This is a genomic window from Streptomyces sp. NPDC016562 (assembly GCF_043076955.1).
In the GTDB taxonomy this organism is placed as follows: domain Bacteria; phylum Actinomycetota; class Actinomycetes; order Streptomycetales; family Streptomycetaceae; genus Streptomyces.
Genome location: NZ_JBIBRZ010000001.1, coordinates 1,452,687 through 1,508,406 on the forward strand (window position 1 = coordinate 1,452,687; position 55,720 = coordinate 1,508,406).

Genomic DNA, 55,720 nt, shown 5'->3' on the forward strand with positions numbered 1-55,720 from the left:
CAAGCCCAGCGGCCCCGAGGACTCCTGGTGGCTGCCGGCCCACCTGGGCGGCACCGCGCCGACGGCCGCCCAGGTCCGCGAAGCGGGCTGACCGCCGGGCTCGACGTCCTTGCCCTCGACACGGGAGGACGCCCGCGCCGCAGGGCTCAGTGCGGATTCTCGGCGTGGGTGAGGGTCTCCCAGGCCTCGAAGTGGTTCTCCGTGCCCGCCGGGCGCCTGCCCTCGGTGAGCCTGCGGGTGTTCTCCATGGTGACGCCGAGCCGGGTGTGCAGGGCGTTGTAGCCGACCTCGGTCGCCGGGCCGAGGCCCTTGGTCAGGCTTCCGCCGCACAGCCAGGAGGGCACGGGCGCGCCGAGCTCGTAGGTGGCGTGGAAGCCGAGCGCGTGCCGTAGCCGGTCCTTGAACTGCGGGTAGAGGTCCCGGCCTTGGATCCGCGAGGTCTCGGCGACGTGCAGGGCCGCGGCGATCCCCATGCCGGTGTGGCCGAAGTCCCGGCAGGTCTCCTGCGCGAGGCCGTCCACGAAGGTGCTCTGGCCGTGCCAGTAGTCGATCAGCTCGCCGCGGGTGTCGATGGACGAGCGCGGCGGGTACGCGGGCTGCGGGCCGTCGGAGGCCAGGTAGAAGTAGGCGGGGACGCGGCCGAGGTAGATGCCCATCGCCTTGTCGTATCCGGCCCGGTCGTCGAGGTGGACCGTGATCCCGACGGCGGCGTCCATCATGATCAGTTCCCAGTTGCCGTTGCTGTTCGGCCTGCCGTTGATCACTTCGGGCAGGTAGACGTCGCGCAGCATGGTCGCGAAGCGGCCCTGGTTCGGCCAGCCGCCGGTGTACGTGTGCTTGATGATCTCGGCGGCGCGCGGCCAGGTGGAGCCCGCCCAGCCGCTCTGCAGCGGCGCGTTGCTGTTGGTGTGGTCCTTGATCTTCGCGGACCAGGCGTCCATCAGCTCGATCGACTTCTTCGCGTGGCGGCTGTCGCGGGTGATGTACCAGGCGAGCGCCTGGCTGTACGCCGCGATGGCGTCCTCACGCTCGTCCGAGCAGCCGATGTTCGGGTTGGAGTAGGAGCCGCACTCGACGACCTCGCGCGGCTTCGGGGTGCGCGCCAGCGAGCCGTATTTGCTCGCCAGCATCTGCTCGTACGCCGCCTTCCACGGCTGCCGGCCGGCCTGCACCTGCGTGCGGACGAAGTCCAGCTGGGCTCGGCTGTTGAGCACTCCGGGATGGGCGAACGCGGCGGGGGCAGCGGCTGGCGTGGTGGGCGAAGCGGGCGTGGCGCTGGTGGGGGCGGGGACCAGGGTCACCGCCCCCAGGCCGAGGGCGAGGGCGCCGAGGCCTGCGGGTAATCCGAAACGCATGGGGGGCCTTCCGGTGGGAGAGTTCCGGCGGGAGGGGTTCCGGTAGGCCGAAGATACTCATGCCCATGCCAAGCTGACAACGAGGTCTGACAAGAAAGTTTCCTATCAGGCCTGGAGCTTGCGGCGCCGGTGGACCGCGACGCGGACCCGCGTCGCGCAGGTGGTGGTGCAGTAGCGGCGCACACTGCCCGGCCCGGTGGCCAGGAAGAACCGCCCGCAGCCCTCGGCCGCGCAGGCCCCCCAGGCGATCCGGCCGTACTCGGTGAGCAGGTGCGCCAGCGCGAGGGCGCCCGAGGCCAGGAACCAGTCTCCCCAGCCGGCCCCCTCACCCCGGTCCACGTGCAGGTGCCAGGGGTGGCCGTCGTGCCGGGTGAGCCGGGGCCGGGTGCCGCACTCCTCGAACAGCGCGTTCAGCGCCTGCGCGGCACGGTCCTCGTCGCGCTCGGCGAGCACCGCCCCCATCCGGCGGGCGGCGGCCCGCAGTTCGGCCGCGCTCGCCTCGGGGAACGCCCGCTCGGTGAGGTCGGCGGGGCGTTCCCCGTGCGCGGCGAGCAGCTCCGCCAGCTGGGCGCGCGGCAGTTCGGGGGTCGCGCGGACCGCCTCGGCGAGGTCGACCAGCCGTCGCGCCGCCGAGAAACCTCCTCGGGACTGCGCCATGCCCGGATCCTTTCCCCCTACACCATCATGGCGTAACGTCTTTTCCACCTATGACGTTACATCACGCGGGGGGCGGAATGGGCGGGTTCGGGCGGTATCTGGCGGCGGCGCTGGCGGCCAGGTTCGCGAACGAGGGCATGGGCATGGCCGTGGTGCTCCTCGCCCTGGAGCGCACCGGGAGCGCGGCGCACGGGGCGTTCGTCCTGACGGCCTGGCTGGTTCCGAACGTGCTGGCGGCTCCGCTCGCGGGCGTCGCAGCGGGCCGCACCCGCAGGCCCCGGCTGTTCCACGTCGGCGCGCTCGCCACCTTCACGGCCGCCGTGGCGGCGCTGTCGGTGCTGCTGGGCCGCGCGCCGGGGGCGTTGGTGTTCGCCGTGGCGGTGCTCGGCGGGACGTGTGGGCCGATGGTGACGGGCGGGCTGTCCAGCCTGGTCACCGGGCTGGTCCCGGCCGGCCCCGGGCGGGACCGCGCGTACGGCTGGGACGCCTCCACCTACAACGCCGCGGCGGTCACCGCCCCGGCGGTGGTCAGCCTGATCGCGGCGACCGTCTCGGCCGGGCCCGCGATGGGGGCCCTGGCGGTGTCCGGGGCGCTGGCGGCGGCGCTGGCCGCGACGCTGGCGTACGAGGACCGGGGCGCGGCGGGGCCCCGGAGCGGGCCCCGGGCCGGGGTGGGTGCGGGACTGGCGGCGCTGTGGCGGGTCCGGGAACTGCGGGCGATCACCTCGGCCACGACCCTGGCGTTCGTCGGCATCGGCTCCCTCACCACCACCTCGGTCCTGCTGGCCGCCGGGCTCGACAGCCCGGGCGCCGGCGGGGTGTTGATGACGGCCTTCGCCGTGGGCGCCCTGGCGGGCTCGCTCACCCTGGGCCGCATGACGTCGGTGGAGCCCGGCCGACTGGTGCGGTGGGCGCTGACCGGGACGGGGGTGGCGCTGACGGCGGCCGCGTTCACGCCGTCCCTCGCCCTCACGGCGGCGCTGTTCGCGGTGGCCGGGGTGTGCGACGGGCCGCTGCTCACGGCCACCCTGCGGATCCGCGCCGAGTTCGCCCCGGCGGGGGTGCGGACCCAGGTGTTCACCCTGGGGGCGGGCTTGAAGATGACGGCCGCGTCGGCCGGCGCGGCCCTGGTGGGGCTCGCGGCCGCCGCGCCCGCGGGGCTGCTGCTGACCGGGATCGCCGGGCTTCAGTTCGCCGCGGCCCTGCTGCACGTCCTGGCGTCGGGGCGGGCACCCGCGCCGGCGGAAGCGGTCACAGGGCCGTCGGCAGGTTTCGCCACAACTCCGCCCGGTCGGCGGAGCCCTGGAGCGCCGTGAGGATGACCGGGTGGGGGGCGGCGTACAGCTCGGGGTAGTCGACCTCGCCGCACTCCGGGCGTACGGGGAAGGCCAGTCGCTCCTCGTCCAGGCTGAACTGCGCGTCCACGCCGGGCTTGTTGCCGCGCGGGTCCAGGCGGACCCACCGCTGCGCGCCGGGCAGCCGCAGGGCGATCAGCCCGTGGACCATGGGGTGGGCGCCGTCGTCGTCCGCCAGGCGCTGGTAGCACAGGCCCGCCGGGATGCCCTGGGCGCGCAGGAGGGCGACCAGCGCGTGGGACTTGGCGTAGCAGATGCCGTTGCGGGTGGCGAGGACGTCGGAGGCCCGCCAGGAGACCCGGAGGTCACCGGAGTCCGCCGAGTGCGGGATGGTGTCGCGGACGAATTCGAAGGCCACCTTGGCGTATGAATATGCGTCCGGTGCGGTGAGCCAGAGCGCGTCGGCGGTTTCCTGCACCAGCGGATGCCAGTGGTCGATCGCCTGGTCGGAGGCCAAATAGGCGTGGATGTCAGGGTTCTGAGGGATCAGCTGCATGCCCGGGAGCATAGCTACGCCCTCCACCGTAGATCAATAGATTTACGGTGGAGGGCATCTTTATGCATCGCGCGGAATTAGCGGGCGAGCTCTTCCTTCAGGGCCTGGAGGAAGCCGTCCACGTCCTCTTCCTGGGTGTCGAAACCGCACATCCACCGGACGTCGCCGGCGGCCTCGTCCCAGAAGTAGAAGCGGAAACGCTTCTGCAGCCGCCGCGACACCTCGTGCGGCAGACGCGCGAACACCGCGTTCGCCTGGACCGGGTAGAGGATCTCCACGCCGTCGGCCTCGCGCACACCGGCGGCCAGCCGCTGCGCCATCGCGTTGGCGTGCCGGGCGTTGCGCAGCCACAGGTCCTTGGCGAGCAGCGCCTCCAGCTGCACCGACACGAAGCGCATCTTGGACGCGAGCTGCATCGACATCTTGCGGATGTGCTTCATCTGCCGGACCGCGTCCGGGTTGAGCACCACCACGGCCTCGCCGAACATCATGCCGTTCTTCGTACCGCCGTACGACAGCACGTCCACGCCCACCGCGTTCGTGAAGGCGCGCATCGGCACGTCGAGCGAGGCGGCGGCGTTGGCTATCCGGGCCCCGTCGAGGTGGACCTTCATGCCCAGCCCGTGGGCGTGCTCGCAGATCGCGCGGATCTCGTCCGGCGTGTAGACGGTTCCCAGCTCGGTGTTCTGGGTGATCGACACGACCTGCGGCATCGCCCGGTGCTCGTCCTCGAAGCCCCAGGCCTCCTGGTCGATCAGCTCGGGGGTGAGCTTGCCGTCCGGGGTGGGGACCGCGAGCAGCTTGAGGCCCGCCATCCGCTCGGGGGCGCCGCCCTCGTCCACGTTGATGTGGGCGCTCTTGGCGCAGATCACCGCGCCCCAGCGGTCCGTCATCGCCTGGAGGGCGGTGACGTTGGCGCCGGTGCCGTTGAAGACCGGGAAGGCTTCCGCGTACGGCCCGAAGTGGCTGCGGATGACCTTCTGGAGGTGTTCCGTGTAGTCGTCCTCGCCGTAGGCGACCTGGTGGCCGCCGTTGGCGAGCGCGACGGCGGCCAGGACCTCGGGATGCACGCCCGCGTAGTTGTCGCTCGCGAAACCGCGCACCGCCGGGTCGTGGTGGCGCCGGGCATCGGTCTTCACGGCATCGGTTCTCACGGTTGCGGAGTGAGCCACAGACGCTGTCCGTTCACATCGGTGGCGGGCTGCTCCCACACGCCGGCGATGGCCTCGGCCAGCTCCGTCACGTCGGTGAAGCCCGCGAACTTCGCATTGGGACGCTCCGCGCGCATCGCGTCGTGCACCAGTGCCTTGATGACCAGGATCGCAGCCGCCGCGCCGGGGCCTTCGTCGCCCCCCGCCTTGCGGAAGGAGTCCGCCATGGCGAGGGTCCAGGCCTCGGCGGCCGCCTTGCCCGCGTTGTACGCGGCGTTGTTGGCGACCGGCTTGTGCGCGCCGGACTGGCTGACCAGCACGTACCGGCCGCGTTCGCTGCGCAGCAGGCCGTCGTGGAAGGCGAGCGAGGTGTGCTGGACCGTGCGGATGAGGAGCTTCTCCAGGAAGTCCCAGTCCGCGAGGTCGACGTCGGTGAAGGTCTTGCTGCCGCGCCAGCCGCCGACGAGGTGCACCAGGCCGTCGATCCGGCCGTACTCCTTCTCGGTGGAGTCGGCCCAGGCGCGGGTGGCGGCCAGGTCGAGCAGGTCCACCGTGTCACCGGTGATCGTGGCGCCGCCGTGGGCGTAGCGTGCCGCGTCCACGGCCTCCGCGAGCCGCGCCGGGTCGGCGTCGGACGCGACGACCACCGCACCCGCCTCGGCGAGGCGGAGCAGGGTGGCGCGGCCGGCGGGCCCGCCGGCCCCGGCCACCGCCACCACCGCTCCGTTCAGCTTTCCGTTGCCGTTCCCGGAGCCGTTCATCTGTGCAGCCTCCTGTGGGCGAGTGCTCACGCGGCGACCCGCTCGGCCTGCTCTGCGTTCAGAGCGGTGATGCCCTTGGTCGAGGCGATCGTGCCCTTGAGCTTCTTGGCGAGGGCCTCAAAGAACATGCTGAGCGGAAACTCGTCCGGAAGCACGTGGTCGACGAGCTTGCGGGGCGGCTGCGTCATGTCGAGCGCGTCGGGGCCCTTGGCCCACTTGGACCCGGGGTGCGGGGCGAGGTAGGTCGAGACCAGCTCGTAGGCCTTGAACCAGTGCACCAGCTTCGGGCGGTCGATGCCGGCCCGGTACAGGTCCTCGATCTCCGCGCACAGCTGGTTGGTGACCTGCGGGGCGCGCATCCAGTCGATCTTCAGCTTGTTGTCCGTCCAGCGCACGACGTCGTGCTGGTGGAGGTAGGCGAAGAGCAGCTGGCCGCCGAGGCCGTCGTAGTTGCGGTTGCGGTCACCGGAGACCGGGAAGCGGAACATCCGGTCGAACAGGACGGCGTACTGCACGTCACGGCCGTGCTCGTTGCCCTCGGACTCCAGCTTCACGGCCTCCTTGAAGGCGGTGAGGTCGCAGCGCAGCTCCTCCAGGCCGTACATCCAGAACGGCTGGCGCTGCTTGATCATGAAGGGGTCGAAGGGCAGGTCGCCGTGGCTGTGGGTGCGGTCGTGGACCATGTCCCACAGGACGAAGGCCTTCTCGCAGCGCTCCTGGTCGGTGACCATGGCGGCGATGTCGGCCGGCAGGTCGACGCCGAGGATGTCGACGGCGGCCTGGGTGACCTTGCGGAAGCGCGCGGCCTCGCGGTCGCAGAAGATGCCGCCCCAGGTGAAGCGCTCGGGGGCCTCGCGCACGGCGATGGTCTCCGGGAAGAGCACGGCGGAGTGGGTGTCGTAGCCCGCGGTGAAGTCCTCGAAGGTGATGCCGAGGAAGAGCGGGTTGTCGTACCGGGTGCGCTCCAGCTCGGCGAGCCACTCGGGCCACACCATCTTGAGCGCGACGGCCTCCAGGTTGCGGTCCGGGTTGCCGTTCTGCGTGTACATCGGGAAGACGACGAGGTGCTGGAGCCCGTCGGCGCGCTCGGCGGCCGGCTGGAAGGCCAGCAGGGAGTCCAGGAAGTCCGGGACCCCGAAGCCGCCCGCGGCCCACTTACGCAGGTCGCTGACCAGCGCCTCGTGGTAGGCGGTGGCGTGCGGGAGCAGCGGCGAGAGCGTCTCGACGGCGCGGATCACGCGCCCGACGGCCGCTTCGGCGGTGTGCTGGGCGGGGGCGCCCTCGGCGTCGAAGTCGATGGAGCCGTCCTTGGCCTGCCAGGGGCGGATCTCCTCCACGGCGGCCTTGAGCTCGGGCCACGCAGGGTGGTCCACCACCCGCGCCCCGGCGGTTATCGCGGCCCCGCCGATGCCCGGCACAAGAGTTTCCGTCATGTCACTTCCTCCACAGGAGAACCTCACGTCAAGGCAGCGTAAACGTGTGAGGCTCTTCCAGCCAAGTAGTAATGCGGGAAATTATCCTGCGTCACCCCCCGATTCACCGGAAGTCTTCCCGTTCGTCAGGGGGGAATCGGTGGCTCCGCCCAGTCGCGCCAAGGCTTCCCGGCCCTGAGCCCGTGCGGCGGGCGGCCCGGGGAAGCCGGGCAACGTCCCGGGACGGGGGTCGAGAACCGCCAAGATCCCGGCTGCCCGCCAGGTCCGGGGGGGGCGGGACCGCTCTGCGTCAATCCGCGGGGGACGCGCCCACGCGTGAGTGACGCGGGCAGCCGCGCACCCCGTCGCCGGGGGGCGCACAACCCCGGCGGGAAGCGGCCGGGGGCGCCCTTCCGGGCCGGTGCACGGGCGGTCCCTTCGCACCCTCGGCGCACTAGCATGCGTCCTCATCGCGCGGCCGGTCGGGACACCGCGACCGCGCGGGAAGCCGCCGTCGACGGAAGCGAGAGAACCTTGACTTTCCTCACCATCGGTCACCGCGGGGTCATGGGTGTCGAACCGGAGAACACCCTGCGGTCGTATCGCCAAGCGGAACGTTGCGGCATGGACGTCATCGCCCTCGACCTCCGCCTGAGCAAGGACGGCGCCCTCGTCGCCCTGCACGACCCCGAGGTGGACCGGACCACCGACGGCTCGGGGGCCGTCGCCGATCTGACGCTGGCCGAGCTGCGCGAGCTGGACGCCGGTCAGGGCGAGCACGTGCCGGTCTTCGAGGAGGTCCTGGAGACGGTGCGGGCGCCCCTGCACGTGTCCGTACGGGACCTGGCCGCCGCCCGGGTCCTCGCGGAGCTGATCCTGCGCCGCGACCTCACCGCGCGGGTGGAGGTGGCCTCCTCCCGGGACGAGGTGCTCACCGAGACGGCCCGGCTGGTCCCGGGCGTGCGGACCACCCTGTACGCGCTCTCGCCCGACGACGACCCCGAGGGCGTCGTCGGCCGTGCGCTGGCCGCGGGCGCCGGGACGATCGCCCTGGACATCCGCCGGGTCACGCTGGAGACCGTGGAGGCGGCGCACGCGGCCGGGCTGCGCGTGACCGGCTGGACGGTCAACACGCTGGAGCAGCTGCGGCTCGCCCGGGCGCTGGGCCTGGACGGCGCGGCCACGGACTTCCCGGAGATCCGCAGCACGGGCCGCTTCACCGCCTAGAGGAGGACGGCCCTCAGAGCGGCTTGACCAGCAGCTCGAAGGCCAGGTCGTCGCGGAGCGGGACGCCGAAGCGTTCGTCTCCGTAGGGGAAGGGGCTCAGTTCGCCGGTGCGCCGGTAGCCGCGGCGCACGTAGTAGGCGATGAGCTCCTCCCGTACGTGCACCACCGTCATGCGCATCTCCCGGGCGCCCCACGTCGCGCGGGCGCGGCGCTCGGCCTCGGCCAGGATCTCCTTGCCGAGGCCGGCGCCCTGCAGGCCGGGGCGGACGGCGAACATGCCGAAGTAGGCGTGGTCGCCCCGGTGTTCGAGCTGGCAGCAGGCGACGAGCTCACCCGCGCGCTCGACGACGAGCAGGACGGCGTCCGGGCTCTCGATGACCGCGCGGACCCCGTCCGGGTCCGTGCGCTGCCCGTCCAGGAGGTCCGCCTCGGTGGTCCAGCCGGCCCGGCTGGCGTCGCCGCGGTAGGCGGACTCGACGAGCCTGACCAGCTCCGGTACGTCCGCCTCCACGGCACTGCGGAAGCTCAGGGCGGCGGGCTGGGCGGTCGGCATCGGGCGCTCCGTTCGGTGCGGTGGCATATGACATGCCTGGTGAGGCAGGGAGAGCCTATCCCGGGCCGGCGTGAGGGCCCCCTGAGTGGGCATCTCTCCCCGTGACGCCGACGAACCGGGGGGTCTTGCCGTGCACGGTTCCACCCTGTCCCTCTCCTCGTGGCTGTTGGTGCTCCTGAGCGCGGTGAGCGGCGGGTACTGCCTGTGGCGGGTGCGCGGGCCGGCCGGCGGCGGGGAGGCCGTGATGGGCTTCGGCATGGCGCTGATGGCGGTACCCCTCGGACGCGCCGACGAGTGGCGGGCGGCCGTGCTGGGGGCCGTCTTCTGCGGTGCGGCCCTGCACGCCCTGTGGCTGCTGCGGGGCGGCGGGCACCACGCGCACCACCTGGTGGGCTCGCTGACGATGGTGTACATGGCCCTGATGGCGGGGTCCGGACACGGCGAGGGCGCCGGCCACGGGGGCGGGCACGCGCAGGGCGCCGGACTGCCGCTGCTGACCGGGGCGCTCCTGCTCTACTACGCCGGGTACGTGGTGCTCGGCGGAGCCCGGCTGGTCACCGCGGGCGGCCCGGCCGCGCAGCCGGGCGCGGACCGCCGCGGCGGCCCCCCTGAGGTGATCCGCGCCTGCCGACTGACCATGGCCATAGGGATGTTGGCGATGCTGCTCGCGATGTGACCGCTGCCGGGGACGTGTCCTGCGTCACCAAAGACCCGAGGTCATACCCGCAGGTAGCCCCGCGCTCATAGGCTGGCGGACATGATGGTCCCCGCCGCACTCCTGTTGCTCGGCGCCCTGACCGCGGTGCTCGCCCCCCGGCTGCTGGCCCGGGCCCGATGGCCCGAGCGCGAACCGGTCGTCGCCCTGTGGGCGTGGCAGTGCGTGGTGGGTGCGGTGCTCCTGTGCTTCGGGCTGTCGATGCTGCTCAGCGCGGCGGCGGCCTGGCAGGCGGTGCGCGGCCGGCTCTTCGCCTCCGCCCCGCACGGGGTCGTCGACGCCTACGGCCTGGGCGCCTCGGGCGGCGCGTGGGCGGCCGCCACCGCGCTCGCGTTGGCGGGCGGCGCCCTGTGGACCGGCGCGATGCTGGCCGCCGAGGTGCTGCGGGCACGGGCCCGGCGGCGCGCGCAGGGCACCGAGCTGCTGGTGCGGGCCCCGCTGCTGCCCGGGGAGGACCCCGCGGGCGTGCGGCTCGTCGTCCTGGAGGGGCCGCGTCCGGATGCCTGGTGGCTGCCGGGGGCCGCCCCTCAGCTCGTGGTGACCACGGCGGCGCTGGGCCGGCTGAAGGGGAGCCAGCTGGACGCCGTACTGGCGCACGAACAGGGACACGCGGCGGCCCGGCACGACTGGCTGCTGAACTGTTCGCGGGCCCTGGCCCGCGGGTTCCCGCAGGTGCCGGTCTTCGCGGCCTTCGAGGCGGAGATGCACCGGCTGGTGGAGATGGCCGCCGACGACGTCGCCTCGCGGCGGTACGGGCGGCTGACGATCGCGCTGGCGCTGGTCGGACTCAACGAGGACCGCGGGGCGTTCGGGCCCTCCGCGACCCCGCAGGCGCACGTCCAGGAGCGGGTGCGCAGGCTCCTGGCGGCCGCGCCCCGGCTGTCGGCGGGCCGCAGGGTCCGGCTGACCGCCCTCGCCACCCTGGTCCCGGCGATTCCGCTGCTGGTGGCCTTCGTACCCGGGCTGAGCGCCTTGGCGTAGGGCGCGCCGGGCCAGCGACCGGGGCGCGCCCGGCGCCGCCGGCCGGCCCGCCGGTGCGAGGATCCCTCCATGCGGAACGATCACTTGCGGTGGGCGGGCATCGGCTGTGCGGTGCTCGGGACGGTTCTGACGGCGCTGGTGGTGGGGTGGCGCCCGCTCCTCGCCTACGACGAACAGATCGCGCGGGACCTGCACGCCCACGCCGTCGCCCACCGCGGGGTCACCCACGCCATGCGGGTGCTCACGGACTGGGTGTGGGACCCGTGGACCATGCGGGCCCTGGCCGCCCTCGCCTGCGTGCTGTTGTGGCGGCGCGGCGACCGGGAGCGGGCCCTGCGGGTGGCGGTGGCCACGGTCGTCGCCACAGCGGTGCAGCAGGGATTGAAGGCGCTGGTGGGACGCGAGCGTCCGGTGTGGTCGGACCCGGTGGACTCGGCGCACTACGCCGCCTACCCGTCCGGGCACGCCATGACGGCGACGGTGGTGTGCGGGCTGCTCCTGTGGCTGCTCCCCCGCCCGGCGCCAGCGTGGGCGCCGGTGGCCTGGGCGGTGGCGGCGGTTTCGGTCCTCGGCGTCGGCTTCACCCGGATCTACCTCGGGGTGCACTGGCTGTCGGACGTGGTCGCGGGCTGGCTGCTTGGCGTGACCGTGGTGGCTCTCGCGACGTCCGGACCGGTCCGCCGACGGGGATCCTGCCCGGCGGGGCGGTAGGGGCGGGGGGCCTGCCCTGGGCGATCCCCCGTTTCACCCAGAGCAGGCGACCCCGTGCGCTGAGTATATTGGCTCCGAGCCAGTCAACGCAGGAGTAAGCATGTCCCCGCGCAGCGCATCGGTCAATGAAGAATTGCGCAGACGTTCCCGGGAGCGGCTGCTCCAGGCCACGGTCGAGCTCGTCGCCGAGCGCGGCTACGAGGCCACCACCCTCGGCGACATCGCCGACCGGGCGGGCGCCGCACGCGGTCTGGTCTCGTACTACTTCCCGGGCAAACGGCAGTTGCTCCAGTCGGCGGTGCACCGGCTGATGCACCTCGCCCTGCACGCCGCGCTGGAGCGCGAGCCCCGCAGCGACGACGGCCGCGAGCGGCTGGCGCGCGCGATCGACGCGGTCCTCGGGCTGGCCCGGGACCAGTCGCTGCTGATGAGGACGCACATGGCGGGCATCCTGACGGCCGAGGGCTTCGTGCAGTGTCCCGAGCAGCAGCGGCTGGCGGAGCTGCTGCGGGACACGGTCGTGCGGTACGGCTCGGCGGACCCGGACACGGACTACCCGCTCCTGCGGGCGCTGCTGATGGGCGCGGTCGTGGCGATCCTGCTGCCGGGCGCGCCGATGCCGGCGGCGCGGCTGCGGGCCGAACTGTTCCAGCGGTACGGGCTGGACTGGGAGCTGGGCGTTCCGCCGGACGGGGGACCGCCCGGCGGAACGTTTCCTTCACACCCTTAGTCCTCTGGTGCGCCGGTCCGCAGGGCGTCAGTGGTACTCGGGCTGGCTCTGCACGTTGAGCCGCTCCAGCCACACCCGCTTGGCGCTGTCGGTGCGCCAGTCGTCGAGCCTCAGCACGTCGAGGCCCTTGGCGATGTCGTTCGAGTAGATGTGCCCGTTGTAGTAGTACGCCGACCAGGAGCCGCCGAGGCCCAGCTTGTCCGTCGTCAGCGGTCCGCGCTCGAAGTACGCGATCTCCTTGGGCTGGGCGGAGTCGGTGAAGTCCCACACGGAGACGCCGCCCTGGTACCAGGCCTGCACCATGAGGTCGCGGCCGCCGCCGACCGGGATCAGCGAGCCGTTGTGGGCCACGCAGTTCTCGGTGTCGGCCTGGTGGCGCGGGATCTTGAAGTAGCTGCGGAAGACGAGTTTGCGCTGGTCCCCGCTGCCGGTGATGTCGTAGACCCCGTCGGCGCCCCGGTTGGGGCCGGTGGCCTCGTTGCAGGTGGCGCCGCCACCGCCGCCCAGCTCGTCGGTGAACACCACCTTGTCCGCGCGCTCGTTGAAGGTGGCCGAGTGCCAGAACGCGAAGTTCACGTTGTCCTGCACCCGGTCGATGACCCGCGGCTGCTCGGGCTTGCTGATGTCGAAGAGGATGCCGTCGCCCATGCAGGCGCCGGCGGCCAGGTTCTTGGAGGGCAGCACGGTGATGTCGTGGCAGCCGGTGGTCTTGGAGACGCCCGGGTTGGTGGGCGCGCCCGGGTTGCCGCCGTCGGGGAAGAGGATCGGGAAGGCGACGACCGCGGCCTGCGTCGGGGCCTTCTTCGGGACCTTGACCACCGAGATGCCGTCGTGCGGCGGCTTGCAGTCGGGGAAGGCCTCGTTCGGGGAGTAGGAGGCGACGTAGAGGTAGATGTCCCGGCCGCCCGGCACCAGCGTGTGGGTGTGGGAACCGCAGGCGGTCTCGACGGACTTGATGTACTTGGGGTTCTTCTTGTCCTTGATGTCGAAGATCTTGATGCCCTCCCACGAGGACTTCTCCGTGGCGGGCTGCGAGACGCTGTTGCAGGAGTCGTCGCTGCGCGAGGAGTCGGTGGAGAGGAAGAGCAGGTCACCGTGGACGGAGATGTCGTTCTGACCGCCCGGGCAGAGCACCTGGGTGACGGTCTTGGGCGCCTTGGGGTTGGCGATGTCGTAGATCGTGAAGCCGTTGTAGTTGCCCGCGTAGGCGTACCTGCCCTGGAAGGCCAGGTCGGAGTTGATCACCGTGGGGTCGGCGCTGGGGATGTTGGCCAGCGGCTTGATGTTGGCGCTGTGCACGATCTCGTCCTGGCCGGGGATGTCGCCCGGGGCGAGCTCCCTGCCCCCGACGAGGCCGGCGCTGCTCTGCTGGTTGCCTGCGCCGGGCGATAACTCGCCCGGGTCGGGGGTGGCGGCCGCCGGTCCGGCAGCCAGGAGCGTGGTGAGGAGCCCGGCCGCCGCGACGACCACTCCCACCCTCCCGTTTCGCACTCTCCTGGTGTGTAGCGAGGTCACTGTGCCCTCCCGTAAAAGCCCGATCGGTTCCGTCCGTGAGGGAACGGAACCAGGACCCCGGCAGTATCTTCCCTTTCATGGACATGGCAAAAGCCCCCCGGAGCCGCGAGGCGTTACGACCGCGGCTCGGCCGATTCACAGGAGCGGCCGCGGCCGCAGGCCTCCTGATGGCCCTCGCGGGCTGCCAGGCGGACGACGAGGGAGCCCGGGCCGACGACGGCCGGGCCGTGGTCGTCGCCCCCGGCAAGCCGGGCGAGAAGGCGCGCACCCTCACCCCGGAACAGGCCCTGAAGGCGAAACCCGACGACACTCCGAACGCCGCCGACCACGCCTACGTACGGAACATGATCGAGCATCACCGCCAGGCCCTGACGATGAGCGCGCTGGCGCCCGAGCGGGCCGCGGCGGACGGCGTCAAACGGCTGGCGGAACGGATCACGGCCGCCCAGCAGCCCGAGATCGGGGCGATGGAGAAGTGGGCGGCCCTGCATCCGGCGCCGTCGGCGGGCTCCGGCGGGCACGACCACGATCACGGCGCGATGCCGGGCATGGCGAGCGAGCAGCAGCTCAAGGAGCTGGCCGAGGCCAGGGGCGCCGACTTCGACCGGCTCTTCCTGAAGCTGATGACCGCCCACCACGAGGGGGCCCTGAAGATGGCGGGCGAGGCGCTGGCCGGCGGCAACAACGTGGCGGTCGAGGAGATGGCCACCGAGGTGGTGGCCACGCAGAGCGCCGAGATCCACCGGATGCGCGCGATGGGCTGACGTCTCAGGGGCCGGGTGTCATGCTGGGACCACCTGCGGGAGGAGCTCCGCCGTGCTTCGTATCGCCGTCGTCGGATCGGGCCCCAGCGGGGTCTACGCGGCCCAGACGCTGGTGCAGCAGCGCGAGGTGCCCGGGGTGCGGGTCGACGTCCTGGACCGGCTGCCCGCTCCGTACGGGCTCGTGCGGTACGGGGTCGCCCCCGACCACGAGAAGATCAAGTCGCTGCAGGGCAGCCTGCGCACCGTCCTTGAGGACGAGCGGATCCGCTTCCTCGGGAACGTCGAGGTCGGCGGGGAGGCGCTGCCCACGCAGCGGCTGCTGGAGCTGTACCACGCGGTGGTGTACTGCGTGGGCGCGGCGCGGGACCGGCTGCTGGGGATCCCCGGCGAGGAGCTGACCGGGGTGCACTCCGCGACGGCCTTCGTGTCCTGGTACAGCGGGCACCCGGACGCGGTCGGCGAGGACTTCGACCTGCACGGGGTGGACGCGGCGGTGGTCGTCGGGGCGGGCAACGTCGCGGTGGACGTGACGCGGATCCTGGCCCGGGGCACGGCGGAACTGACCCCGACGGACATGCCGCAGCCCGCGCTCGGCGCGCTCGCGGACAGCGCGGTGCGCAGGGTGGCCATGGTCGCCCGACGCGGGCCCTCGCAGGCCAAGTTCACCACCAAGGAGCTACGGGAACTGGGCACGCTGCCGGGGGTGGACGCCCTGGCGGACCCCGCCGAGCTCGCGCTCGACCCCGTGTACGAGGACCCGGAGACGGCCGCCGCCCTGCCGGCGGTGGCGCGGCGGAACCTGGAGGTGCTGCGCGACTGGGCCGAGCGCGGCCCGGGCGACGCCGGGCGCCGCATCGACCTGCGGTTCTATCTGCGCCCGGCGCAGATCCTCGGCGGACCCGACGGCCGGGTGACCGGCATGCGCTTCGAGCGCACCGCGCCGGACGGCCGGGGCGGGGTCACCGGGACGGGCGTGTACGAGGACATCGAGGCGCAGTTGGTGCTGCGCTCGGTGGGGTACAAGGGCGTCCCGCTGGCCGGGCTGCCCTTCGACCCCGCCAAGGGCACGGTCCCGCACGCCGCGGGCCGGGTGCTGCGCGCGGGCCGGGCCTCGCTCGGCGAGTACGTGGCGGGCTGGATCAAGCGCGGCCCGACCGGGGTGATCGGCACGAACCGCCCCTGCGCCAAGGAGACCGCGTCGTCGCTGCTCCAGGACGCGGGGGCGCTGGCCCGCCGCGAACTGCCCGGGGACCCCCTGGACGCCCTGCGCGCGGCGGGCCTGCGTCCCGTGGAGTGGCCGGGCTGGCTCGCGATCGAAGCGGCCGAGGCCGACCTGGGCCGTTCCCTGGGCCGCCGCTCGGTGAAGATCCCGGACTGGCAGGGACTCCTGGGCGCGGCGGACGCGGGTGCGGGCGCGGGTTCGGGTGCGGGCTGAAGCGGTGCGCCGTACGGGGCGGTGGAGCCGAGCCGGCTCAGGCTTCGATCTGCAGCCAGGTGTCCCCCGCGCGGAGCCAGAGGACCCCGTCGCGGCCTTGGGCGCAGCCCCAGACGACGGGACCGGGTAGTCGCAGCTTCTCCTTGGAGGTGATCACCCAGGCGTCGTCGACGAGCTCCGCGCGGCTCAGCTCGACGACGGGGCGGCCGTGATACCGGTGGCTGAGGAGCATCCGGCTGCCGCGGACGGCGATGCCGTCGGTGTCCCTCACGGGGTTGCGGTAACTGCTGATGTGACCGTCGGCGGGATCGACCCGGGACAGGAAGGCGCCGCCATGGCTGTACCAGGCGAGCCAGACCACGGCCCCCTCGGTGGCGCCTGCGCTTCCGCCGAGGGGCCACACGGGGAGACCCTGAGGGCTCCACGTGTGGAGGCCGTCGGTGTCCCAGCGGGCCAGGCCGGCATCGGACTCCGGATGGTCCCCGTAGATGCCCTCGTCGCCGTAGGCGGTCCAGATGCCGCCGTCGCGGTCGGTGACGATGTAGTCGATGTCGTCACCGATACAGAAGTGACTGATGGGGTATCCCCCGGGGGAGTAGACGACCGCGTTCCTCTCCCAGCTCCCGTCCAGGTGCCAGCGTGCACGGCCTGCCGCCAGCAGAAAGCGGGACCACGAGAGCAGGGCCAGGTGGCTGGTTCCCGGGCCTATGCCGGTCACGGAGGTGCGGTGTTCCACGCCGTCCGAGATCACGACCAGTACGCCGTCACACGGAGCCGCCACGCTCCATTCGACCCATCCCCTGATGGACGAGGAACGGCGCAGGTGCCGTTCCTGGACCAGCACCACCGCGAGGTCGCCACTCGGTCCGACGCTCCACCACAGGGCCCGCCATCCGGCCCGGGCGTCCTCAGGGGGCAAGCTCCACACGACGGACGGTTCGCCAAGCGTCATCGGTTGTCACCTTTGGGACTCCAGGCCCCAACGGCGCCCGAAGAGAGGCACGTTACCGGACGGCGTCCGCAGCGCTTCGGCCGGCCCTGCCCGGCGCCCTCGGCGGCCCGGCGCCCTCGGCAGGCCGGCGCCAGCTGCCTAGGCGAGGCGCGCCTCCTCCGCGGCCGCCGCCGTGAGGACGCTGTCGAGGAGGCCGGGGAAGAGCGCCTCCAGGTCCTCTCGGCGCAGGGCGTTGAGCTTCGTGGTGCCGCGGTAGGCCTGCCGGACGACCCCGCTCTCCCGCAGGACGCGGAAGTGGTGGGTGGTCGTGGACTTGGTGACCGGCAGGTCGAAGTACGAGCAGGCCAGGTCCGAGCCCGACGCCGCGAGGTCGCGGACGATGGAGAGCCGGACCGGGTCGGAGAGCGCGTGGAGCACGCCCTCCAGGCGGATCTCGGCCGGCTCCGGGTGTGCGCAGGTGCGGGTCGCGTCCCGTTCCGTCATGTCCCTGCTCCACTCACTCGGCTGCCCGTGTCATCGTACGAGAGTCACCGTAGGACCCGCGTCACCCCGGGCGGTCTCACCAGGAGCGGTGGTACTGCTCCGGCGTACGGATCTCCGCGCCCAGCTCGGCCGCCGCGCGGCGGGCCCAGTACGGGTCGCGGAGCAGTTCGCGGCCCAGCAGCACCGCGTCGGCCTCCCCGTTGGCGAGGATCTTCTCGGCCTGCTCCGGTTCGGTGATCAGGCCGACGGCCGCCACGGGGAGCGTCGTCTCGGCCTTGACGCGGGCGGCGAAGGGCACCTGGTACCCGGGGCCGACCGGGATCTCGACCCCGGGGGCGAGGCCGCCGGTGGAGACGTCGAGGAGGTCGACTCCGTGCTCCTGGAGCAGCCCGGCCAGCCGGACGGTCTCGTCGGCGGTCCAGCCGTCCTCCTCCAGCCAGTCGGTGGCGGAGATCCGGAAGAACAGCGGGAGCTCCTCGGGCCACACCGCCCGTACGGCGTCCACGACTTCGAGGGGGAACCGGGTCCGGTTCTCGAAGGAGCCGCCGTAGGCGTCGGTGCGCTTGTTGCTGTGCGGGGAGAGGAACTCCCCGATGAGGTAGCCGTGGGCGCCGTGGATCTCGACGACTTCGTAGCCCGCGGCGAGCGCGCGCTCGGCGGCGGCGGCGAACTGGCGGGTGATCTCGGCGATCTCCTCGACCGTCAGCTCGTGCGGCACCGGGTGCCCCTCGGCGAACGGCACGGCGCTCGGGGCGAGCGGCTGCCAGCCGTGCCCCTCGGGTCCGACCGGGGCGCCGCCCTTCCAGGTGCGCTCGGTGGAGGCCTTGCGGCCGGCGTGGGCGATCTGGATGCCGGGCACGGTGCCCTGGGCCTTGAGGAAGGAGGTGATCCGGCGCAGCGCCTCGACCTGCATGTCGTTCCAGATGCCGAGGTCGTAGGGGGAGATCCGGCCCTCCGGGGAGACCGCGGTGGCTTCCTGGATGATCAGGCCGGTGCCGCCCACGGCGCGGGCCGCGTAGTGCGCGAAGTGCCAGTCGCCCGCCACGCCCGCGTTCGGGCCGAAGGCCTCGGCGCTGTACTGGCACATCGCGGCCATCCACACGCGGTTGGGAAGGGTGACCGAGCGCAGGGTGTACGGCGTGAACAGGGCGGCGAAGGCGGTGGGGGCGGTCTGAGGGCCAGGGGCGGCGGGGGCGGCGTTCATCAGGGATCTCCAGAGGTCAACCGGGTGCGCCGGGGCTCGGCGGCTAAGTACGAGAATCACCGTACTACGAAATCTCTCGTACTACGAGACCTGCCGTACAAAGCTGGGTCGTGTTTCGCGCGCGACGTCTGTCAGTGGGTGGGTGCAGACTGGCCGGAAAGCGCTCCACAGGATCGCCCCGCAGGGACAACGACGTCCGGAGGTGCCGGCCATGGCCGACGTACTGCTGCTCGTGGGAACCCGTAAAGGACTCTTCATCGGCCGCCGCCAGGGCGGCGGGCCGTGGGAGTTCGACGGACCCCATTTCAACGCCCAGGCCGTCTACGCGGTCGCCGTCGACCGGCGGGGCCCGTCGCCGCGGCTTCTGGTCGGCGGGGACAGCACGCACTGGGGGCCGTCCGTCTTCAGCTCCGACGACCTCGGGGCGACCTGGCGCGAACCCGCCGCGCCCGCCGTGAAGTTCCCCCAGGACACCGGAGCCTCCCTGGAGCGGGTCTGGCAGCTGCAACCGGCCGGCCCCGAGGCCCCGGACGTGGTGTACGCGGGGACGGAGCCGGCCGCGCTGTTCCGCTCCACGGACCGGGGCGAGTCCTTCGAGCTGGTGCGCCCGCTCTGGGAGCACCCGAGCCGCGGCAAGTGGCAGCCGGGCGGCGGCGGCGAGGGCCTGCACACGGTGATCACCGACCCCCGCGACCCCGACGCCGTGACCGTGGCCGTGTCCACCGCCGGGGTGTTCCGCACCACCGACGGCGGCGCCAGCTGGACCCCATCCAACCGCGGGGTGTCGGCGGTGTTCCTGCCGGATCCCAACCCCGAGTTCGGCCAGTGCGTGCACAAGATCGCCCAGGACGCCGGGGACACGGACCGGCTCTACCTGCAGAACCACTGGGGCGTCTACCGCAGCGACGACGCCGGGGCCGGGTGGACCGACATCGGCGGCGGGCTGCCCTCCGACTTCGGTTTCGCGGTGGCCGCCCACCCGCACCGGCCGGACACCGCCTACGTGTTCCCGCTCAACGCCGACTCCGACCGGGTGCCGGCCGAGCACCGCTGCCGGGTGTTCCGCACCCAGGACGCGGGCGCCACCTGGGAACCACTGACGCGCGGACTGCCGTCCGGGGACCACTACGGCACGGTGCTGCGCGACGCGCTGTGCACGGACGACGCGGACCCGGCGGGGATCTACTTCGGCAACCGCAACGGCGAGCTGTACGCCAGCCACGACGACGGCGACAGCTGGCAGCTCCTGGCCGAGCACCTGCCGGACGTACTGTGCGTACGGGCGGCGACGATCGGCCAGTAGAGTGATCCACCGTGGCAGCACGACCGTTGAACGAGATCGTCGAGCCGGGCTGGGCCCGGGCTCTGGAGCCGGTGGCGGGGCAGATCGCCGCCATGGGCGACTTCCTGCGCGCCGAGATAGCGGCGGGCAGGACGTACGTCCCGGCCGGGGCCCACGTGCTGCGGGCCTTCCAGCAGCCCTTCGACGAGGTCAAGGTCCTGATCGTCGGGCAGGACCCCTACCCGACCCCGGGGCACGCGGTGGGCCTGTCCTTCTCGGTGGCCCCCGAGGTGCGGCCGGTCCCGCCGAGCCTCGACAACATCTTCCTGGAACTGCACCGGGACCTCGGCACCGGCCGCCCGGCCAACGGCGACCTCACCCCGTGGACCCGGCAGGGCGTGCTGCTGCTCAACCGCTCGCTCACGACCGCGCCCCGCCGGCCCAACGCGCACCAGGGCAAGGGCTGGGAAGCGGTGACCGACCAGGCCATCCGGGCGCTCGCGGCGCGCGGCAAGCCGCTGGTCTCCATCCTGTGGGGCCGGGCGGCGCGCGATCTGCGGCCGCTGCTCGGCGAACTGCCGGTGGTGGAGTCCTCCCACCCCTCCCCCAGGTCCGCCGATTTCGGGTTCTTCGGCTCCAGGCCGTTCAGCCGGACGAACGACTTGCTGGTGAGACAGGGGTCACAGCCTGTGGACTGGCGCTTGCCGTCCGTCAGTTGAGGGTATCTGTTCTTCAGCGGATAAATACGGACAGATGCCGCGCGAGATGGCCCTGCCCGAACACCTGGTTCCGATAAGCCAGTAGCATGCGGCGCCATGAGCTCCCCCACTGGGCCCGCAAATGGCCTGCCCGTACGAATGCCGCGACCCCGCCAGACCGGACGGCACCGCCGGCCCGAGCCCGCGGTGGCGCCCGAGGGCGCGCCCGCGCTGGTGCTCGCCGTGCCCGGTGCCCCCTCGGCCGTCTCGCGGGGGCTCGCGGAAGAGATCATCAGCATCGGCCGCTCCGAGCTGCCGGGCCTCGACGCCCGGATCGGCTTCCTCGAAGGGGACGACGCCTCCGAGTTCCCGTCGCTGTCGGGCGTGCTGACCGCGGTCGCGAGCGAGCGTGCCGCGCGCGCGGACTTCGCCCGCGCCATCGGCCAGGAGGTGCCCGCGCCGACCGGCCCGGACGCCGTGGTCGTGCCGCTGCTGGCCGGTCCGGACGGCGATCTGCTCCGCCGGATGCGCCAGGCCCTGATGGACTCCTCGGCCGCCGCCGAGCTGGCCGACGTACTCGGTCCGCACCCGCTGCTCGCGGAGGGCCTGCACGTGCGGCTGTCCGAGGCGGGCCTGGCCCGTGCCGACCGCGCCCGGCTCTTCACCGTGACCACCGCCGCCGACGGCATCGTGCTGGCCACCACCGGGGGCGAGGAGGCCGTACAGGCCGCCGGGATCACGGGCATGCTGCTCGCCGCCCGCCTCGCGGTGCCGGTCAAGGCGGCCGCCCTGGACCAGGAGGGCTCGGTGGCCGCCGTCGCCGAGCAGCTGCGCCGCGAGGGCTCTACGCAGCTCGCGCTCGCCCCGTACCTGATCGGCCCGGAGGCCGCGGACGGACTGCTGGACACCGCCTGCAAGGAGGCCGACTGCGCCGCCTCCGAGGTGCTCGGCGCCTACGGCGCGCTCGGCAAGCTCGCCGTCGCCCAGTACTCCGCCGCGCTCGGGATCAGCCAGGGCGCCCCTGCGAACTGAACCGTCCCACCACGACGTGAGGGGCTCCCGCCGGGCGGCGGGGGCCCCTCACGTCGTTACGGCCCCGCGCACCCGGGGCCGTCAGCCGAAGACCACGCAGGTCGGGGCGGCCACGGCCATCGAGCCGGCCAGGCGGGGATGCCCGGTCCGCGGGTCCACGTCGAACCAGGTGATGTCCCCCGAGCGCTCGTTGGCCGCGTACAGCCGGCGCCCCGAGGGGTCCACGGCGAGGTCGCGCGGCCAGTGACCGCCGCAGTCGGCGACCCCGGTCAGCCGCGGCTCCTCGGCCCCGTCGGCGAGGGAGAAGGTGGCGATGACGTCGGCGCCGCGGACCGCCGCCCAGACGAAGCGCCCGTCGGGTGAGGCGACGACCGCGGAGGGGTAGTCCCGTACGGCCCCTGAGCGGGCTTCTGAGAGCACCGGAACCTCCCGGACCGGTTCCAGGCCGCCCGCTTCCGCGTCCCACCGGCAGACGGTCAGCAGCGGCCTCAGCTCGTTCACCACGTACGCCGGCTTCCCGTCCGGGTGGAAGGCGAGGTGGCGCGGGCCGTTGCCCGGCGTCAGCCGGGTCTCGGAGTGCAGCCGCAGCGCGCCGCTGTCCCCGTCCAGCGCGCAGACGCGGACGGAGTCGGTTCCGAGGTCCACGCTCAGCACCCAGCGGCCGGTCGGGTCGGGCAGCACCTGGTGGGCGTGCGGCCCCTCCTGCCGGTCCGCGTCGGGGCCCGAGCCCCGGTGCGCGAGCACGGCGGCGGGCCCGCGCGGACTGCCGTCGGCGGCCAGCGGGAGGCTGCTGACGTCCCCGGAGGTGTAGTTGGCGGTGAGCAGCCGGCTCCCTGCCACGCTCAGGTGCGTGGGACCGGAGCCCCCGACGGGGGCGGCCGCGCCGAGGGGGGTCAGCCCGTCGGCGGTGGGCCGGAAGGCGGCCACCGCGCCCCGCCCGGTCTCGCTCACCGCGTAGAGCAGGCCGGAGTCTCGGTCGAGGGCGAGGTACGAGGGGTCCTCGGCGGCGGTGACCGAGAGCGGGGTGAGCGCCCCGGTCACCGGATCCACGGCCGCGGTGGTGACACCGAGCCCGCCCGCCGATGTGAACGAGCCGATGTAGGCCCGGTGTTCCGTCGTCCCGGCCGTCCTGTCACGCATGCCGTGTCCCTCCGCCGATCGGTTCGGAGCCGACCCTAACAGGAGGTCTAGACCAGGTCTCGGCCTTGGGCCCGTTCCTGCGCCCCGGAGTGGTGGACGTACGCGGTGCTGCTCGGGCTGTCCTCGTAGGTGCGGTGGAAGACGGGGGTGGCCGAGCCGGAGATCGGCGGCACGATCCAGGACCAGTCCGCGCCGACCTCGCGTCCCTTGCGCTGCTCCCGTTCCAGGTGGGACAGGAAGCGCCGGGACTCGCTGTGGTGGTCGGCGATGGTGACCCCGGCGCGGTCGAAGGAGTGCAGGACCGCCCGGTTGAGCTCGACGAGCGCCCGGTCCTTCCACAGCGAGCGGTCGCTGGAGAGGTCCAGGCCCAGGCGGCGGGCCACGGCCGGCAGGAGGTTGTACCGGTCGGTGTCGGCGAGGTTGCGGGCGCCGATCTCGGTGCCCATGTACCAGCCGTTGAACGGGGCCGCCGGATAGTGGATGCCGCCGATCTCCAGGCACATGTTGGAGATGGCGGGTACGGCGTGCCAGCGCAGCCCCCAGTCCGCCCAGCCGCCCTGGTCGGGGTGTTCGATCGGCACTTCCAGCACGGCGTCCGCGGGGGTCTCGAACCAGCGCGGTTTGTCGTCGACGCCCTGGACCACCAGGGGAAGCAGGTCGAAGGGGGTGCCGGCGCCGCCGGGCCAGCCGAGCCGGAGCAGGGCGGCGGTGAGCGGGGCGTTGCGCGCGTCGCCCACGGTGAGCGAGGGGTGGTCCCCGTAGCCGGCGTACCGGACGAGCTGCTCGCTCCAGATCAGCGGGCCGGGGCGGTCCGGGGCGTCCGGCGCGAAGACGGTGATCGTGGGTCTGACCCGCCCGCCGTTGGTCGCCTCGCGCAGGTGCGCGAAGCACTCGGCGGCGATGCCGTCGGCGTCGGTGAGCGCGCGGCGGTCACGGACCCGCAGCGAGTTCCAGTAGAGCCTGCCTATGCAGCGGTTGCTGTTGCGCCAGGCCACGCGCGCCCCGTGGACGAGTTCCTGCGGGGTGTGCACGTAGCTTCCGGTGTCCGCCAACTCGGCCCGCACCGCGGCGAGCCGGGCCTGCGGATCACCGGCGTCCCGGTTCTCCCGGTGGAAGAGCCGGATGAACTCCTCGGCCGCTTCCCACACCTGTGCGGTGGTGGAGCGCTGGTGAAGAATTTCCATCCCGGGCGGTTACCCCCTGTCCGACCTGATCCACCCTGTTCGTGCCGGATGAATGCGCAATGAACAAGGACCCGTTGTATATGCGCCAGATCGGCGGCGTGCGGTTCGAGCGCCCGGAGCACCCCTCCGAGTGCTCTTCGGGGATCGGGCTGCGGGCGGCAGTCGAAGGGGCGTACGATCCGACCGCTCACGGGCCGCGTCAGGGGCCGGGCCGGGCGGGGCGGGTTCAGGTCACGAGCACGGCCGGCTCATGAACAGCGCCTGCTCACCGGCGGCGGGCGTGCCCCCGTAGAGGGTGGTGTCGAGGCCGCAGAAGGTGAATCCCATGCGCCGGTAGGCGTGCACGGCCGGGGCGTTGACCGAGCTGACCTCCAGCCAGAGGTGCTCGGCGCCCCGTTCGCGCGCGAACCGGTCCGCGCAGTCCATCAGCGCCCGGCCGATGCCGCGTCCCCGGCGGCCGGGCTCCACCTCGATGTCCTCGATCGTCAGCCGCCGGTTCCACGCCGCGTAGCCGACGGCGGCGAAGCCGCACACGTCGCTGCCGTCGAGCGCCACGTAGGTGCGCGTGTCGGCGGCCGAGTCCACGGCGCCGGCCCCGCCCCGGCCCCCGGCGAACCCCTGCTCGTCGTGCTCTTCCGGCGGGAACGCCTTGTGCACCGGCGGGTCCACGGGGACCTCGCGGAGCACGAAACCGAAGCCGGTGTCGGCGGCGGCGACCTCGAAGACCGTGTCGGTGGTGAAGGAGCCGTCCAGGGCCTCGATGGCACCCGCGTCCTGCGGGCGGGCGAGGCGGTAGACGATGCCGTCGGCGGAGCCGGGTGCGGTGGTCATGGAATCCACGGTACGCAAAAAATCCCCCGGCTGAATTGACTGCCGAGGGAGGAGTGAGCGTATATTTAACAGTTCGCGACTTCAGTAAAAACGAGGCCGCAAAGAAGCTTACGAAGACACCGTATCGCGGCAGGAGTGCAATTGTCAACCGAGGAATTCCGGAAAGAGCAGCAATTCGTCACCGACCTCTATCGGCGCCTCGATGACCTGCGCGACCAGGCCGAACACGCAGTCGAATCCGCTTTGCGCGACGTCGGCACCGGCCTTCAGGCCCGCCTGGAACGCGATGTGCTGGTCGCCGAGCAGTCCGGTCTGCTCTCCGCTCTGAATGGCGGTGAGAACGGCCTGTGTTTCGGCCGTCTGGAGTTCTCCGACGGCCGTGACCACCACATCGGCCGGATCGGAATCCGCGCGGACGACACCGACCGCACCCCGCTCGTCCTGGACTGGCGCGCGGATATGGCGCGTCCGTTCTACCTCGCCACCGGCCACACCCCCATGGGGCTGCGCCGGCGCCGCCACATCAGCAGCCGGGGGCGCGTGGTCACCGCCCTGCACGACGAGATCCTCGACCTGACCGACGCGGAGCGCACCGGGCACGAGGGCGCCGACGCGGACGCCGTGCTGCTCGCCGCGCTCGACGCCGCCCGGACCGGCCGCATGCACGACATCGTGCGCACCATCCAGGCCGAGCAGGACCGGGTCATCCGCTCCACGCACCGCGGGGTGCTGGTCGTCGAGGGCGGCCCCGGCACCGGAAAGACCGCGGTCGCGCTGCACCGCGCGGCCTACCTGCTGTACGCCCACCGGGAGACCCTCGCCAAGCGCGGGGTCCTGATCGTCGGACCGGGCCCGGCCTTCCTGGGATACATCGGCGGGGTGCTCCCGGCCCTCGGCGAGACGGGCGTGCTGCTGTCCACGCCGGGCGAGTTGTTCCCCGGGGTCCACGCCACCGGCACCGACCGGCCGGGGGCCGCCGCCGTGAAGGGCCGGGCCGCGATGGCGGAGGTCCTCGCCCGGGTCGTCGCGGACCGCCAGCGGCTGCCGGAGACCGTGCCGACGCGGTGCGGCGAGGACTACGACACGGTCCCCGAGCCCGCGCTGGAGATCGACCACGACGACTACGGGACCCTGCTGCTCGACCGCACCATGGCGTACGCGGCGCGGGACCGGGCCCGCGCCACCGGCCTGCCGCACAACCAGGCCCGGGCCGCCTTCGCCTTCCCCGTCATCGACGCGCTCACCGCGCAGCTCGCCGAGCGGCTGGGCGCGGATCCGTACGGCGGTCCGAACCTGCTGGGCGCCGACGACATCGCCCAGCTCGGCAAGGAGATCGCGGTGAGCCCCGCGGTGCACGCCGCGATCGACTCGCTGTGGCCCCGCCTCACCCCCCAGCAGCTGATCGGTGACTTCCTGGCGGAGCCCACCCACCTGCCCGCGCACGAGGCCGAGCTGATCCGCCGCGCGCCCTCGCGGCGGCCCGACTGGACCCCGGCCGACGTGCCGCTCCTGGACGAGGCGGCCGAGCTGCTCGGCGAGGACGACAGCGCCCGGCGCGCCGCCGAGGAGCGCGAGCGGCAGCGGCGCATCGACTACGCGCAGGGGGTGCTGGACCTGTCGCAGGGCTCGGAGTCCTACGAGTTCGAGGACGAGGAGAGCGAGTACCTCGCGGCGCACGACATCATCGACGCGGAGCGGATGGCCGAGCGCCACGAGGAGGCCGATCACCGCAGCACGGCCGAGCGGGCCGCGGCCGACCGGACGTGGGCCTTCGGGCACGTCATCGTGGACGAGGCGCAGGAGCTGTCGGAGATGGCGTGGCGGCTGCTGATGCGCCGCTGCCCGACCCGGTCGATGACGCTCGTCGGTGATCCGGCGCAGACCGCCGACGAGGCGGGCTGCGGTGCGTGGGAGCGGATCCTCGCCCCGTACGTGGGCGGGCGCTGGGACCTGGTACGGCTCGGGGTCAACTACCGCACGCCCGCCGAGATCATGGAGGTGGCGGCGGCCGTTCTGCGGGAGCGCGATCCCGGCTTCGAACCGCCGACGTCGGTACGGGCCACCGGGACGCGGCCCTGGTCGCACGAAGCGCAGGACCCGGCGCGGGCGGTGGCGCAGGCCGTGGAGCGGGAGCGGCCGGCCGAGGGACGGCTCGCGGTGATCGCCCCGCGCGGGCTGCATCGCGCGCTGGCCGACGTACTGCCCGGCGTACGGGAGGGCGCGGAGCCGGATCTGACCCGGGAGGTCGTCCTGCTGGACCCGCGCCAGGCCAAGGGGCTGGAGTTCGACACGGTGATCGTGGTGGAGCCGGCCGAACTCCAGCCCAGCGACCTGTACGTGGCGCTGACGCGGGCCACCCAGTCCCTCGGGGTCGTGCACACCCCCGGCCGGCTCCCGGCGGGGCTGGCCGCGGCTGCGGCTTCGGGCGGGTTGCTCAGGCGCTGAGGCTCAGGCGCTGACGGGGTCCCGCGGGTCGCTGCCCAGCGGGGCGGCGAGCCCGGCGAGGGCCCGCTCCAGCCCGTGCAGGTGGGCGAGGGCGGGCCCGGCGGCGGTGGCGGCCGCGGCGGCCTGCGCCGCCGAGTGGTCCGCGGCGGCGAATCCGTCCAGCCGCCGTTCGCCCGCGGTCAGGGCTTCGACGGCCGCCTCGACGCGCCAGCAGGCCGCGGCCAGGCGGGCGTCGTGGCTGGCGTCGGGATCGGCGGCGACGGCCACCAGCCCGCGCACCTCGCGGGCGCAGTCGTCCAGCAGGGCGATGACCTGGCCCGCGCGGGCCTTGCGGGCGCGGAACGGGCTGAGCGGGTGGACCAGCGGCGCGAGGGCCATCCGGACCCGGGCCAGCAGGGTCTCCAGCTCGGCCGCGTGGGGCGCGGGGTCCGCCGTCGGGGAGCCGGCCAGGCGGGCCGCGGCCTCGGCGGTGGCGGCGTGCACGCAGTGCAGGGCCCGCTGGATCCAGGCGTCGTTCGTGGCGTGGGTGGTGACCGGCAGGACGAGGACGACGGCCAGCGCGGCGCACACGGCGCCGACGGCCGTCTCCTCCAGGCGCAGGACGAGCAGGCCGGGGTCGAGCACGCCGAGCAGCCCGTAGAGCAGTCCGGCCATCAGGGTGACGGCCAGGATCATCCAGCTGTAGGAGACCGGGGCCGTGTAGAAGATCGCGAAGACGCATCCGGCGACCAGGACGGCGGTGGGCACGGGCGCTCCGTCCAGGGGGATGGCGATCAGCACGCCCGCGGCCACGCCGACGACGGTGCCGAGCACGCGGCGGAAGCCGCGCACGAGGGTCTCGCCGCGCGAGGCGGTGTTGACGAAGATCCACCAGGCGGTGCCGACGGCCCAGTACCAGCGGTCCTCGGAGAGCACCTGCCCGACGGCGAGGGCGACGGCGCACGCGGCGGTGGCCTGGAACGCCTGGCGGGTGGTGGGCCGGGCGAGGCCCCGCCCGGGCAGCGGTGCGGGTGCGGCGGGCGGCGGGGTGCGCCGCTCGATGGGCCACAGCAGGAACCGGACCGCGGCGGCGGCGCCGAGGGCCAGGGCCACGGCGGCGTACAGGCCGGGGAGCTGGGCGGGCAGCGCGTGCAGGAACTGGGTGATGAAGAAGTTCATGAACGCGAAGATCCCGAGCGCGTGTCCGCGCGGGCCCCAGCGGCGGGCGTAGACCCCGCAGAAGACGACGAGGACGAAGGCCGCGTCCCGGGCGAGGGGCACCCCGTGCAGGGTGGTGGCGAGGGCGAGGACGGGGAATCCGGCGGTCGGCAGGAGGGCTGTGGTGACCGCCTGGCGGCGCACGGTCGCGTCGGTGACGGTGAAGAGGGCGAGCAGGGCCGCCAGTCCCCCGGTGATGGAGGCGGTCAGGGACAGACCGCAGAGCTCGGCGAGGGCGACGGCGGCGGCGACGCCGATCACGGCGCGGGCCGCGTTCCTGAGTCTCATACGGCCCGGATCCGGTGCCACGAACATCCTCTTCACGGCGGTGTGCCGCCCCCCTCGCAGTGGTGCGCGCCGGCCCGGCTCCGCCCGGGGGTGGTGGGCGGCTCACGGGCACGGCGAAGGCGCCGCGCTCCGGACCGGCCTCGTTGCCGTCCGGCGCTGCGCGGCGCCGAAAGTACATGGATACGCCACAGATAAGCATCCGCAGGGGCATTGGCTCAAGCGGGGCCCATACCACTGGGCCAATGGCGCAGCAAGAACGCGCCATTTCCGGCCATGGCGGTGCCAACGGACCGGCCGCCCGGCCGCCGGCCTGACGTCAGTGCTCCGGGGCGGTCTCCGTCGGTACGCACAGGACGGGCACCGGGGACAGGTGCAGGAGCTTGTGCGGGGTGGAGCCGAGGAGGGCGCCGCGGATGGGGCTGTCGCCCCAGGTGCCGACGATGATGACCCGGGCGTGGTGACGTTCCGCGGCGTCCAGCAGGGCCTGGGCCGGCTTCTCGTCGACGACCTCGACCGTCGACGGCACGCCGGCGGCGTCGGCCGCCTCGACGGCGTGCGCGAGGGCGCTGCGGCCCGCCTGGCGGACGGCTTCCCGGTGGGCCCGGTACTCCTCGCCGGTGGCGCCGGGGGCCGCGGCGCCGAAGACGAGGACGAGGGGCTCGCCGAAGGCGGCGGCCACCTCCAGCGCCACGTTCAGGGCGCGTGCCGCGCCGGGCGACTCGTCGTATCCGAGGACCACGGACATCCCGCCCCCTCAGCGCTTTCCGCCGTGCACGAGCGCCGGATCGGCCACTCCCCGCCGCTCCTGCCAGAACCGGCCGTCCCGTACCCGCCAGAAGCACATGACGAGCACGCCGGCGGCGGCGATCGCGATCCCGATGACCAGCGGCGGGCCGAGCCCGAACCAGGAGACGCCGCTGGCCGAGTTCTCCGGGTGGGACATGTCGCGGACCGACTCCACGAGCAGCCAGATCAGCAGGCCGGCGCCGGTCACCGGGCCGACTCCGATGAGCAGGAGGTTGTGCAGGTTCTCCCGCAGGTGGCGGCGGTAGTAGACGGCGCAGGCCAGGCCGGTGAGCGCGTAGTAGAAGGCGATGAGCAGGGAGAGCGCGGTGAGCGAGTCGAGGAGGGCGTTCTCGCTGATCTGGTTGACGGCGAGGTACCAGGCGATGGCGATGCCGGCCACCCACCAGGTGCTGACGTCCGGGGTCCGGAACCGCGGGTGGATGTGCGCGAGCGGGGGCGGCAGGGCGTGCCGGCGGGCCATGGACAGGGCGGTGCGGGAGGCGGGGATGATCGTGGTCTGGGTGGAGGCGAGCGCGGAGGTGCAGACGGCGAGGAGCACCACCCAGTCCCAGCCGCCCATGACCTCGTGGGCGAGCACGGCGAAGAGGGCCTCCTCCTCGCCCGCGTTCGCGGCGAGGAACGCGGTGCCGGAGTAGCCGACGACCGCGAAGCCCACGGACAGGTAGGTCACCAGGAGCACCACGGTCGACCAGATGCCGGCCCGGCCGGGGGCCGTGGCGGAGTTCTCGACCTCCTCGGTGAGGTTGACCGCGGACTCCCAGCCCCAGTAGATGAACACCCCGAGCAGCAGTCCGCCGGTCAGGGCGGCGCCGCCGGCGCCGAAGGGGTTGAGCCAGCCGACGGACGGTTCGAGCGAGTCGAGGGTGCTGGTGCCGGCGTAGATGCGGTAGAGGGCGACGACGGCGAAGGCCAGCAGGCACAGCACCTGGGCGAGGATGAGGACGTCCTGGAAGTGGGCCGACAGTTCGGTGCCGATGACGCAGATCGCGGTCATCGCGAGGATCACGGCGACCGTGAGGCCCTGGCGGACGGCGGCGTCGGCGGCCACGCCGTCGAGGCCGACGGCGAGCAGCCCGAAGTGGACGGCCACGTCGGCCAGCGAACCGATGACGAGCACTCCGGTCATGGCGATGGCCCAGCCGCCGAGCCAGCCCGCCCAGGGGCCCATGGCCCGGGTGACCCACGAGAAGGTCGTGCCGCAGTCCTGGTCGACCTTGTTGAGGTAGTAGAAGGCGGCGGCGATGAGGAGCATCGGCAGGAACGACGCGAGCATGATGCCCGGCGCGTAGATCCCGGCCAGGGCCACGATCGGGCCGATGACGGCGGCCAGGGAGTAGGCCGGCGAGGTCGAGTTCAGGCCGATGACCAGCGCGTCGAGGAAGCCGATCGCATTGGGCTTGAGCCCCGCGTCCTGCTGCTCCGTCCCCGCTTCGCCACCCGCACCGTCATGGGCCATGTACGCATGGTCGGGCACCCGGCAGCGCCGCGCGAGGCGGACGCTGCCGTTCAGGGGCGGGTGTTCCAGCCCGCGATCACCGGGAGGCCGTGTTCCGTGGAGAGCGCGCTGACGGTGCCGGTGCGCAGCAGGAACAGCCGGCCGGCCGCCGGATCCAGGCCGAGGTAGCGGGCGGTGAGGACGCGCAGGAAGTGGCCGTGGGCGACGACCACGACGTCGCCGTCGTCCGCTCGCAGGACGGGCGCGATCCGGGCCAGGGCGCGGTCGGCGCGGGCGCCCACCTGGGCGGCGCTCTCGCCGGGGTGCGCCGGGTCGCCGGGCGGGACGCCGTCGGTCCACAGCGACCAGTCGGGGGCGCTGCGCCGGATCTCCGCGGTGGTGATGCCCTCGTAGCCGCCGTAGTCCCACTCGTACAGGTCGGGGTCGGGGACGGCGCCGGTGAGGCCGGCGAGTTCGGCGGTGGCGACGGCCCGGCGCAGCGGGCTGGTCAGCACCAGGGCGGGCCGGCGGCCGCGGAAGTAGGGGGCGAGGGAGATGGCCTCCTCGACGCCGCGCGCGGTCAGGGGTACGTCGGTGCGCCCGGTGTGGCGCCCGTTGGCGCTCCACTCCGTCTCGCCGTGCCTCACCAGCACCAAGTCGCTCATTCTCGCGACCCTATGCCGGAGCCGAGCGGCCCGGGGCCGCGGGGGGGGGGTCGGGGTCGGCGTGTCAGAGACTCCCCCTGGATCTGATTCGATGCACAAACGCTGCGAGTTTCCCGGCGACGGCCGGCGCTAGAGGCTCGACCCATGGACGGCACAGGGGTGCAGCGCCCCGGGGGCTCCGCAGTGCCCGGTGATCGCGTCGTGGCCGGTTTCACGGCCGGGGACGACGCCTGCGTGGAGGCGGTCTACCGGCACTGGCGGCCGATGGTGCACTCGCTCGCGCGCAGGGCGCTGGGGGACGAGCGGGAGGCCGAGGACGTCACCCAGCAGGTGTTCCTCGCGGCCTGGCGCGGGCGGCGCGGCTACCGGCCGGGGCCGGGCGGGATGGGTGCCTGGCTCAGCGGGATCACCCGGCACAAGGTGGCCGACGCGCTGGAGGCGAGGAGCCGGCGGGCCAGGGCGGCCGCGGCCGCGGCGCGGGCGTTTCCGGACCCCGCCGCCCGGTCCGGCGCCGGCGCCAGGGCCGAACCGGAGCGCGTCGTGGACCGGTTGCTGGTGCTGGCCGAGCTGTCCCGGCTGCCGTCCCCGCAGCGGCGGGTGATGTGCCTCGCCTTCTACGCAGACCTCTCCCAGTCGCAGATCGCGGACCGTACGGGCCTGCCCCTGGGGACCGTCAAGAGCCATATGCGGCGGGCCCTGCACGGCCTGCGCCGTTCGTTGGAGCCGCATCCGCCGCCAGCGCCGCGATGACCTCCAGGCCCGAGCGCAGTCCGAAGAGGCGCTCCGCGCGCGGTTGCGGGGCGCCCGCGCCCCAGCCCGGGCCCGCGAGCAGCAGCGCCGGACGCCCCCGCGCGCCGCGCAGGCCCCACTCGATGTCCGCCACCGACCGGGCCAGGGCCGCGTCCGCGGTGGTCCGGGTCTGGGACCACAGCACCACGGCCCGCGGTCCGGTCCGGCGTACGGCGTCCCGCAGGGCCCGCGCGGGCAGCGCGGCCCCGAACATCCGCACGGGCAGGCCCCGTTCGCCGAGGGCCGCGGCCAGCGCCTCGATGGGCAGGCTGTGCAGCTCGTCCGGTACGCACGCCAGGAGCACCGGGGGCGCTGCGGGGTGCGGCGCCGCGGGCGGGGGCCGGAGGCGGTGCATGGCCGCGGACACGTGCCAGGAGAGCAGGTGCTCCACCTCCACGTAACGCTCCCCCGCCGAGGCCCAGGTGCGGCCGACGGCGTGCAGGGTCGGGGCGATGATCTCCTCCCACGCGGTGACCAGACCGTGCTCCGCGAGGGCGGTGTCCAGCAGTTCGGCCACGGACGGCGCGTCCAGCCGTACGGCGGCACGTGCGAGCCCCCGGCACTCCGGGCGGACCTCCCCGAGGCGAAGGGGACCGGGCCCGCCCGGCGCCGGATGCGGCGCACCGGATGCGGCGCGGGCGGCGGGCGCCGCGTCCAGCGCGGCCCGCGCCGCCTCGGCCGGGGGGACGCCCTGTGCGGTGAGCCGGCACATCAGCTCCAGCCGGGCGATGTCCTGCGGGCTCCAGCGGCGGTGGCGTCCGCCTTCGCGGCGCGCGGGACCGATGGCGTACCGGCGCTCCCAGGAGCGCAGCGTGTTCGGCGACACTCCCAGGTGCCGGGCGACGGCGCCGGTGCTGAGCGCGACGTCGGGCGGGCCCGGCGGGGGTCCGGACCGAGGCGGGGGCTGCGGCGGGGGCTGCACCCGCACACGGTACGACGGGCGGCGGGCGTGGGCGGCGGGCTGTCGGACCAGTCGCTTCACCCACCGTGCCGCCCCTGCCGGAAACGGTCGAGTCCGTCGGCGAGCGACACCACCGGATCGGGGTAGTCGTAGCGGGCCCGCTCCGGCTCCGCCAGCCGCCACGGCTCGTGGACGAGCGGCGCGTCCAGCCCGGCGAGCTCGGGCACCCAGCGGTGCACGTAGTGGCCCTGGGGGTCGAAACGCAGACCCTGCCGGACGGGGTTGAGCACGCGGTTGGGGCGGGTGTCGGTGCCGGTGCCCGCGACCCACTGCCAGTTCAGCTGGTTGTTGGCGAGGTCCCCGTCGACCAGGAGGTCCAGGAAGTGGCGGGCGCCCGTCCGCCAGTCGATGTACAGGGTCTTGGTCAGGAAGCTCGCGACGAGCATCCGGCCGCGGCCCGGCATCCAGCCTTCGTGGCGCAGCTGGCGCATGGCGGCGTCGACCACGGGATATCCGGTGCGGCCGTCCTTCCACGCCTGGGTCTCCTCCTCGGCGGCGGGGCCGGTGCGCCAGCGGTCCTGCCGGGCGCGGTAGTCCTCGGCGGCCACCTCGGGGCGGGCGGCGAGCACCTGGTGGTGGAAGTCGCGCCAGCACAGCTGGCGGACGAAGGCCTCGGCGCCCGGGCCGCCGGCGGACCGGGCACGGTGGACGGCCTCGGTGGCCGAGAGGGTGCCGAAGTGCAGGTGCGGGGAGAGACGGGAGGTGGTGTCCCCGGCCAGTTCGTCGTGGCGGTCCGCGTAGTCGGCCAGTCCGGAGCGGAGCCAGTTCGTCAGGAGCCGTCGGCCCTCGCTCTCGCCGCCCCGGGCGAGGCCCGGGGAGACCCCGGTGAGGGAGCCGCGCGCCGGCAGGGGCTCGGAGCCGACGCCCTCGGGGACCCGGACGGCGCGGGGTGCGGCGGCGAGCGGCCGCGGGGGCAGTTCGCTCCAGCGGCGAAGGTACGGGGTGAAGACGGCGAAGTGGTCGGAGCCCGCCGGGTGCACGGCCCCGGGCGCGACGGCGGTGATGACCGTCTCGTGGACGTAGAGCCGCCGTCCCTCGGCTTCGAGGGCGCTGCGCAGCCGCTCCTCGCGGGCCTGGGCGTAGGCGCTCACACCGGCGGCCATGTGGACCTCGTCGGCGTCGGTCTCCCGTACGAGGGCGCACACCTCGGCGACGACGTCCCCGGAGCGCAGCACCAGGCGGGCGCCGCGGGCGCGCAGTCCGGCGTCGAGGTCGGTGAGGCAGTCGGCGAGGAACGCCTGCCGGTTGGGCGGGGCGAAGCCGGCGGCCGCGACGGCGCGGTCGCGGACGAACAGCGGGACCACCTGGTCGCAGGAGGACATGGCCGCCCGCAGCGGCGGGTGGTCGTGCAGGCGCAGGTCGGAGGTGTACAGGACCACCGCGACGTTCATGTTCTGGCTCCGCGTCAGGGTCGGTGAGGAGGGTTGGCGTGGGGTACTTCGGCGGCCGGGGCCCCGGTGGATGCGCCGTCGCCGGCGGCGCCGCCCTGGCGTTCGGCGGCGCGGGCGATGTTGCGGGCCATCCCGCCGAAGACCACGGCGTGGAAGGGGGACACGCTCCACCAGTAGAGGTGGCCGAGCAGACCGTGCGGATGGAACAGCGCCCGCTGCCGGTAGCGGGCCCGGCCCGGCTCCGGACCGGGGTCGGCGCGCATTTCGAGCCAGGCCAGGCCCGGCAGCCGCATCTCGGCGCGCAGCCGCAGCAGCCGGCCCGGTTCGATCTCCTCCACCCGCCAGAAGTCGAGGGAGTCGCCCACGCGCAGGCGGGTGGCGTCGCGGCGGCCGCGGCGGATGCCGACTCCGCCGACGAGCCGGTCGAGCCAGCCGCGCACCGCCCAGGCCAGCGGGAAGGAGTACCAGCCGTGCTCGCCGCCGATGCCCTCCACGACCCGCCACAGCGCACCGGGCGGGGCCGCGACGACCCGCTCCCGCCGGTCGGTGTACAGGCTGCCGCCCGCCCAGTCGGGGTCGGTGGGCAACGGGTCGCTGGGCGCGCCCGGCACGGAGGCGGAGGACCAGCGGGTGGTCACGTCGGCCTCCCGGATGCGCTGGAGGGCGAGCGAGAGCGCCTGGTCGAAGCCGATCGGCGCTCCGGGCGGGTCGGGCACGTAGCGGGCGATGTCGTGCTCCGCGCAGACCACCTCGTGGCGCAGGGACTCCGCGAGCGGCCGGGCCAGCGCCCGCGGCACGGGGGTGACCAGGCCGATCCAGTGGCTGGACAGCCGCGGGGTGAGCATCGGGACGCGCAGGATGAGCCGCTCGGGCAGCTCGGCCACCGCGGCGTAGCGGCGCATCATCTCCTCGTACGTGAGCACGTCCCGGCCGCCGATGTCGAAGGCCCGGTTCACCTCGGGCGGCATGGTGGCGCTGCCGACGAGGTAGCGCAGGACGTCGCGGACGGCGATGGGCTGGCAGCGGGTGCCGACCCAGCTGGGGGTCACCATGACGGGCAGCCGCTCGGTGAGGTAGCGCAGCATCTCGAAGGAGGCGGAGCCGGAACCGATGATGACCGCGGCGCGCAGGACGGTGGCCGGTACGGGCCCCGCGAGGAGGATCTCGCCCACCTCGGCGCGGGAGCGCAGGTGCGGGGAGAGCTTCTCCACGGGGATGCGGGCCGGGGTGAGTCCGCCGAGGTAGACGATGCGGCGGACCCCGGCCCTATGGGCCTGCTCGGCGAAGATCCTGGCGGCGGCGCGGTCGCGTTCCTCGAAGCCGGAGCCCCCGCCGAGGGCGTGGACGAGGTAGTAGGCGACGTCGACGCCCTTGAGGGCGGCGGCCACGGCCTGCGGGTCGGTGGCGTCGCCGCGGGCGGTCTCCACCTGCCCGGCCCAGGGGTGGTCGCGCAGCTTCTCCGGGGAGCGGGCCAGGCAGCGGACGCGGTGGCCCGCGTCGAGGAGTTCGGGCACCAGTCGCCCGCCGATGTAGCCGGTCGCTCCGGTGACCAGGCAGTTCAGACCCGTCATGACTGTCTCCGCTCCTCGTGGGCCGTGCGGGCCGGGGGCCTCGTACGGGATTCCGGCGGGGCGGTGCGATCGGATGCACGTGAGCGGGCACCGGCCGACGGAACTGAGCCATTGGTACAGTCACGGCATGGCGGTGGACGAGCTCGACACCCGGATCCTGCGCCTGCTGATCGAGCAGCCGCGCACCAGCGTCCGCGAGTACGCCCGCATCCTCGGCGTGGCGCGGGGCACGCTCCAGGCCCGGCTGGACCGGCTGGAGCGCACCGGCGTGATCACCGGGACGGGGCCGGTGCTCTCCCCGGCGGCGCTCGGACACCCGGTGCTGGCCTTCGTGCACATCGAGGTCACCCAGGGCCACCTGGACGACGTGGGTGAGGCGCTGGCCGCCGTACCGGAGATCATCGAGGCCTTTTCCATCACCGGCGGCGGCGACCTGCTGACCCGCGTGGCGGCCCGCGACAACGCCCATCTGGAGGACGTGATCCAGCGGCTGATCCGGCTCCCGGGCGTGGTCCGCACGCGCACGGAGGTCGCGCTGCGCGAACGGGTCGCCCACCGGCTGCTGCCGTTGGTCGAGTCCGTGGGCAGGGCGGCACGCAAAGCCTGACAGGATGGCCGGGGCAGGACACAACCGGCAGGACGGACGCAACGGATGAATTCCGTCATATTCGATCTCGACGGCACCCTCGTGGACAGCGAGCCGAACTACTACGAGTCCGGCCGTCGCACCCTGGAGCGGCACGGGATCGCCGATTTCACCTGGGAGCACCACGCCCGTTTCATCGGCATCGGCACGCTGGAGACGCTGGAGATCCTCAAGGACCGGTACGGGATCGCGGCGCCGGTCGAGCAGCTGCTCGCCGAGCAGAACTCCGCCTACCTGGAGCTGGCCGGCACCCGGACCGAGGTCTTCCCGCAGATGCGCGAGCTCGTCGAGCGCCTGCACGCCGAGGGCGCGGCGATGGCGGTGGCCTCCGGCTCCTCGCGCGAGGCGATCGACGCCGTCCTGGCGGCCACCGGGCTGGACCGCCTGCTGACCACGGTGGTCTCCGCCGAGGAGGTGGCGCACGGCAAGCCCGCGCCGGACGTGTTCCTGGAGGCGGCCCGTCGGCTGGGCGCGGACCCGGCCGGCTGCGTGGTCTTCGAGGACGCGGCGCCGGGTGCGCGGGCGGCCCGCGCGGCGGGCATGGGCTGCGTGGCGATCCCGTACGTGAGGGACACCGCGGACGACCCGGCCTTCGCGGCGGCCGGACTGCTCTTCCCGGGCGGGCAGGCGGAGTTCAGCGCGGACGTGGCGCACGACTGGCTGACGACCCGCCGGCCTGGCTGACGCGGGCGGGCCCCTGTCGGCCCTCTGGCGCCCTGCGCGGGCCGGTGCCACCATGCCTGCGTGACCGCGACCCCGCCCCCGGGCACCCGCAACGGCGGACCGCGCGGGTGGCCCCTGCTCGGCAACCTGCCCGCCTTCGCCCGCGATCCACTGGCCTTCTTCGAGTCCCTGCGCGACGACTACGGCGACTGGGTGCCCTGGTCGCTCGGTCCGCGCCGGGGCATACTGCTCTCCCGGCCCGAGCACACCGGTGAACTGCTGGGAGCCGTCGAGTCCACCTTCAAGCCCATGGAACTGGGCTGGGCCCTGCACCAGTTGCTGGGCAACGGGGTGGTCGTCTCGACCGGGGACGACTGGCGGCGCAAGCGGGCCCTGGTCCAGCCCGCCGTGCGGCCGCGCCAAGTCGCCTCGTACGCCACCACGATGGTGGAATGCGCCGACGCGCTGGCCCGCAGCTGGCGCGAGGGCGCGCGGATCGACGTACACCGGGAAATGGCCCGGCTCACCCAACGGATCGCCGTGCGCACGCTGTTCGGCGGTGACGCGGCGGGCCGGGAGGCGCCCATCAGTGCGGCCATGGCCACGGCGCAGCGGGAACTGGGGGCGGAGTTCAGGGGGCTGACCCTGTTCCTTCCGTCGTGGGTGCGCACTCCGGGCCGGCGCCGGATGCGGGAGGCCGTGGCGGTCCTCGACGAGGAGATCGAGTACGTCATACGGGAGCACGAGGCCGCGTCACGCGCCGGCGCGGAGCGGGACGACCTGCTGAGCCGGCTGCTCGCGGCCCGCGACGAGCACGGCGGCCCGCTGTCCCGCAAGGAGGTGCGGGACGAGTCGATCACCCTCTACATCGGCGGCCACGAGACCACCTCGACCACCCTGACCTGGGCCTGGCAGCTGCTGTCGGGGGCGCCCGAGGCGCGGGCCCGGCTGACGCAGGAGCTGGACCGGGTGCTGGGCGGACGACTGCCGACGCACGAGGACTACGCGCGGCTGCCCTGGACCCGGCAGGTGGTCAAAGAGGCGCTGCGGATCTATCCGCCGGTCTGGCTGATCTCGGCGGTGGCCGCGCAGGGCGCGAGCATCGGCGGGCGGGCGGTGCCGGTGGGGACGGCGGTGTGGACGAGCCCCTGGTCGATGCACCGCGACGAGCGGTGGTTCCCGGACCCGGAGGCCTTCCGCCCCGAGCGGTGGGACGCGGACGCCCCGCATCGGGCGCCGGACCACGCCTGGTTCCCTTTCGGCGGCGGCCCGCGGGCGTGTCTGGGGGCGCGGTTCGCGCTGGTGGAGGCCGTGCTGGTGCTGGCCGTGCTGGGGCAGCGGTTCCACCTGGACAGCGGGACCGAGCGGGCCGCGGTCTTCCCCGGGCTCACCTTGCAGCCGAAGACCCCGGTGCTGGCGACTCTGGTGGCGGCCTGAGGGGGTGGGCCTGAGGGCCGGGATCCGGGGGTGCGGGAAGAGCACGCACGCCCCGTGAGTTAGTAGAACCGTGAACGACATCTCGCGCGACGTGGACGTGGTGGTCATCGGGGCCGGGCAGGCGGGCCTGTCCAGCGCCTACCACCTCGCCCGGACGGGGATCGACCACGTGGTCCTGGACCACGCGCCCCGCCCGGGCGGGGCGTGGCAGTTCCGCTGGCCCTCCCTCACCTACGGCAAGGTCCACGGGATGCACGCCCTGCCCGGCATGGAACTGACGGGCGCGGACGTGCTGCGGCCGTCGTCGGAGGTGATCGGGGCGTACTTCGCCGCCTACGAGGACCGCTTCGACCTGCGCGTACGGCGTCCCGTGGACGTCAGCGCCGTGCGGGACGCAGGCGCGGGACGGCTGCGGGTGGAGACGTCGGACGACGTCTGGTCGCCCCGGGCCCTGATCAACGCGACCGGGACCTGGGACCGGCCGTTCTGGCCGCGCTACCCCGGCCAGGACGTCTTCCGCGGCCGCCAGCTGCACACCGCGAACTACCCGGGGCCGCAGGAGTTCGCCGGGGCGCGGGTCATCGTCGTCGGGGGCGGCACGTCGGCGGTGCAGCACCTGCTGGAGATCTCAGAGGTGGCGGCGGAGACCACGTGGGTGACGCGGCGGCCCCCGGTCTTCCGCGACGGGAGCTTCGGCGAGGCCGAGGGCCGGGCCGCGGTGGCGCTGGTGGACGAGCGGGTGCGCCGGGGGCTGCCGCCACAGAGCGTGGTCAGCGTCACGGGACTCCCGCTGAACGATGCCGTCCGGGCCGGTCTGGCCTCGGGCGTCCTGGAGCGCCGGCCCCTGTTCGACCACCTCACCGCCACGGGCGCCACCTGGGCCGACGGGACCCGCGTCAACGCGGACGTCATTCTGTGGGCCACCGGCTTCCGCGCGGCCGTCGACCACCTGGCCCCGCTGCGCCTGCGCGAGCCGGGCGGGGGCATCCGGGTCGAGGGGACCAGGGCGGTGCGCGACGAGCGGGTCCACCTGGTCGGCTACGGCCCGTCGGCCTCGACCATCGGGGCCAACCGGGCGGGCGGCGCGGCGGTCCGCGAGATCCGCCGGCTCCTGGCGCGCGAGCGGGTGGGCGCGGCGGCGCTCTGAGGGGAGCGGCGGCGCTCTGAGCGGGCGGACCGGGGCTCCGGCCGGTGCCGGGCCGTCCGCGCCTCATCTCCCGGCGGCGGAACCCGCCTTCGCGCGGATCCGGTTGAACTCCGCGACGTGCTTCTTGTGTTCCTCGTAGGTCGCCGAGAAGCGGGTGTCCCCCGGCTTCACGGTGACGAAGTACAGCCAGTCGCCGGGCGTCGGCGCGACCGCCGCCGCCATGGCCTCCAGGCCGGGGCTGTCGATCGGCGTGGGCGGCAGTCCCTGGCGTGCGTAGGTGTTGAAGGGGCTGTCGAGGCGGGTGTCGCTCAGCTTGGTGTCGACCGTGCTGCGGTTGAGGGCGTAGTTGAGGGTGGAGTCCATCTGGAGGGGCATCGACTTGGCCAGCCGGTTGTGCACCACGCGGGCCACCTTGCCCATGTCGGCGCGGTTCTCGGCCTCCGCCTCGATGATGCTGGCCAGGGTGGCCGTCTGGTACGGGGTCATCCCGTGGGCTCTTCCGCCGTCCGCCACGGCCCTGGTGGCGAGCTTCTCGTTCGCCGTCCGGACCATGTACGCGAGCAGCGCGGCCGGGGTGGACTTCGAGGTCACCGGGTACGTCGCCGGGAAGAGGTAGCCCTCCGGATTGCCCTTGGCCTCCGCGGGCAGCTCCAGCCCGGCGGTGGCCACCGCCGTCTTCGTGGAGCCCGGCGGGAGTTTCAGTTCGCGGTCGATCGCGGCGTACACCTGGGGGGCCCGCCAGCCCTCGGGGATGACCAAGCGGCGCGGCTTCTCCGGGGCTTCCTCACCCCGCAACAACGGGATCAGGGCTGCCGCACCCAGCGCCAGCAGTGTGCCGATCAGAAGCGCGAGCCGGCCCCGGCGGGTGAGCCGGGAACGGCGCTGTGGTGGCCGGTACTCATGACGCATGCGGGAACACTAACCCGCAAAAAGCGCCTTTTCCGACATTCAGCCCATTCGGCATTCACATGGTCATACATTGGCCGGAGCCAGTTCGACGCCCTCGGGCGGCTCGGGGGTCAGCGCGGCGTCCCGGTCCCGGCGGACGAGGGCCGCGTACCGTCCGTCGGCCTTGAGCAGTTCCTCGTGGGTGCCGCGCTCGGCTATGCGGCCCGCGTCCAGGACCACGATCTGGTCGGCGTCGCGGACGGTGGAGAGGCGGTGCGCGATGGTGATGGTCGTCCGTCCGGCGGAGAGGTTGTCGATGGCCTGCTGGACGGCGTGCTCGGTGCGGGTGTCGAGGGCGCTGGTGGCCTCGTCGAGGATCAGCACCGGCGGGTCCCTCAGGATGGTGCGGGCGATCGCCAGGCGCTGCTTCTCCCCTCCGGAGAACCGGTAACCGCGCTCGCCCACCAGAGTGTCGTACCCGTCGGGCAGGGACGCGATGTGGTCGTGGATCTGCGCCGCGCGGGCCGCTTCGACCATCTCCTCGTCGGTGGCGTCGGGCTTGGCGAAGCGCAGGTTGTCCGCGACGGAGGCGTGGAAAAGATACGTCTCCTGGGAGACCACTCCGATGGAGCGGGCCAGCGAGTCGAAGTCGAGGTCGCGCACGTCGATCCCGTCGAGGGCGACCCGTCCGCCGGTCACGTCGTAGAGCCGGGGCACCAGGTAGCTGAGGGTGCTCTTGCCGGAGCCGGTCGGGCCGACCACCGCGAGGGAGCCGCCCGCCGGGACGGTGATGTCGATCCCCGAGAGGGTCGGACCGTTCTTGGCGTCGTAGGCGAAGTGCACGTCCTCCAGCGCGACCTCGCCCTTGGCCCGCTCCAGCCGGACCGGGTCCGGGCGCTCGGTGATGTCCACCGGCAGGTCGAGGTACTCGAAGATGCGCGCGAACAGGGCGAGCGAGGTCTGTATCTGCACGCCGGTCGACAGCAGGCTCACGGCGGGCCGGAAGAGTCCCTGCTGCAGCGTGACGAAGGCGACCAGGGTGCCGACGGAGAGGGAGGGCGCGCCCGTCTGGAGGGCCAGGCCGGCGGCCCAGTAGATCAGGGCGGGCATCGCGGCCATGACGATGCCGATGGTGGACATCCGCCAGCGTCCGGCCATGCTGGCCCGCACTTCGAGGCCGACGAGCCTCTCGGACTCCTCCGCGAAGGCGTTCGTGAGGGAGTCCGAGCGGCCCATGGTGCGGCCCAGCAGGATGCCGCTCACCGAGAGCGACTCGGTGACCGTCGCCGCCATGGCGGCCATCTGCTTCTGGCGCTTCATGGTGATCTTCTTGCGCTCGCGGCCGACCCGTCGGCTGATCCACACGAAGACGGGGAGCAGCGCCAGCGAGACGAGGGTGAGCCGCCAGTCGAGCGCGAGCATGGCGACGACGGAGGCGATCACGGCCGTCAGGTTCGAGACGAGCGAGGTGGCGGTGGAGGTGACGGTGGCCTGCATGCCGCCGATGTCATTGGCGATGCGGGACTGGACCTCGCCGGTGCGCGTCCGCGTGAAGAAGGCCAGCGGCATCCGCTGGAGCTGCGCGTAGACGGCGGTGCGCAGGTCGTGCATGACGCGCTGCCCGACGGTGGTGGAGATCAAGGTCTGGAGCACGCCGAAGACGCTGGTGACCACGGCGGTGAGGATCATGCCGAGGGCGAGCAGGCTGAGCAGCCCGGTGCGGCCCTGCGGGATCGCGACGTCGAGGATCTCCTTGAGCAGGAACGGCGAGGCCACGCCGACCAGGGAGGATGCGGCGACCAGCAGGCCGACGACGGCGAGCCGCCCCCGGTAGGGCCGGAAGAGCCCCACGATGCGGCGCAGCTCGCGCGGCTGCTCGGCCGGGGCGGGCCGGCGGGGGTCGAGCGGATCGTTCGACGGCGTCCACTTCGGTTCGTCGTGACGCATGGGCACCCTCTCGGGGTCGGGGGTCGAGGCCATTGGAGCATAGGTGATTGTTACCTATGCTCACAATGAACGGCATCCTGATATTGTTCCCGGCATGAGCTCCGCCTCCGACACCGACCGCCTCCTCGCCGAACAGCTGCTGCGCCTGACCCGCAGGCTCCACCGGATCCAGAAGCGGCACATGGAGCCGCTCGGGATCACTCCCGCCCAGGGTCGGCTGCTGCGCCTCGTCTCGCACTACGAGGGAGGCCAGGCACCCCGAATGGCGGATCTCGCCGCACGCCTGGAGGTCGTCCCCCGCGCCGTGACCACCCTGGTGGACGGCCTGGAGGCCGCCGGGTGCGTACGCCGCGCGCCCGATCCCGCCAACCGGCGCGTCATCAGGATCGAGCTCACCGACAACGGCCGCGCCACGCTGCGCCGACTGCGCAGCGCGCGGACCGACGCCGCGGAGGAGATCCTGGCTCCGCTGACCGCCGACCAGCGCGAGGTGCTCGGCGGCCTGCTGAACACCCTCTCGGACGCCCCGGCGGAGCGCACCTGCTGAGGAAGCCACGCGCGGCCGGGAGCGCGCCACCCGGCCGTGAGCGCCGTTGTGCGCGGCCCGTCTGACCAGGCGCCCTTCCACGGAGAAGATCCGCAAACCTGGTGGCCGCACGCCGTTGTCCAGGGAAAATCGATTGCCCGGAGCCGGTCCGGAAGGCGAACCTTGCTCGGTTTGGACCACTCGACCAGTCATGGGGCGTCATGCAGATCAGCGATCTTCCGTATCCGGATCCAGGGGTACCCGACGCTCGCTCCGGCCCCCGCTTCCTCCTGTGGCTGGGCCGGGGCCAACTCGGCGGACAACTCAAGAGCCTGTGCTGGGGCATGCTCCACTTCTCGGGCGTCGCCGCCCTGCCGTACGCGGTGGGGCTGGGCGTCGACGCCGTCATCGACCGCGACGCCGACCGGCTGCTCCTCGTCGGCGCGCTGCTCGCCCTGACCGGCGTCGCCATCTCGGTGGGTGACGCCATGCTCCACCGCACCGCCGTCACCAACTGGATCACCGCCGCCGCCCGGGTGCAGCAGCTGCTCGCGCGCAAGACCGCCGAACTGGGCTCCGCCCTGACCCGGCAGGTCGCCGCCGGCGAGGTGGTCGCCGTCTCCACCGGCGACGTGGAGAAGATCGGCTGGTTCGTCGAGGCGATCTCACGCTTCCTCGCCGCCGTCTTCTCCATCGTCCTCGTCTGCGTGGGTCTGCTGTTCTACGCACCCGAGCTCGGCGTGGTCGTCGCCGTCGGCGTGCCGCTGGTCGCCCTGGCCGCGCTGCCGTTGCTGCCGCGCGCCACCCAACGCGCGGACGTCCAGCGGGAGAAGGCGGGCAAGGCCACCGAGCTGGCCTCCGACACCGTGGCGGGCCTGCGGGTGCTGCGGGGCATCGGCGGTGAGGAGCTGTTCCTCGGCCGCTACCGCGAGGCTTCGCAGGAGGTCCGCAAGGCCGCCGTGCGCAGTGCCCGGATGTGGGCGCTGATCTCCGCGGTCCAGGTGCTGCTGCCGGGGGCGCTGCTGATCACGGTGGTCTGGTACGGCGCCGCGCTCGTCGTGGACGGGCGCGTCGCGGTGGGTGAACTCGTCGCGGCCTTCAGCGCGGTGGCGACGCTGCTCTACCCGCTGCGTCACTTCGAGGAGATCGCCATGGCCTACTCCTTCTCGCGTCCCTCCGCGCAGCGGGCCGCCCGCGTGCTGTCCCTGACCCGGACGCAGGCCGGCGAGCGGCCGGCGCACGCCGGGCGCCCGCAGCCGCCGGCCGCGGGCGGGGACCTGTACGACCCGCAGACGGGCCTGCTGGCCCCGGGGGGCCGGTTCACCGCCGTCGTGTGCGGGGACCCGGACCTGGCGGGCCGGCTCGCGGAGCGCCTCGGCGGCCACCCCATGGACGGCGAGGCGGGCGGTGACCGGCCGTCGGTGCTCCTCGGCGGAGTCGCGCTGGACGAGCTCGCGCTGGACACGGCGCGCACGCTGGTCCTCGTACAGGACAAGGACCCCGTACTGCTGTCGGGCACGCTGCGGACCCTGTTCGACGTACCGGCCTCCGGAGCGGTCGAGCCCGGTGCGGCGCTGGGCGCGGCCCAGTGCGCGGACGTGCTGGACGCACTGCTGCAGTCGGCTCCGGACGGATGCGAGGACCCGATGGACGCGCGGATCACCGAGCGCGGCCGGTCCCTGTCCGGCGGCCAGCGCCAGCGGCTCGCGCTGGCGCGGTCCCTGGTCACGGACCCGGAGGTGCTGGTGCTCGACGAGCCGACCTCGGCCGTCGACTCGCACACCGAGGCGCGGATCGCCGACGGGGTCGCGGCGCTGCGCGCGGGGCGCACCACGGTGGTACTGGCGTCCTCGCCGCTGCTGCTGGACCGCGCCGACCGGGTCGTCCTCATCGACGGGGGCACGGTGGCGGCGGTCGGTACGCACCGCGAACTGCTGAAGGGCGAACCGCGCTACCGGGCGGTCGTCACCCGCGAGACCGAGGAGGAACAGCGGCTCGCACGCGTGGAACTGACAGGGCTGGACGAAGCACTCACAGAGATCGAGGAATCCGCATGATCGGCGTGGCGCCACCGGAGAACGATCCGGCGGCCCCCGAGTCGGCCGCGACCCTGCCCGTGGGCACGTCGGCGACCGTACGGGGCTATGTGCGCGACCTGTTCCGGCGTCACCGGCGGGCCTTCGCGCTGCTGGTGGGCGTCAACGCGACCGCGGTGATCGCGTCCATGGTCGGCCCGTACCTGCTGGGCCGGGTCGTGGACCAGCTCGCGGACGGGGCGCGCGATCTCCATCTGGAGCGCGTGGCGCTGCTGTTCGCGCTGGCGCTCGCCCTCCAGACGTTCTTCGTCCGCCAGGTCCGGCTGCGCGGGGCGATGCTCGGCGAGGAGATGCTGGCGGATCTGCGCGAGGACTTCCTGGTGCGCTCGGTGGGCCTGCCGCCGGGGGTGCTGGAGCGGGCGGGTACGGGCGACCTGCTGTCGCGGATCACCACCGACATCGACCGGCTGGCCAACGCGATGCGCCAGGCCGTGCCGCAACTGGCCATCGGCGTGGTGTGGGTGGGGCTGCTCTTCGGGGCGCTCGCGGTGACCGCGCCCCCGTTGGCGCTGGCGTCGCTGGTGGCGCTGCCGGTGCTGGTCGTGGGCTACGGCTGGTACGTCAAGCGGGCGCCCGCGGCGTACCGCTCGGAGGCGGCCGGATACGCGGCGGTCGCGGCCGTGCTCACCGAGACGGTGGACGCGGGCCGCACCGTCGAGTCGCACCGCCTGGGGCCGTACCGGATCGCACTGTCGGAGCGGCGGATCAAGGAGTGGACGGCGTGGGAGCGGTACACGCTGTTCCTGCGGACGATCCTGTTCCCCGTCATCAACGTCACCTACGTGACGATCCTCGGCTCGGTGCTGATGGCCGGCGGCTACTGCGTGCTGCGGGGCTGGATGTCGGTGGGGCAGCTGACCACGGGTCTGCTGCTGGCTCAGATGATGGTCGATCCGATCGGCCTGATCCTGCGCTGGTACGACGAGCTGCAGATCGCCGAGGTCTCGCTGGCCCGCCTGGTGGGTGTACGGGAGATCGCGCCGGACGCCGGCGACGCGAAGGTGACGCCCGAGGGCCGGGACGTGCGGGCCGACGAGGTCCACTTCGGCTACCGGGAGGGCGTCGACGTCCTGCACCGGGTGTCGATGTCCGTCCCGCCGGGCACCCGGATGGCGCTCGTCGGCCCCTCGGGCGCGGGCAAGTCCACCCTGGGGCGGCTGCTCGCGGGCATCTACGCGCCCCGCAGCGGCGAGGTCACCCTGGGCGGGGCGCGGCTTTCGCGCATGCCGGCGGAGCGGGTGCGCGAGCACGTGGCGCTGGTCAACCAGGAGCACCACGTCTTCGTGGGCTCGCTGCGCGACAACCTCCGCCTCGCACGGACGGACGCCGGGGACGGCGAACTGTGGGCGGCTCTGGGCGCGGTGGACGCGGACGGCTGGGCACGGGCCCTGGAGGCGGGCCTGGACACGGAGGTCGGTTCCGGCACGACGGCCCTGTCTCCGGCGCAGGCGCAGCAGATCGCGCTGGCCCGGCTGGTGCTGGCGGATCCGCACACGCTGGTGCTGGACGAGGCCACGTCGCTGCTGGACCCGCGTGCGGCGCGGCACTTGGAGCGATCGCTGGCCCGGGTGCTGGACGGCCGCACGGTCATCGCGATCGCCCACCGGCTGCACACCGCGCACGACGCGGACGTGATCGCGGTGGTCGAGGGCGGCCGGATCAGCGAACTCGGCTCCCATGACGAACTGGTCGCGGCCGACGGGGCGTACGCGGCGCTGTGGCGGTCGTGGCACGGGTGACCGGATGGTGACCCAAACCCCTCGCGGGACCGCTCGCACGTATGTACTCTGAGCAAGCTTCAAACCTGATCACGTTCAAAAACAGAAAATGGGGGGGCCGGTGCGTAATCGCCGACTCATGCTTTCCACCGCCGTCGTCATAGCGGCCGGTGTCGGACTCGTCCCGGGAGTCGCCACCGCGGCGGGCCCGGACGCAGCCAAGGGGACGGTCGGTACGGGGGTGTCCGTTCCCGATCTGGATCTGACCGAGGCCAAGGCCAAGGCGTTCAAGGCCGAGACCTTCAGCAGCCCGGCCGCCAAGACGGTCCACCCGGCCGCGCAGGGCGGCGAGAAGACCGCTCCGCGGGCCGCGGGGACCGCGTCCGCCGAGCCGACGGTCGCACTGCAGGCCGAGGCCATCAGCACCCACGCGATCCAGCTGGCCCTGACGTTCACCGTCGCGCCCGAGGACTCGATCAGCTCGCTCATCGAGTGGGGAGACGGCCAGACCTCGTCGACGCCGGCCTCTCCGGCCACGCAGACCCTGGACCACAAATACGCCAAGACCGGCATCTACACCGTCAAGGTCACCCTGCTCGACGGCACCACCGTCCGGGGCACCAACGAGATCGTCGTGCGGACCGCGGGCAACGAGTTCACCCCGCACGCCCCGACCCGCCTGCTGGACACCCGCGAGGGCATCGGCGCGCCCCTAGCCAAGGTGCCCGCCTACGGGACGGCCCGCGTCAAGATCGCCGGGGCCGCGCAGATCCCGGCCGGCGTGACCGCCGTGGCCCTCAACGTCACCGTCACCAACCCGGCCAAGGGCGGCCACGTCCGCGTGTACGCCGACGGTGGCGACCTGCCGAGCACCTCGAACGTCAACTACACCCCGGGGCAGACCGTCCCGAACATGGTGATCGCGTCGGTCGGCGGCAACGGCTACGTGAACATCTACAACCACGGCGACGGCGCGATCGACCTCATCGCCGACGTCACCGGCTACTTCTCCAAGAGCGCCGCCAGCGGCTACACCTCGGTGACCCCCAGCCGTATCGTCGACACCCGCGAGGGTCTCGGTACGGGCACGGGCCGGGTCCCCGGCTACGGCAGTTTCAGCACCCAGGTCACGGGCCGCGCCGGTGTCCCGGCGAGCGCGAAGGCCGTCGCGCTCAACGTGACCGTCACCGAGCCGCAGGCCAACGGTCACCTGACCGTCTACCCCTCCGGCAGCTCGGCCCCGACCTCGTCGAACCTGAACTTCACCACGGGCCAGACCATCGCCAACGCGGTCATCGTCCCGATCGGCCCGGACGGCAAGATCAGCATCCGTAACGGCGCCGGGTCCGGGACCCACGTGGTCGCCGACGTCGTCGGCTACTACAGCCCCGAGAGCGAGAGCGCGCTGGTGCGCACCGTCCCGGAGCGCTGGTTCGACACCCGCGAGTGGGAGGACGGCCCGCTGGACGGCCGCACCTACATCTACGGGCGGTACGGCGCCGGCGACCCGAACATCACCGCGGTCATCACCAACGCCACCGTCACCAATACCGCGGGCACCGGCTTCCTGACGGTCGCGCCGGACCCGAACTCGTGGGAGGCCTACGAGGGCGGCTGGTCCACCCGCCCGGTCGCGCCCAACTCCTCCAGCCTCAACTGGACCCCGGGCAAGACCGTGCCCAACCTGGTCCAGACGAGCTCCGGCGTGAACAACATGATCGACTTCTGGAACATGAGCTACCAGTCCACGGACCTGCTCGTCGACACCTTCGGCTTCTACGCCAAGAACTGACGCGCCCGACCCCGCCCCCACCGGCGGGACCCGCGGGCACGGCGCCCCGGGAGCGGACCCCAGTGGTCCCGCTCCCGGGGCGCCGGCCTTTCCCCGCCGGGGAACACTGCGTCGTCGCGGTCCTGGATGCGGCCCTGGACGAGGTCCCGGACCCCGTCCTAGATGAAGCCGAGGGCCGCGGCGCCGCCGAAGCCGCCCAGCAGGACGAACACGGGCATGAGGACCTTGAGCTCCACCCAGCTGCCGGCGCGGAACCGCATCATCTTCGGCGGACCGATCGGGTACCAGCGCTTGCCGGCGATCGGGAGGGGCCACAGCACGGGGCAGCCCGAGACGGTCAGCGCGTCGCCGATGTCGTGGACCAGCGCACCGAGCACGATCGGCAGGCCGAGCCAGAGGTATTCCTGGCCCGGGCCCGTGAACAGCCAGTTCGCGCCGTTTCCGGGCTGGTCGAGCACCCCGGCCAGGATCCAGGCACTGGTGGCGCCCAGCAGCCACACCAGGACGTCGCTGGACATCCGGGCGGCCCGCCACAGGAGCCCTTCGACGGCCAGCACCAGGTGCACGAAGAGCAGGCCGAGGACCCCCCAGCGGTCGGCGGTGGCCGCGATCGCGGAGGCACCGCCGCCGATCAGCACGGCCCAGAGCCAGGTGTGCGTCAGGGTGCGGTGGCCGCCGGTGCGGCGGGCGTCCTTCTTGGACCGGGTGCTCTTGTAGACGGCGTAGGAGATCTTGTCGACCACCTCGCACAAGCCCCTGGAGAGCGGTCCGAAGGCGCGCGAGATCGTCGCCGACTTGTGGTCGAGGTCGGGGGCGAGGGCCGCCCCGGCGCAGATCAGCGCTCCGACGACGAGGACCGGCCACGGCATGGGGTGCCCGGCGGCCGCGGTGGCCGCGCCCACCCCCAGCCAGGCCGCAGCCCCGGACAGTGAGTGCGCCGGACCCATCATGGTCGTTCCCCGCCCCGGTTCGTGTGTGCTCGGGCCCGGTCGACGCTTTCGTCCGGGCCTCATCGACGGCACAGCGTACAGTCGATGATCTTCCTTCCGTCCGCCGGTTCCCTGATCCGGGGGTAAGCCAGGCAAGATGGGGGGTGTGACCCTCATTGATCAGCTCCCGCCGAACGCCGACCCCGACGCCCTCTTCGAGGCTTTCTCCTCGTGGGCGCAGGACCAGGGCATCACCCTGTACCCGGCTCAGGAGGAGGCGCTGATCGAGGTCGTCTCCGGGGCGAACGTGATCCTTTCCACTCCGACCGGCTCCGGCAAGAGCCTCGTCGCGGCCGGAGCGCACTTCACCGCCCTGGCCCAGGACAAGGTCACCTTCTACACCGCCCCCATCAAGGCGCTCGTGTCGGAGAAGTTCTTCGACCTGTGCAAGCTCTTCGGCACGGAGAACGTCGGCATGCTCACCGGCGACGCCTCCGTGAACGCGGACGCACCGGTGATCTGCTGCACCGCCGAGGTACTGGCCTCCATCGCCCTGCGCGACGGCAAGCACGCCGACATCGGCCAGGTCGTGATGGACGAGTTCCACTTCTATGCCGAGCCGGACCGCGGCTGGGCCTGGCAGATCCCGCTGCTGGAACTGCCGCAGGCGCAGTTCATCCTGATGTCCGCGACCCTCGGCGACATGAAGCGCTTCGAGGAGGACCTCACCCGGCGCACCGGCCGGCCCACCTCGATGGTCCGCTCCGCGACCCGGCCCGTACCGCTGTCGTACGAGTACGTGACCACGCCGATCACCGACACGATCACCGAGCTGCTGGAGACGCGGCAGGCCCCCGTCTACATCGTGCACTTCACCCAGGCCCAGGCGGTCGAGCGGGCGCAGTCGCTCATGAGCATCAACATGTGCACCCGCGAGGAGAAGGACAAGATCGCCGAACTCATCGGCAACTTCCGCTTCACCACCAAGTTCGGCCAGAACCTCTCCCGCTACGTCCGCCACGGCATCGGCGTGCACCACGCCGGCATGCTGCCCAAGTACCGGCGCCTGGTCGAGAAGCTCGCGCAGGCCGGTCTGCTGAAGGTGATCTGCGGTACCGACACGCTCGGCGTCGGTGTCAACGTCCCGATCCGCACGGTGCTGTTCACCGCCCTCACCAAGTACGACGGCAACCGGGTCCGGACGCTGCGCGCCCGCGAGTTCCACCAGATCGCCGGCCGGGCCGGCCGCGCCGGCTTCGACACGGCGGGCTATGTGGTCGCGCAGGCCCCCGAGCACGTCATCGAGAACGAGAAGGCGCTGGCCAAGGCGGGCGACGACCCGAAGAAGCGCCGCAAGGTGGTGCGCAAGAAGGCTCCCGAGGGCTTCGTCGCCTGGTCGGACACCACCTTCGAGAAGCTCATCGCCGCCGACCCGGAGGCGCTGACCTCGCGCTTCAAGGTCACCAACATCATGCTGCTGTCGGTCATCGCCCGGCCGGGCGACGCCTTCCAGGCGATGCGCCACCTCCTCGAGGACAACCACGAGCCCCGCAAGGCCCAGCTGCGGCACATCCGCCGCGCCATCGCGATCTACCGCTCGCTGCTGGACGGCGGTGTCGTGGAGAAGCTCGACACCCCGGACGCGGAGGGCCGCACCATCCGGCTCACCGTCGACCTCCAGCAGGACTTCGCGCTCAACCAGCCGTTGTCCACCTTCGCGCTCGCCTCCTTCGACCTGCTGGACCCGGAGTCGCCCTCCTACGCCCTGGACATGGTCTCGGTCGTGGAGTCCACGCTGGACGACCCGCGCCAGATCCTGGCCGCCCAGCAGAACAAGGAACGCGGCATCGCGGTCGGGCAGATGAAGGCCGACGGGATCGAGTACGAGGAGCGGATGGAGCGGCTCCAGGACGTCACCTATCCCAAGCCGCTGGAAGAGCTGCTCTTCCACGCCTACGACGTGTACGCCAAGAGCCACCCGTGGGTGCGCGACCACCCGGTCTCCCCGAAGTCGATCATCCGCGACATGTACGAACGCGCGATGACCTTCACCGAGTTCACCTCCTTCTACGAGCTGGCCCGCACCGAGGGCATCGTGCTGCGCTACCTCGCGAGCGCGTTCAAGGCCCTGGACCACACCATCCCCGACGACCTCAAGTCCGAGGATCTCCAGGACCTGATCGCCTGGCTCGGCGAGCTGGTCCGCCAGGTCGACTCCAGCCTCCTGGACGAGTGGGAGCAGCTGGCGAACCCGGAGGTGGAGACGGCGGAGCAGGCCCAGGAGAAGGCCGACCAGGTCAAGCCGGTCACCGCGAACTCCCGCGCCTTCCGTGTCCTGGTGCGCAACGCCATGTTCCGCCGGGTGGAGCTGGCCGCCCTCGACCACGTCAACGTGCTGGGCGAGCTGGACGCCGAGTCCGGATGGGACGCCGACGCCTGGGGCGAAGCCATGGACGGGTACTGGGACGAGTACGACGACCTGGGCACCGGCCCCGACGCGCGCGGCCCGAAGCTGCTCCAGATCGAGGAGGACCCGGCGCACGGCCTGTGGCGCGTCCGCCAGACCTTCGCGGACCCGAACGGGGACCATGGCTGGGGCATCAGCGCCGAGGTCGACCTCGCGGCCTCCGACGAGGAGGGCCGGGCCGTCATCCGGGTCACCTCGGTCGGCGAGCTCGGCGCCCTCTGACCCCCTCCGGCATCCCGCCGGACCGCCGGCACCGCCCGGACCGCCCCGACCGCAAGCACCGCCCGGACCCGACAGTGGAGATCCTCTGATGACGAACCCCGCCGAGAGACTGGTCGATCTGCTCGATCTGGAGCAGATCGAGGTGAACATCTTCCGTGGCGCCAGCCCGCAGGAGTCCCTCCAGCGGGTCTTCGGCGGCCAGGTCGCCGGCCAGGCGCTGGTGGCCGCGGGCCGCACCGTCGAGAGCGACCGCCCGGTCCACTCGCTGCACGCGTACTTCCTGCGCCCCGGCATCCCGGGGGTGCCGATCGTGTACCAGGTGGAGCGGGTGCGCGACGGGCGGTCCTTCACCACGCGCCGGGTCACCGCGGTCCAGCAGGGCAAGACGATCTTCAATCTCACCGCCTCCTTCCATCATCCGGAGGAGGGCAGCATCGAGCACCAGCTGCCTCCTCACCACGTCCCTCACCCGGACACGCTCCCCAAGGTCGCGGACGAGATCCGCGAACACCTCGGGGCGCTGCCGGAGGCGCTGGAGCGGATGGCCCGCCGCCAGGCCTTCGACATCCGATATGTGAACCGGCTCCGCTGGACCCCCGAGGAGCTCAAGGGCGCCGATCCGCGCAGCGCGGTGTGGATGCGCGCCGTCGGCCCGCTGGGCGACGACCCGCTCGTGCACACCTGCGCCCTCACCTACGCCAGTGACATGACCCTCCTCGATGCCGTGCGCATCCCCGTGGAGCCGTTGTGGGGCATGCGCGGTTTCGACATGGCCTCGCTGGACCACGCGATGTGGTTCCACCGGCCGTTCCGCGCCGACGAGTGGTTCCTCTACGACCAGGAGTCACCCATCGCGCACGGCGGCCGCGGGCTGGCCCGGGGCCGCATCTACGACCTTGAGGGCAGGCTCCTGGTCTCCGTGGTCCAGGAGGGCCTCTTCCGCCCGTACGCCGCCAAGCAGTCCCGGTAGTCCCACCTCCCGGCAATTCCGGTAATCCGAGCAGGCCCAGCAGGCCCAGCAGGCCCAGCAGCAGTAGTCCCAGCAGTCCGAGCCCGTCCCGAAGAACTGAGCACACCCATGGCCACCCCCGCTCTCCCCTGCCCCTGCGGGCTGCCCGCCGCCTACCCGCAGTGCTGCGGCCGCTTCCACTCCGGTGCGCAGCAGGCACCCACCGCCGAGCTGCTGATGCGCTCACGCTTCAGCGCCTTCGCCGTCGGCGACACGGCCTACCTGATGCGCTCCTGGCACTCCTCGACCCGCCCAGCCCACCTCGACCTGGATCCCGGTCAGCGCTGGGAGCGGCTGGAGATCCTCGCCACCGAGCGCGGCGGGATGTTCGAGACGGAGGGCTCGGTGGAGTTCCGCGCCCACTACCGCGAGGGCCGGCACAGCGGCTCGCTGCACGAGCACAGCGCCTTCTCCCGCGAGGGCGGGGCCTGGGTCTACGTCGGCCCCCTCTCCCCCGTCGACTTCGACTGACCGCGCGCCCCCGCCAAGGCGAAGTCCAGGCCGGTGCGGTACCAGTGGACCTCCTCCGGCGGCCCCGCCTTGAGCAGCCGCAGCGCCACCGCAGCGGCTGCCGGGGCCTGCGGATGTCCGTACGGCGGGGGTGGGGCGAGCGCGGCCAGGACGATCCGCTCCGCGGGATCGGGCACGGCTTCGCGCAGTTCGTCGTCCGGGAGCACCGCGGCCAGTACCGCCGCGCGCTCCCAGGGGTCGGCGGTCCGTCTCAGCAGCAGCGCGACGTGCCGCCCGCGCCACTGCCGAGGGCGCAGATCCTCTTTGGCCGCCATCAGTTCGCGGTCCGCCGGTGGTGCGACGCCGCTCAGCATCCCCGGCTCCCGCGCGGCGAAGCCCCGTAGCTCCGCGGCCAGGTAGAGCCACACCACGGCCCGGTAGCGGTTGATCCGGTAGCCGACCGGCGTGAGGTGCCCGCAGCGCGCGAGCCGCGTGAACCGGCTCGGGACGACGCCCAGCACCTCCGCCGCCTCTGCTCCGGCCACCGTCTCGACCCGCTCGCGCAGCGCGTCCGGCCAGCCCTCGGCCCCCCTGAGCCGCTCCAGCTCGGCCCGCGCGTAGCGCGCGGCGCCACCGGCCGCGGGTGGCCCGGTCCGCACGAGCCCAAGCTGGACGGCCCTCGCGAACCCGCTCCGGCTCAGCCCCAGTTCGCCGGCGGCCTGTACCGCGCCCACCAGGACGTCCGCCGCCCCGTCCCCCTCCGCGCGCACGACCGTGTCGTCCCGCAGAGCGGTACCCATCTCCCTCATGACGTCTCCCCCACACGAGCAGTGATTACTCTGTGTGAAGACCGTAACTCAGCGCGACGACAGCCCGCAGGGCCTGTGGATAACTTCGCGCAAGCTCCCGTACCGACTCGGCCTCAGCCCGGCCTCAGCCCCCGGTGATGCGCCGCTCCGCGACGCCCAAGTGCTCGCCGACCCGGTTGACCAGCAGCGTCATCTCGTACGCCACCTGGCCGATGTCCGCCTCGGAGGCACTGAGCACGCACAGACAGCTGCCCGCCCCCGCCGCCATGACGAAGAGCACCCCTTCGTCGTACTCGACCATCGTCTGGCGGACCTCTCCGGCCCTGAAGTGCCGTCCCGACCCCTTCGCCAGGCTCTGCAGACCGGCCGCGACGGCCGCCAGGTGCTCCGCGTCCTCCCGTGCCAGACCCGCGCTCGCACCCGTCACCAGGCCGTCGTTGGACAGCACCACCGCATGCCTGACCTGCTGGACCCTGCGCGTCAGGTCGTCCAGCAGCCAGTCCAGTTGCTTGTCCAGTGCCATGGTCAGCCCCTCCCCGTCGACGCCGCCTGCGTGGCCGCGCCCCACCCCTCGTACTCGTCCCGCAAGCCTTCCCCACCAGTGCCTTTCCGGCAAGGAGGACGTCCCCATCGCGCAGAAGATGACTCAAGAGGAATGACGGGCCGCGTCCCGTCCCCGCGACCCCCGCCGGGGGCCGCTCACACGGAATCCGCCTGCGGCTCCACCGAGTCCAGCAGCCGGGCGGTGTGCACGCGCCCGGCGTACTCGACCAGCCTGATCAGCACTTCCTTCCCCGAGTC

General features: G+C 73.1%; 53 protein-coding genes (2 of these 53 only partly in view). 25 read left to right on the forward strand and 28 right to left on the reverse strand.

The window, feature by feature from the left end; translation table 11 throughout:
* Positions 1-91: the end of a lysophospholipid acyltransferase family protein gene (locus ACF059_RS06715; RefSeq protein WP_361953031.1), read on the forward strand. Its footprint begins 632 nt before the window's first position; the window shows 91 of its 723 coding nt (coding positions 633-723); its start codon lies beyond the left edge, outside the window; the stop codon is at positions 89-91.
* Positions 92-146: 55 nt separating this feature from the next.
* On the opposite strand, the gene ACF059_RS06720 is transcribed toward ACF059_RS06715, so the two are convergent.
* Positions 147-1,355 (reverse strand): alginate lyase family protein, encoded by a 1,209-nt coding sequence (locus ACF059_RS06720; protein WP_392052305.1) that lies wholly within the window; start codon positions 1,353-1,355, stop codon positions 147-149.
* Between the two features lie 105 nt (positions 1,356-1,460).
* The gene (locus tag ACF059_RS06725) at positions 1,461-2,012 is read right to left on the reverse strand and encodes a CGNR zinc finger domain-containing protein (RefSeq protein ID WP_392052308.1); all 552 of its coding nucleotides are present in this window, start codon (positions 2,010-2,012) and stop codon (positions 1,461-1,463) included.
* Positions 2,013-2,062: 50 nt separating this feature from the next.
* On the opposite strand from ACF059_RS06725, the gene ACF059_RS06730 reads away from it, so the two are divergent.
* Complete coding sequence (locus ACF059_RS06730) at positions 2,063-3,328, forward strand: MFS transporter (RefSeq protein ID WP_392052311.1); 1,266 nt, start codon at positions 2,063-2,065, stop codon at positions 3,326-3,328.
* Here the strand turns inward: ACF059_RS06730 and ACF059_RS06735 are convergent.
* The 4 genes from ACF059_RS06735 to ACF059_RS06750 form a co-directional block, all read right to left on the reverse strand.
* Positions 3,264-3,863, reverse strand: a complete 600-nt coding sequence (locus ACF059_RS06735) for a transglutaminase family protein (RefSeq protein WP_392052314.1) — start codon at positions 3,861-3,863, stop codon at positions 3,264-3,266. The genes ACF059_RS06730 and ACF059_RS06735 overlap by 65 nt on opposite strands.
* 77 nt (positions 3,864-3,940) lie before the next feature.
* The gene (locus ACF059_RS06740; protein WP_360899414.1) at positions 3,941-5,002 is read right to left on the reverse strand and encodes a low specificity L-threonine aldolase; all 1,062 of its coding nucleotides are present in this window, start codon (positions 5,000-5,002) and stop codon (positions 3,941-3,943) included.
* 11 nt (positions 5,003-5,013) lie between these two features.
* Positions 5,014-5,775, reverse strand: a complete 762-nt coding sequence (locus tag ACF059_RS06745; protein WP_392052318.1) for an SDR family NAD(P)-dependent oxidoreductase — start codon at positions 5,773-5,775, stop codon at positions 5,014-5,016.
* Between the two features lie 26 nt (positions 5,776-5,801).
* Entirely contained in the window at positions 5,802-7,208 is a 1,407-nt protein-coding gene (locus ACF059_RS06750; RefSeq protein ID WP_392052321.1) for a DUF6421 family protein, read from the reverse strand.
* A 513-nt stretch (positions 7,209-7,721) separates the two neighbouring features.
* On the opposite strand from ACF059_RS06750, the gene ACF059_RS06755 reads away from it, so the two are divergent.
* Entirely contained in the window at positions 7,722-8,414 is a 693-nt protein-coding gene (locus ACF059_RS06755) for a glycerophosphodiester phosphodiesterase (protein ID WP_392052324.1), read from the forward strand.
* Between the two features lie 13 nt (positions 8,415-8,427).
* On the opposite strand, the gene ACF059_RS06760 is transcribed toward ACF059_RS06755, so the two are convergent.
* A complete protein-coding gene (locus ACF059_RS06760) occupies positions 8,428-8,967 on the reverse strand; it encodes a GNAT family N-acetyltransferase (RefSeq protein ID WP_392052326.1) in 540 nt (179 codons plus the stop codon).
* Positions 8,968-9,097: 130 nt separating this feature from the next.
* Here ACF059_RS06760 and ACF059_RS06765 point away from each other — a divergent pair, with 130 nt between their 5' ends.
* The 4 genes from ACF059_RS06765 to ACF059_RS06780 all read left to right on the forward strand — a co-directional run bounded on the left by ACF059_RS06765 (position 9,098) and on the right by ACF059_RS06780 (position 12,104).
* On the forward strand, positions 9,098-9,643 hold the full coding sequence (locus ACF059_RS06765) for a DUF5134 domain-containing protein (protein WP_392052329.1): 546 nt from the start codon (positions 9,098-9,100) through the stop codon (positions 9,641-9,643).
* An 81-nt stretch (positions 9,644-9,724) separates the two neighbouring features.
* Complete coding sequence (locus ACF059_RS06770) at positions 9,725-10,663, forward strand: M56 family metallopeptidase (RefSeq protein WP_392052332.1); 939 nt, start codon at positions 9,725-9,727, stop codon at positions 10,661-10,663.
* A gap of 69 nt (positions 10,664-10,732) precedes the next feature.
* On the forward strand, positions 10,733-11,374 hold the full coding sequence (locus ACF059_RS06775) for a phosphatase PAP2 family protein (protein WP_392052334.1): 642 nt from the start codon (positions 10,733-10,735) through the stop codon (positions 11,372-11,374).
* A gap of 100 nt (positions 11,375-11,474) precedes the next feature.
* Positions 11,475-12,104: a TetR/AcrR family transcriptional regulator gene (locus ACF059_RS06780; RefSeq protein ID WP_392052337.1), complete on the forward strand. Its 630-nt coding sequence runs from the start codon at positions 11,475-11,477 to the stop codon at positions 12,102-12,104.
* A 27-nt stretch (positions 12,105-12,131) separates the two neighbouring features.
* Here the strand turns inward: ACF059_RS06780 and ACF059_RS06785 are convergent, their stop codons facing one another.
* Positions 12,132-13,619 (reverse strand): LVIVD repeat-containing protein, encoded by a 1,488-nt coding sequence (locus ACF059_RS06785; protein WP_392052340.1) that lies wholly within the window; start codon positions 13,617-13,619, stop codon positions 12,132-12,134.
* Between the two features lie 77 nt (positions 13,620-13,696).
* Here ACF059_RS06785 and ACF059_RS06790 point away from each other — a divergent pair, with 77 nt between their 5' ends.
* Together ACF059_RS06790 and ACF059_RS06795 are read left to right on the forward strand one after the other, a co-directional pair.
* A complete protein-coding gene (locus ACF059_RS06790; RefSeq protein WP_392052342.1) occupies positions 13,697-14,383 on the forward strand; it encodes a DUF305 domain-containing protein in 687 nt (228 codons plus the stop codon).
* Between the two features lie 52 nt (positions 14,384-14,435).
* Positions 14,436-15,818 (forward strand): FAD-dependent oxidoreductase, encoded by a 1,383-nt coding sequence (locus ACF059_RS06795; protein WP_392052345.1) that lies wholly within the window; start codon positions 14,436-14,438, stop codon positions 15,816-15,818.
* Between the two features lie 37 nt (positions 15,819-15,855).
* Here the strand turns inward: ACF059_RS06795 and ACF059_RS06800 are convergent, their stop codons facing one another.
* From ACF059_RS06800 to ACF059_RS06810, 3 genes are all read right to left on the reverse strand, one after another.
* The gene (locus ACF059_RS06800; RefSeq protein WP_392052348.1) at positions 15,856-16,770 is read right to left on the reverse strand and encodes a hypothetical protein; all 915 of its coding nucleotides are present in this window, start codon (positions 16,768-16,770) and stop codon (positions 15,856-15,858) included.
* A 138-nt stretch (positions 16,771-16,908) separates the two neighbouring features.
* On the reverse strand, positions 16,909-17,253 hold the full coding sequence (locus ACF059_RS06805) for a helix-turn-helix transcriptional regulator (protein ID WP_360895629.1): 345 nt from the start codon (positions 17,251-17,253) through the stop codon (positions 16,909-16,911).
* Between the two features lie 76 nt (positions 17,254-17,329).
* Positions 17,330-18,457, reverse strand: a complete 1,128-nt coding sequence (locus tag ACF059_RS06810; protein ID WP_392052351.1) for an NADH:flavin oxidoreductase/NADH oxidase — start codon at positions 18,455-18,457, stop codon at positions 17,330-17,332.
* A gap of 211 nt (positions 18,458-18,668) precedes the next feature.
* On the opposite strand from ACF059_RS06810, the gene ACF059_RS06815 reads away from it, so the two are divergent.
* The 3 genes from ACF059_RS06815 (at position 18,669) to ACF059_RS06825 (ending at position 21,469) form a co-directional block, all read left to right on the forward strand.
* Positions 18,669-19,760: a WD40/YVTN/BNR-like repeat-containing protein gene (locus tag ACF059_RS06815; protein ID WP_392052354.1), complete on the forward strand. Its 1,092-nt coding sequence runs from the start codon at positions 18,669-18,671 to the stop codon at positions 19,758-19,760.
* A gap of 11 nt (positions 19,761-19,771) precedes the next feature.
* Positions 19,772-20,458: a uracil-DNA glycosylase gene (locus ACF059_RS06820; protein ID WP_392052357.1), complete on the forward strand. Its 687-nt coding sequence runs from the start codon at positions 19,772-19,774 to the stop codon at positions 20,456-20,458.
* 96 nt (positions 20,459-20,554) lie between these two features.
* Complete coding sequence (locus tag ACF059_RS06825) at positions 20,555-21,469, forward strand: hypothetical protein (protein ID WP_360895641.1); 915 nt, start codon at positions 20,555-20,557, stop codon at positions 21,467-21,469.
* 81 nt (positions 21,470-21,550) lie between these two features.
* Here ACF059_RS06825 and ACF059_RS06830 read toward each other — a convergent pair whose 3' ends face one another.
* The 4 genes from ACF059_RS06830 to ACF059_RS06845 form a co-directional block, all read right to left on the reverse strand.
* Positions 21,551-22,609 carry a lactonase family protein gene (locus ACF059_RS06830; RefSeq protein WP_392052360.1) on the reverse strand — a complete coding sequence of 353 codons (1,059 nt, stop codon included), beginning with the start codon at positions 22,607-22,609 and terminating at the stop codon, positions 21,551-21,553.
* A 47-nt stretch (positions 22,610-22,656) separates the two neighbouring features.
* On the reverse strand, positions 22,657-23,793 hold the full coding sequence (locus ACF059_RS06835) for a nitric oxide synthase oxygenase (protein ID WP_392052362.1): 1,137 nt from the start codon (positions 23,791-23,793) through the stop codon (positions 22,657-22,659).
* 231 nt (positions 23,794-24,024) lie between these two features.
* On the reverse strand, positions 24,025-24,624 hold the full coding sequence (locus ACF059_RS06840) for a GNAT family N-acetyltransferase (RefSeq protein WP_392052365.1): 600 nt from the start codon (positions 24,622-24,624) through the stop codon (positions 24,025-24,027).
* A 144-nt stretch (positions 24,625-24,768) separates the two neighbouring features.
* Entirely contained in the window at positions 24,769-25,116 is a 348-nt protein-coding gene (locus ACF059_RS06845) for a hypothetical protein (RefSeq protein ID WP_392052368.1), read from the reverse strand.
* On the opposite strand from ACF059_RS06845, the gene ACF059_RS06850 reads away from it, so the two are divergent.
* Positions 25,084-27,069 (forward strand): HelD family protein, encoded by a 1,986-nt coding sequence (locus tag ACF059_RS06850; protein ID WP_392052371.1) that lies wholly within the window; start codon positions 25,084-25,086, stop codon positions 27,067-27,069. The genes ACF059_RS06845 and ACF059_RS06850 overlap by 33 nt on opposite strands.
* A 3-nt stretch (positions 27,070-27,072) precedes the next feature.
* On the opposite strand, the gene ACF059_RS06855 is transcribed toward ACF059_RS06850, so the two are convergent.
* The 4 genes from ACF059_RS06855 to ACF059_RS06870 form a co-directional block, all read right to left on the reverse strand.
* Positions 27,073-28,581: an FUSC family protein gene (locus ACF059_RS06855; RefSeq protein WP_392052375.1), complete on the reverse strand. Its 1,509-nt coding sequence runs from the start codon at positions 28,579-28,581 to the stop codon at positions 27,073-27,075.
* A gap of 289 nt (positions 28,582-28,870) precedes the next feature.
* Positions 28,871-29,299 (reverse strand): universal stress protein, encoded by a 429-nt coding sequence (locus tag ACF059_RS06860; RefSeq protein ID WP_366868639.1) that lies wholly within the window; start codon positions 29,297-29,299, stop codon positions 28,871-28,873.
* A gap of 9 nt (positions 29,300-29,308) precedes the next feature.
* Positions 29,309-30,817 (reverse strand): APC family permease, encoded by a 1,509-nt coding sequence (locus tag ACF059_RS06865; RefSeq protein ID WP_392052379.1) that lies wholly within the window; start codon positions 30,815-30,817, stop codon positions 29,309-29,311.
* Positions 30,818-30,867: 50 nt separating this feature from the next.
* Positions 30,868-31,461 (reverse strand): histidine phosphatase family protein, encoded by a 594-nt coding sequence (locus tag ACF059_RS06870; protein ID WP_392052382.1) that lies wholly within the window; start codon positions 31,459-31,461, stop codon positions 30,868-30,870.
* Between the two features lie 144 nt (positions 31,462-31,605).
* On the opposite strand from ACF059_RS06870, the gene ACF059_RS06875 reads away from it, so the two are divergent.
* Positions 31,606-32,211, forward strand: a complete 606-nt coding sequence (locus ACF059_RS06875) for an RNA polymerase sigma factor (RefSeq protein ID WP_392052385.1) — start codon at positions 31,606-31,608, stop codon at positions 32,209-32,211.
* On the opposite strand, the gene ACF059_RS06880 is transcribed toward ACF059_RS06875, so the two are convergent.
* From ACF059_RS06880 to ACF059_RS06890, 3 genes are read right to left on the reverse strand one after another with little or no spacing between them, the layout of a single operon-like run.
* The gene (locus tag ACF059_RS06880; RefSeq protein ID WP_392052388.1) at positions 32,135-33,172 is read right to left on the reverse strand and encodes a MerR family transcriptional regulator; all 1,038 of its coding nucleotides are present in this window, start codon (positions 33,170-33,172) and stop codon (positions 32,135-32,137) included. The two genes, ACF059_RS06875 and ACF059_RS06880, sit on opposite strands and share 77 nt — an antisense overlap.
* 56 nt (positions 33,173-33,228) lie before the next feature.
* A complete protein-coding gene (locus ACF059_RS06885) occupies positions 33,229-34,602 on the reverse strand; it encodes a cryptochrome/photolyase family protein (protein ID WP_392052391.1) in 1,374 nt (457 codons plus the stop codon).
* Between the two features lie 14 nt (positions 34,603-34,616).
* The gene (locus ACF059_RS06890; RefSeq protein ID WP_392052394.1) at positions 34,617-36,173 is read right to left on the reverse strand and encodes an SDR family oxidoreductase; all 1,557 of its coding nucleotides are present in this window, start codon (positions 36,171-36,173) and stop codon (positions 34,617-34,619) included.
* 127 nt (positions 36,174-36,300) lie between these two features.
* On the opposite strand from ACF059_RS06890, the gene ACF059_RS06895 reads away from it, so the two are divergent.
* The 4 genes from ACF059_RS06895 to ACF059_RS06910 all read left to right on the forward strand — a co-directional run bounded on the left by ACF059_RS06895 (position 36,301) and on the right by ACF059_RS06910 (position 40,066).
* On the forward strand, positions 36,301-36,780 hold the full coding sequence (locus ACF059_RS06895; protein ID WP_392052399.1) for an Lrp/AsnC family transcriptional regulator: 480 nt from the start codon (positions 36,301-36,303) through the stop codon (positions 36,778-36,780).
* 45 nt (positions 36,781-36,825) lie between these two features.
* Positions 36,826-37,503: an HAD family hydrolase gene (locus ACF059_RS06900; protein WP_392052402.1), complete on the forward strand. Its 678-nt coding sequence runs from the start codon at positions 36,826-36,828 to the stop codon at positions 37,501-37,503.
* A gap of 60 nt (positions 37,504-37,563) precedes the next feature.
* A complete protein-coding gene (locus ACF059_RS06905; protein WP_392052404.1) occupies positions 37,564-38,919 on the forward strand; it encodes a cytochrome P450 in 1,356 nt (451 codons plus the stop codon).
* 70 nt (positions 38,920-38,989) lie between these two features.
* Entirely contained in the window at positions 38,990-40,066 is a 1,077-nt protein-coding gene (locus ACF059_RS06910; RefSeq protein WP_392052407.1) for an FAD-dependent oxidoreductase, read from the forward strand.
* 63 nt (positions 40,067-40,129) lie between these two features.
* On the opposite strand, the gene mltG is transcribed toward ACF059_RS06910, so the two are convergent.
* Both mltG and ACF059_RS06920 read right to left on the reverse strand, forming a co-directional pair.
* Entirely contained in the window at positions 40,130-40,975 is an 846-nt protein-coding gene (mltG, locus tag ACF059_RS06915) for an endolytic transglycosylase MltG (protein ID WP_392052410.1), read from the reverse strand.
* A 63-nt stretch (positions 40,976-41,038) separates the two neighbouring features.
* Positions 41,039-42,901, reverse strand: coding sequence for an ABC transporter ATP-binding protein (locus ACF059_RS06920; protein WP_392052413.1), 1,863 nt, complete (start codon positions 42,899-42,901; stop codon positions 41,039-41,041).
* Between the two features lie 94 nt (positions 42,902-42,995).
* On the opposite strand from ACF059_RS06920, the gene ACF059_RS06925 reads away from it, so the two are divergent.
* From ACF059_RS06925 to ACF059_RS06940, 4 genes are all read left to right on the forward strand, one after another.
* On the forward strand, positions 42,996-43,448 hold the full coding sequence (locus tag ACF059_RS06925; protein WP_392052416.1) for a MarR family winged helix-turn-helix transcriptional regulator: 453 nt from the start codon (positions 42,996-42,998) through the stop codon (positions 43,446-43,448).
* Positions 43,449-43,648: 200 nt separating this feature from the next.
* Complete coding sequence (locus ACF059_RS06930) at positions 43,649-45,484, forward strand: ABC transporter transmembrane domain-containing protein (RefSeq protein ID WP_392052419.1); 1,836 nt, start codon at positions 43,649-43,651, stop codon at positions 45,482-45,484.
* Positions 45,481-47,262, forward strand: a complete 1,782-nt coding sequence (locus tag ACF059_RS06935; RefSeq protein ID WP_392052422.1) for an ABC transporter ATP-binding protein — start codon at positions 45,481-45,483, stop codon at positions 47,260-47,262. Before ACF059_RS06930 ends, ACF059_RS06935 begins: the two co-directional genes overlap by 4 nt.
* A 118-nt stretch (positions 47,263-47,380) precedes the next feature.
* Positions 47,381-49,033, forward strand: coding sequence for a hypothetical protein (locus ACF059_RS06940; protein ID WP_392052425.1), 1,653 nt, complete (start codon positions 47,381-47,383; stop codon positions 49,031-49,033).
* A 158-nt stretch (positions 49,034-49,191) separates the two neighbouring features.
* Here the strand turns inward: ACF059_RS06940 and ACF059_RS06945 are convergent, their stop codons facing one another.
* Positions 49,192-49,983, reverse strand: coding sequence for a metal-dependent hydrolase (locus tag ACF059_RS06945; protein ID WP_361943243.1), 792 nt, complete (start codon positions 49,981-49,983; stop codon positions 49,192-49,194).
* 145 nt (positions 49,984-50,128) lie between these two features.
* On the opposite strand from ACF059_RS06945, the gene ACF059_RS06950 reads away from it, so the two are divergent.
* The 3 genes from ACF059_RS06950 to ACF059_RS06960 all read left to right on the forward strand — a co-directional run bounded on the left by ACF059_RS06950 (position 50,129) and on the right by ACF059_RS06960 (position 54,131).
* Complete coding sequence (locus ACF059_RS06950) at positions 50,129-52,651, forward strand: DUF3516 domain-containing protein (protein WP_360895718.1); 2,523 nt, start codon at positions 50,129-50,131, stop codon at positions 52,649-52,651.
* A gap of 88 nt (positions 52,652-52,739) precedes the next feature.
* Positions 52,740-53,621, forward strand: coding sequence for an acyl-CoA thioesterase II (locus tag ACF059_RS06955; RefSeq protein ID WP_366868620.1), 882 nt, complete (start codon positions 52,740-52,742; stop codon positions 53,619-53,621).
* A gap of 108 nt (positions 53,622-53,729) precedes the next feature.
* Positions 53,730-54,131, forward strand: a complete 402-nt coding sequence (locus ACF059_RS06960) for a YchJ family protein (RefSeq protein WP_392052429.1) — start codon at positions 53,730-53,732, stop codon at positions 54,129-54,131.
* Here ACF059_RS06960 and ACF059_RS06965 read toward each other — a convergent pair.
* From ACF059_RS06965 to ACF059_RS06975, 3 genes are all read right to left on the reverse strand, one after another.
* Positions 54,095-54,919 carry a DUF6397 family protein gene (locus ACF059_RS06965; RefSeq protein ID WP_392052432.1) on the reverse strand — a complete coding sequence of 275 codons (825 nt, stop codon included), beginning with the start codon at positions 54,917-54,919 and terminating at the stop codon, positions 54,095-54,097. The two genes, ACF059_RS06960 and ACF059_RS06965, sit on opposite strands and share 37 nt — an antisense overlap.
* A 124-nt stretch (positions 54,920-55,043) precedes the next feature.
* Positions 55,044-55,442, reverse strand: coding sequence for a roadblock/LC7 domain-containing protein (locus tag ACF059_RS06970; RefSeq protein WP_328924404.1), 399 nt, complete (start codon positions 55,440-55,442; stop codon positions 55,044-55,046).
* 176 nt (positions 55,443-55,618) lie between these two features.
* Positions 55,619-55,720: the 3' portion of an ATP/GTP-binding protein gene (locus tag ACF059_RS06975; protein ID WP_361943229.1), read on the reverse strand. 549 nt of this gene lie beyond the right edge of the window; only the last 102 of its 651 coding nucleotides appear in the window; its start codon lies beyond the right edge, outside the window; it ends in the stop codon at positions 55,619-55,621.

Bases quoted from the DNA above. Each gene is read 5' to 3' on its own strand.
- ACF059_RS06720 (WP_392052305.1), bottom strand. From the start codon at position 1,355: ATGCGTTTCGGATTACCCGCAGGCCTCGGCGCCCTCGCCCTCGGCCTG.
- ACF059_RS06725 (WP_392052308.1), bottom strand. From the start codon at position 2,012: ATGGCGCAGTCCCGAGGAGGTTTCTCGGCGGCGCGACGGCTGGTCGAC.
- ACF059_RS06730 (WP_392052311.1), top strand. From the start codon at position 2,063: ATGACGTTACATCACGCGGGGGGCGGAATGGGCGGGTTCGGGCGGTAT.
- ACF059_RS06735 (WP_392052314.1), bottom strand. From the start codon at position 3,863: ATGCAGCTGATCCCTCAGAACCCTGACATCCACGCCTATTTGGCCTCC.
- ACF059_RS06745 (WP_392052318.1), bottom strand. From the start codon at position 5,775: ATGAACGGCTCCGGGAACGGCAACGGAAAGCTGAACGGAGCGGTGGTG.
- ACF059_RS06750 (WP_392052321.1), bottom strand. From the start codon at position 7,208: ATGACGGAAACTCTTGTGCCGGGCATCGGCGGGGCCGCGATAACCGCC.
- ACF059_RS06760 (WP_392052326.1), bottom strand. From the start codon at position 8,967: ATGCCGACCGCCCAGCCCGCCGCCCTGAGCTTCCGCAGTGCCGTGGAG.
- ACF059_RS06770 (WP_392052332.1), top strand. From the start codon at position 9,725: ATGATGGTCCCCGCCGCACTCCTGTTGCTCGGCGCCCTGACCGCGGTG.
- ACF059_RS06775 (WP_392052334.1), top strand. From the start codon at position 10,733: ATGCGGAACGATCACTTGCGGTGGGCGGGCATCGGCTGTGCGGTGCTC.
- ACF059_RS06780 (WP_392052337.1), top strand. From the start codon at position 11,475: ATGTCCCCGCGCAGCGCATCGGTCAATGAAGAATTGCGCAGACGTTCC.
- ACF059_RS06790 (WP_392052342.1), top strand. From the start codon at position 13,697: ATGGACATGGCAAAAGCCCCCCGGAGCCGCGAGGCGTTACGACCGCGG.
- ACF059_RS06800 (WP_392052348.1), bottom strand. From the start codon at position 16,770: ATGACGCTTGGCGAACCGTCCGTCGTGTGGAGCTTGCCCCCTGAGGAC.
- ACF059_RS06805 (WP_360895629.1), bottom strand. From the start codon at position 17,253: ATGACGGAACGGGACGCGACCCGCACCTGCGCACACCCGGAGCCGGCC.
- ACF059_RS06810 (WP_392052351.1), bottom strand. From the start codon at position 18,457: ATGAACGCCGCCCCCGCCGCCCCTGGCCCTCAGACCGCCCCCACCGCC.
- ACF059_RS06815 (WP_392052354.1), top strand. From the start codon at position 18,669: ATGGCCGACGTACTGCTGCTCGTGGGAACCCGTAAAGGACTCTTCATC.
- ACF059_RS06825 (WP_360895641.1), top strand. From the start codon at position 20,555: ATGAGCTCCCCCACTGGGCCCGCAAATGGCCTGCCCGTACGAATGCCG.
- ACF059_RS06830 (WP_392052360.1), bottom strand. From the start codon at position 22,609: ATGCGTGACAGGACGGCCGGGACGACGGAACACCGGGCCTACATCGGC.
- ACF059_RS06835 (WP_392052362.1), bottom strand. From the start codon at position 23,793: ATGGAAATTCTTCACCAGCGCTCCACCACCGCACAGGTGTGGGAAGCG.
- ACF059_RS06840 (WP_392052365.1), bottom strand. From the start codon at position 24,624: ATGACCACCGCACCCGGCTCCGCCGACGGCATCGTCTACCGCCTCGCC.
- ACF059_RS06850 (WP_392052371.1), top strand. From the start codon at position 25,084: ATGGCGCGTCCGTTCTACCTCGCCACCGGCCACACCCCCATGGGGCTG.
- ACF059_RS06855 (WP_392052375.1), bottom strand. From the start codon at position 28,581: ATGTTCGTGGCACCGGATCCGGGCCGTATGAGACTCAGGAACGCGGCC.
- ACF059_RS06860 (WP_366868639.1), bottom strand. From the start codon at position 29,299: ATGTCCGTGGTCCTCGGATACGACGAGTCGCCCGGCGCGGCACGCGCC.
- ACF059_RS06865 (WP_392052379.1), bottom strand. From the start codon at position 30,817: ATGGCCCATGACGGTGCGGGTGGCGAAGCGGGGACGGAGCAGCAGGAC.
- ACF059_RS06870 (WP_392052382.1), bottom strand. From the start codon at position 31,461: ATGAGCGACTTGGTGCTGGTGAGGCACGGCGAGACGGAGTGGAGCGCC.
- ACF059_RS06875 (WP_392052385.1), top strand. From the start codon at position 31,606: ATGGACGGCACAGGGGTGCAGCGCCCCGGGGGCTCCGCAGTGCCCGGT.
- ACF059_RS06885 (WP_392052391.1), bottom strand. From the start codon at position 34,602: ATGAACGTCGCGGTGGTCCTGTACACCTCCGACCTGCGCCTGCACGAC.
- ACF059_RS06890 (WP_392052394.1), bottom strand. From the start codon at position 36,173: ATGACGGGTCTGAACTGCCTGGTCACCGGAGCGACCGGCTACATCGGC.
- ACF059_RS06895 (WP_392052399.1), top strand. From the start codon at position 36,301: ATGGCGGTGGACGAGCTCGACACCCGGATCCTGCGCCTGCTGATCGAG.
- ACF059_RS06900 (WP_392052402.1), top strand. From the start codon at position 36,826: ATGAATTCCGTCATATTCGATCTCGACGGCACCCTCGTGGACAGCGAG.
- mltG (WP_392052410.1), bottom strand. From the start codon at position 40,975: ATGCGTCATGAGTACCGGCCACCACAGCGCCGTTCCCGGCTCACCCGC.
- ACF059_RS06920 (WP_392052413.1), bottom strand. From the start codon at position 42,901: ATGCGTCACGACGAACCGAAGTGGACGCCGTCGAACGATCCGCTCGAC.
- ACF059_RS06925 (WP_392052416.1), top strand. From the start codon at position 42,996: ATGAGCTCCGCCTCCGACACCGACCGCCTCCTCGCCGAACAGCTGCTG.
- ACF059_RS06930 (WP_392052419.1), top strand. From the start codon at position 43,649: ATGCAGATCAGCGATCTTCCGTATCCGGATCCAGGGGTACCCGACGCT.
- ACF059_RS06935 (WP_392052422.1), top strand. From the start codon at position 45,481: ATGATCGGCGTGGCGCCACCGGAGAACGATCCGGCGGCCCCCGAGTCG.
- ACF059_RS06940 (WP_392052425.1), top strand. From the start codon at position 47,381: ATGCTTTCCACCGCCGTCGTCATAGCGGCCGGTGTCGGACTCGTCCCG.
- ACF059_RS06945 (WP_361943243.1), bottom strand. From the start codon at position 49,983: ATGATGGGTCCGGCGCACTCACTGTCCGGGGCTGCGGCCTGGCTGGGG.
- ACF059_RS06955 (WP_366868620.1), top strand. From the start codon at position 52,740: ATGACGAACCCCGCCGAGAGACTGGTCGATCTGCTCGATCTGGAGCAG.
- ACF059_RS06960 (WP_392052429.1), top strand. From the start codon at position 53,730: ATGGCCACCCCCGCTCTCCCCTGCCCCTGCGGGCTGCCCGCCGCCTAC.
- ACF059_RS06965 (WP_392052432.1), bottom strand. From the start codon at position 54,919: ATGAGGGAGATGGGTACCGCTCTGCGGGACGACACGGTCGTGCGCGCG.
- ACF059_RS06970 (WP_328924404.1), bottom strand. From the start codon at position 55,442: ATGGCACTGGACAAGCAACTGGACTGGCTGCTGGACGACCTGACGCGC.